Raw genomic sequence first — 52608 nt, forward strand, 5'->3', positions numbered from 1 at the left:
CGGAAGATATTGCTAATTTATTTGTATTTTGTACTGTAGAAGTGGCTGTAAGTGGCTGAATCTGTATTGGAGATATTTCAGGAGATAACGCAAAAACCGTAGGAGATAAAAAAACTAAACTACTTAAAATAATGGATTTCATGGACATTTTATAAATTTTATATACATATTCAGGCTTAAACGTATTCTTGTGCTATAAAAAAGCCCTGCGAATAATGCAGGGCTTTTATTCAAACTTAAACGTATGCTTTTAAAACGTCATCATTCGCCATCACGTTCTGTAAAGATGCCAATACTTCTAAAGAAGTCTGGTTTTCTGCAGAATAAATAGATGCAAAGTTTTGCTTAGAAACCGCAAAGAAATGTGCTTTATCTTCTGCTTTAATGCTTAATAATTCAGCCAATACGTTCAAGCTTTCGCCTTCACCAACTGCCATATCGCGTGCCAATGTTTCAGCATTTTCATTGGTAAATGTCACAACTTGTGCAGTTACTGTACCTGTACCGCTACAACCTAAAGTACCAAATGTGATACCAAACAATTGGTTCGCAAAAATACCATTGGTGGTGGCTGCTAAAATTTTTGCAACTTTGCCAGACTGACCTGCCCAAACTTGAGAACCGATACCACAACCTGCATCACGGTCTGCAAATGCTGCTGTAGAACCCACTGCCAAGACAGCAGCCAATGCTAATTTTTTAATCATCGCCTTACTCCAGAGATTTATTATTCGAAAAATTATGCTTCGAATCGTTATTCTTTATTGCTATGTGTAATTTTTATTACACTATTTTAAGATAGCGAGATGTCACTCAGAAGGCAAAACATTTATCACAAAATCAGGCATTATTTTTGTGCATTTTTGTAGCGTCGATTGGTTTTTAGCTTAAAGATTGGTCTTAAATTTGAAAATAGATTTTAGTGTTGAAGATAGCATTTAGATTTACAGCTGCTGTTGATCCTCAGTTTTCAGTGTCCACTGCCCTTCTGCATCGCGATAACCCAAAATTTTCATGACCAGAACCAGACTCAGTAACAGCAATAAATACCAAGAACCGAGTTTGCCCCAGCCGACCATGTGCCACGCATCGACCTGACTTGGATACAACCATATTTGATAAAAGGTGCTAATGTTTTCTGCGACCCAAATAATAAAAGCCAAAAGCATCAATACAGGCAACATTGGCAGTTGTAATTGAGACCGTTGTAATTGAAAACGAATTTTGGTTTTCCAGAAAATCACAACGCTCCACGCAAACAAGCCATAACGAATATCGGGGATAAAAAACTTGCTCATGAAGTTGATGTACGACAACACTGCCAAGGCCATCATATTGCTAAAAGTCGGCAAATTCCGTAAAGATACCCGATACAAACGCAAAGAACGCGCAAAGAAACTGCCAACTGCAGAATACATAAAGCCTGCAAAAAGCGGTACGGTCATAATTTTAAAGACAGCAGGTTGAGGATATTGCCACGATGCAATTTGTGGATGAGTTAAAAAAATTTCCATGATCATCGCTAAAATATGAAACAAAGCGATGACTTTGGCTTCTGCCCAAGATTCTAGTTTTAAATATAAAAGACAAACTTGAATAATTAAGGCATAGAATAATAAATAGTCGTAACGGAAAAATCCGAAATATTCCTGACTGCCCATTGAAGCAGTCAGGGCAAATGCAATCAGCAATAAAATTCCAAATAAGGCAGCCGAAGCTGCCTTAGTCGAAAACTCAACTCCTGACTTTAGCCATGTTATCCACATGATGTGACAACCTGACTGAAGCTGAGATTACACCGATACATCTACAAATGATCCATCTATATCATTGTGCGATTATAGATATTTGGCACTGTATTCATGAACCGTGTCGATAAATACTTTAGGACGTTCAGGGTCTACCCACTGGGTAATACCATGCCCTAAGTTGGCTACATAACCTGTTTTTTCACCATTGGCATAGGCATCATCTAGCATCGCACGTGTTGCTTTGGCAATTGCTTCAGGTGAACCGTACAAAGTGGCTGGGTCTAAGTTACCTTGCAATGCGGCACGACCACTCACCGTTTGACGTGCGACATTTAACGGTGTTGTCCAGTCCAGACCAAAAGCATCTGCACCTGTTGCAATCATTGGCTCCAGCCATTGACCGCCACCTTTGGTAAATAAAATAACAGGGATTTTACGTCCATCTTTTTCACGTTGCAGACCTGACACAATTTTCTGCATATAGTGGAGTGAAAATTCAAGATATTCACGATGGGCCAATGCACCGCCCCAACTGTCAAAAATTTGTACTGCCTGTGCACCTGCATCAATTTGTGCATTTAAGTATTCGGTCACTGCATCGGCCAGACAGTCTAATAGTGCATGTAAAACTTCAGGCTGTGCGTACATCATGTTTTTGGTGAAACGGAAATCTTTGCTTGAACCACCTTCAACCATATACGTTGCCAAAGTCCATGGACTACCTGAAAAACCAATTAAAGGCACTTGTCCGCCCAAAGCAGAACGAATGGTCGATACTGCATTCATGACATAGTCTAAGTCTGACTTGGCATTAAATTTAGGTAAATTGGCAACGTCTTGCTCGGTACGCACCGTTTTATGAAACTTTGGCCCTTCGCCTACTTCAAAATACAGACCTAAGCCTAATGCATCGGGTACAGTTAAAATATCTGAAAATAAAATCGCAGCATCTAATTCATAACGACGCAAAGGCTGTAAAGTCACTTCACAGGCAAATTCAGTATTTTTGCATAGAGAAAGAAAATCTCCTGCCTGCGCACGTGTAGCACGATATTCTGGTAAATAACGTCCTGCCTGACGCATCATCCATACGGGCGTGCAATCTACTGGCTCACGTAATAAGGCACGAAGAAAACGATCATTTTTTAAGGTCGTCATTTACTTTCCCAACTCATTTTCAATCTTGCAGCCATCATATCAAAAAGGTTGAAGTTTTAATAACTTCATTTCTTGCTCGTCTTTTCAGCCTATTCTAAGTGTTCAAATTCAGCTTACGTTTATGTGAAATACATCACACAAACAAAAGTCACTGTAAAATTGGGGTTATCTTGCATATTTACACAAAACAACTACTGCATCTCCTTAGTTTTTCTGCAATACTTGGCTAGTTTTTATCTATGTAAATGAATAATTCTCAAGGTTGAATTACATGTTGGTTCGCACAATACTCGCAATGAGTTTAAGTTGCATTTTTGCAGGGACTACTTTTGCTGCATCTACTGCTGAACAACCGTTAAATCCACAAGTGATTAGCAATACCGCTATTGAAGATCCGATTGATCCTTTAGCGACAGAAGCATCGGCTGCACAAAATAATCTAAATGCAACAGACACTGCTATTACGCAACAAGAACAAAATGATTTAAATAAGGCTTCAAAAACCTTAGATGATCTACACAAAACTGAAGATACCTCTGCAGATGTAGGCACTGCACCAACACCAAGCTCTGCAAGCCAAACTGCTACATCCAACACAGCAGCACCAAAAGCTTCATGGACTTTAGATGGTTTAAATAATGCCACTTGGTATGAAAATATTGGTAAAGGTCAGTTCCCTGTGTATGCACGTGCACACGTGATGCTGAACAATTCACATGCTTCTCCAGGTGCAATTGATGGCACTAGTGGTAAGAACACCCTAAAAGCAATTGCATCATTCCAGCAAATGAATGGCATTAGCCCAACGGGTATTTTAACCAAAGAAACTTGGGATGCGTTGGTTGCACGTCAAGGTTCACGTCCTGCATTTGTAGAATACACGGTTACTGAAGCGGACTTAAAAGGTCCTTATGCGAAATCTATTCCGCATGACTATGCAGAACAAGCCAAAATGAAAGGCTTGTACTACACCCGCGTAAGTGAAATGTTAGGTGAAAAATTCCACATGGATGAAAATTTCTTAAAGAAATTAAATCCGAATGCAACATTTAATAAAGTGGGTGAAAAGTTATTGGTGACCAACGTTCGCAATGACTTACCTGAAGACATTCACCTGATTGTGGCGCACAAAGGTGCAAAACAACTGTATTTGTTCAACAAACAAAACCAAATGGTCGGCTCATTCCCAGCAACCATTGGCAGTGCAGATACTCCATCGCCAACAGGTACTTATAAAGTGACAGGTGTTGCACCAAACCCATGGTACAGCTATTCACCAAGTAACTTTATTCAGGGCAAAAACTTAAAACCGCTGTCTTTACCACCAGGCCCTAACGGCCCTGTGGGGAATATCTGGATTGGTTTAAGTAAAAAATCATTCGGTATTCACGGCACACCAAACCCATCGACCATTTCAAAAACGGCGTCGCATGGTTGTATCCGTTTAACCAACTGGGATGCAAACGATTTAGGTCGTAAAGTACGTTCTGGCGTGACTGTAAAATTCCTTGAATAATCAGTGATCGCTTTAAACCGCAAAAGACCCACGTTTTTACGTGGATTTTTTAATGCCGCGATAAAACTCTAAAATGTCTAGGTTATGCAAAAAATCTACACATGTTGCAATTTTAGAACGGCATGTTGCAGTTCGCCTCTAGGTCGGCTGCGGTGAAAAGATTAAGATGAGTTCAAGTTAAAAAAATGATAGGAGCATTATCATGAATGCTTATTTACACCGTAGTGAAGATCGTGGTCATGTGAAAATGGGGTGGTTAGACACCAAACATAGTTTCTCTTTTGGTAATTGGTATAACCCGAAATATATGGGTGTTAGTGCCTTACGTGTCATTAACGATGACCGTATTGCCGCACATAATGGTTTTGGTACTCACCCACACGACAACATGGAAATTTTGACTTGTGTATTAAGTGGTACGATTTCCCACCGCGACAGCATGGGCAATGAACGCCATATTACTGCAGGTGAATGGCAGTTAATGAGCGCAGGTACAGGCGTTCAGCACAGCGAAATTAACAATGGTGATGAAGAAGTACACATGCTGCAAATTTGGATTCAGCCGAATGTACGCGATGCAGAGCCGACGTATCAGCAAATTCAACGTGACCCAAATACAGCACCCAACCAGTGGCATTTAATTGTCGGCCCGAATGACAATGCCCCAATGCACATTCGTCAACAGGCAGAAGTAAAAGCAGCTGTTTTAGAAACTGGACATCGTTTAGAAGTTACAGCAACACAAGCGGTAAACTATGTGCATGTAATTCGTGGTGAAATCACCATTGGCGAGCAAACAGTTAAAGCGGGCGATGCTTTGTTATTTGCTGATAATGCTGTGATTGAAGCAAAAGAAGACAGCCAGTTCATTTGGTTTGATTTACCAAAACAGTAAGTCCTGACTGTCACCTTATTATGATTGAGCATCTTTAATTTTTTGAGTTACCCTCTTGCCCTCTTCTACAGAGGGCTTATTTATGGCTGAAATTGCATGATTCATTTTTTAAACACAGTTTTTGTCACGTTAATGACTTTACGCTGTTGTCTGCAAATACGCAGCAATTTGCTCTGCCACATTCCGTGCGGTTCGGGAAACACCAATTAAAGTTGCCGAGGCTGCGCCTGTCCAATCGCCATAACCAACCAACCATAAATTTTGCTGTTGTAACGCTCGATTTTCTAACACATCGACTGTGCCTTGTGCATTAACCACATTCAAACTTTGTAAATACGACAATGCTGCCTTAAAACCTGTGCACCAAATAATGGCATCAATTTCCTGTTCGCGCCCATCTGCCCAAACTGCACTATGTTCGGTTAAATAGTCAAATGGCGGCAGACCATGTAATACATCACGTTGCCGTGCTTCTTTGACACTTGGAATCATCACAATATCGCCCAAACCACCGATCGGTTGTTCAATACTGCGACCTTCCTGCTGGGCTTTTAAGCGCTCCGTGGCACGTAAAAATAAAACCCGTCCATCTACATCATCGGCTAAAAAACTTGGCGGTTGCTGTGTAACCCAAAAAGTTTCGGCCACTTTAGACACTTCTGCCAAAATTTGTGCGCCTGAGTTACCCCCGCCGACAATCATGACTCTTTTGCCCTGAAAAGCATTGGCATTGCGGTAATGAGCCGAATGAATTTGTGTGCCTAAAAAGCGTTCGCGTCCTGTATAAGCAGGAATAAAAGGCTGACTCCACGTTCCAGTAGCACTCACAGCGGCTTTGGCTCGCCAGCTTTGCTGTGCCGAACACACAATTAAATCATTGCCTTCCTTCAGGACTTTTTCGACCTGCACAGGACGCAGCACAGGAAATTGATAGCGTGTTTCATACGCTGTTAAATAGTCAATCACTTCTAATCGTTTCGGATATTCCTGTTCGGTTTTTGGCATTAACCAGCCGGACAAAGAACTCCATGTATTTGGAGAGAACAGCTGTAAAGAATCCCACGCATGTTGCCACGCACCGCCCGACTGCGTTTGATTATCCAAGATCAGAAAATTGATTTTTTGCCGTTTTAAAAAGTAAGCCGTGGCCAATGCTGCTTGTCCGCCACCAATAATAATTACATCGGCATCCATTATTTGATTCAAAATGGCTCTCCTGCTCGCAATACGCACCCTGTTGCTATGCCTAATCTTAGCGCATAAGTGCAACACGTGAGAGACTAAAAATTCAGTCCACCAAACTCAACTTATGGAAGCACGTAATTAGAAGCAAGCCATCTTGAAAAATGATGCTGCAAAAAAGCCAAGTCTTTCAACTTGACTTTGTTTTGTAAGATAGCTTGATGTGCAACACTGCAGAATCAGGTTCGGGCTTTAAAAAGCCCAAACCAATTTCAAAGTCGAAGAGTGTCCTTCAGGACGATGTTCCACTTCGGTTTCTTTCAAAAACTTTGCTTCCAAAGACCAATTATCACGTTTGTATTGAATCGCGGGACCAAAAGATAGAGCCTGTCCTTTATTGCCAATACTGACACCATTCACTTCATCATCTGTGGTTTGTTTAAATACATAACCTTCGAGTGCCAATTTGACTTGATCATTCAATTGATAACCGATTGCATAATCTCCAGCGAAATAATCCCCCGACTGATAATTTGTGTCGTCATTTTCACTGTTGAAGCTATAAGACATTTTGGTGGAAAACTCCCAACCTTGCGGCTGCAAATAAGAATACGCAAAGATAGGACGAATGGTGTTGTAGTTCTTACCTAAGTTGGCAACTACAGGACGTTGTGGATTGGCATCTTCATAATCGCCTGTTGCGAGCACACCTTCTAAAGCAGCTACACTGTGATGATTGCCTTTATGCCAACCCAACATGCTGCCAATAATCAAATCGCCCAAACCACTGTTAGAGTCTGACATGCCCATCACATTTAAACGGAAATCGACCAAAGGCTGTGCAGCATATAAACCCAACTGACCGCCTGCAATGTGTTGGGGGGTCATCCATACCAAACGTGGAATATAGACATTCACATCGGCATGGAAATTGTCTGGGCCGTCTTTAAACTCACTGGCATGATAGTTCTGATAGTAGTTGAGTAAGTATACCCCAGCTGGTGGTAAAGCCCCTGCTGCAATGCCTTCTGCGCCTAATCCAAATGTATCTAAACCGTTTTCTGTTGCATTGACGTGTGTCGCCATGACACCCAAAAGCATGAGTGCCCAAATTTTGTTATTCATAGAACATCCTATTCAATAGAAATTTTGATGAAGTCTGCCTGCTGCGCCTGAATCATTCATGCGCGAACAGCCGACTTTTAAGGGCAGCATCAACAAAGAACTTGCTGATGCTGTATTGGCGAACGTGTTAAAACTTTGTGTTTTAAGGTGTGGGATTAAGCACTTGCACGACGACGTTCAACTTCAGTCGATGGTGCATTTGCAGTGTCTTTGACTAATTCAAAGTTAAAGGTGATGTGCTTAAATGGTTTGTCTAAACCACGGCGCTGAATTTCTGCAGCATCGGTCACATCTACCGCTGTTGCAACCAGACCTTCACGGGTCGCAAATGCGAAGTCATCCCACAGGTATTGATCACCTTCAATGTTAAATTGCGTAGTGAGTTTGCGGTAACCTGGTGCAGAAATAAAGTAATGCACGTGAGATGGACGGTTGCCATGACGACCTAGTTTGTTTAATAAAGCTTGAGTCGTGCCGTCTGGTGGGCAGCCATAACCGACTGGCATGGTCGTTTGCGCCACATATTTACCATTGGCATCACTGAAAATAGTACGGCGTAAGTTAAAGTCAGACTGAGATTTATCAAAGAATGAATAGTTACCTAAACCGTTGGCATGCCAAACTTCGACTTTGGCATTTTCAATGATATTGCCATTGGTGTCAGTGACTGTACCTTCAATAATTAACGTATCTAAATGGTCTGATTCTGAACCATCATCCATACGCGCAAAACCGACTGATTCAGGCGCACCTGCAACATAAAGTGGCCCTTCAATGGTACGTGGTGTACCGCCTGTTACGCCTGCTTTGGCATCGGCTTCATCGGCACGTAAATCTAGATAATGTTCTAAACCCAAACCTGCTGCAAGTAAACCAAGTTCATTGGCTTTGCCTGCATCGGTAATATATTCCAGACCTTTCCACACTTCTGAAGGCTGAATGTCTAAATCTTCAATGGCTTGAAATAAATCTGCCACTAAACGCACCACTATTTGCTGCACACGCTGATCGACAGGGCGTGTAGCGGTGTCTACGTTCATTTCCTTCACTAAAGTATCAATTTGTTGACGGTCCATGTAACTCTCCTTGGCTATTTTGGCTTTGCTGGTTGTCGCATTGCTATTTTGGCTTTTGACACTGCCTTACTGTGTTGATGATGGTGTCAGTGCTGAGCTAAATGCCTCAACACTGACCGACTTCCTTGGAAACTTTTTATCTATTGCAATTCGATAGGCTCAGTACAATATTGCAGCACCTATCCACTTTTAAATATGTGTTAAATATGTTTAAACAATGCTGAACGTGACTGACCACTTGCACCATCGGCAGCACTCAAGAAGCGTTCAGTGTGAATATCACGTTCAAACAAACGGCTTTGCATTAAGGTCGAAATTGCTGCATCAATCATGACTGGTGGGCCGCATAAATAGGCTTTGTGTCCACCGCAACGCTGCTCAAAATAATCGGCAACCGCTTCATGCACATAGCCTGTAAATCCTGTCCAATGGTCTTCTGCTTTAGGTGCATTTAATGCGGGAATGTAGCGGAAGTTTGGATAGTCTTTGACTAACTGCTCAAACAGTTCTCGGTTATATAATTCCGCAACATCACGCGCACCTTGGAATAGGTAAATGGTGCGGGTATCACCCGACTCTAGTAAGTCTAAAATCATAGATTGCGGGCTAGATAAACCTGAACCACCTGCAATAAAAATCGCATCCTGATCATCCGATTTACGTACAAAGAATTGTCCGTATGGCCCTGAAATTTCCAGTGCGTCGCCTGCCGCAAGCTGCTCATGCACATAGGTCGTAGCACTGCCGCCCACAACATGACGAATATGCAATTCAATAATGCCTAGTTCGCTTGGTGCATTGGCAATTGAGAAGGCACGAGTGCCTTCAATACCCGGGAATTGCACGTTAATGTATTGCCCTGCCTGAAACTCCATCGGGCGGTCTAACTGCAAGCGCACACCTTTAATGGTTGGAGATAAGTCCTTTACCTCAAGGACTTTGGCCTGATAATCCTGAACCAAATATCCCAAGAAATCTGGGTCTTCATCAACATCGGCTTCAATGGTCATGTCTGATTCAGGCTTACAGCAGCACGCCAACACTTTGTGTTCTTCACGTTCCAAATCCATCAGCGCGAAAGGTGACGCTTCGCCGACATCATAATAACCATCGGTGACTTGGACTTTACAAGTGCCGCAAGTGCCATGCCCACAAGCAAATGGCAACCACACGCCTTGACGTAACGCGGCATCTAAAATGGTTTGATCTTCTTCAACCTCAATGGTTGTGCCAATTGGCTCAATTGTGACTTGATAGCTCATCTGCGACCTCCTGTCTTGTACTTACTGACTGTGCTTTGCTGTCTTTATTTTGTTGTGATCTTACTGTTTTAAACGTGTGCGCCCTTGTACCCATTCAGTCCTGGGGTCACAAAACGCAGTAGTGATTTTTGATCGAAGCCAATTTCTGCCAAGGTCTGTTCAGGGCGTGGCTGAATTACCTGTTTGTTTAAAGTAAATTGCACTTCATCCCATTTAATGTTTTCAAAGTCAGGATGTTGATGGAAACCCGCCTGCATTTGCTGATCCAAAAATTCCTGAAAGGTTTGCTGCGGCGAAACCAACATGGCGTGTGCAGAACAATATAAAGTGTGATGATCCCAACCCACATACACCAAAATGTTGTCGCCATAGTGTTTTTGTAGGTCGCGTGGTTCAAAGTCGTAATCTGGGCGAATAGCGCGTACTGACATGGTCATTCTCCGTATTGGGGTGGTTTGAGCCGCAAATGACTCAAACCGAAATCCTTTTAAATTTGAATCTTGAAATAACTTAAATTTTAGATATTTACTTTAGATAGTGAATGCGTGTTAAGCCGCATCACCTTTCCATTTTTTCCAGCGTTGCTGGTCTGGTGAACCTTCAATATCCAAGTTATCTGCACCGACATTGAAGCGATAATATTCGCGCAGCATGTTTTCCAAATCTAAGCCACCACAGTTGCCTTGTAGAATTTGGTTCACTGGCAACCATGCCTGCACATATTTTTCAGGTTCACGTTCAAAAATATCGTGACAACCATCTGAACAGGTGTGGTAACGCTCGCCTTTATAAACAGACTCACGATACGTAAACATGGTCGGATCGCCATCCATTTCGGTGAAAGTCATTGGCACTTGGCAAATTTGGCACAATTGCGGTAAGCCTGCGCTGTAGAAACGCTTGCCTTCTGCTTCCATCTTGCGTGCTAACTCCCACTTTGGACGGTAGTATTTGTCAAAGGTGTCTGGATATTTTTCAGATAACCAATCCATTTCCTGATCGGTTGGAATCCAAGTATGGAAACCTGCTGCATGACCGAAGTTATAGAAAATCCACCACGCTTGATGCGACACGTGTTCTTTTTCTTTGGTAATTACTTCTGAATATTTCGGCATACGAATACCGTAACGGCTCAAGTCTTTAAATAACGCACCGCCCGCTTCTTCAAAGTAGGTTTCCCACGCTTCTTTCCACGACATCACTTTGTTTGGCAGCATGTAGTCCATCATCATGCCAACTATAGATAACAGACGAGTCCCACGCCAGAACCACTTATCAATCCATTCCTGTACGATTGGCACGTTATCTTCGTGTTGTTCTAACAAGAATTTCACGATTTCTAGACCTAAAGTCATGTGACGTGCTTCATCGGACTGTGCACTAAAACCAAAGGTGACCGTTGCCATATCGCCATTGTGTGCTGCACCTGACATGAACGGTACGAACAACAAGTTGGTCAATACATATTCAAAGGCAAAGCTAATGGCTAACAAGAACTCAAACGGCCCTGCTGAACGCGCATCTTCAAAGAAAGATTTTGGTACAGACAAGTACCAAACGCGGTCATGCATGTGCGACCAATCCTGAAAACCATCAAAGAATTTGTTGTAATGGCTCATGGCATGAATTTGCGTCTGCACGTGACGTAATTCATCAATCGACTGCATTTGTGATGCGATACGTGCACCTACACCACTGAACTGACGCCCTACATGTGCATAACCTTGGAATGCCTGATATTCAAGCGGAGTTACCGCAGTTAAAAACAGTTTGATGGCATTCAAATAACGCTCATTGGTCACGTTCATTTGACCGTTGTTTTGTGCAAAAGCATCAAAAATGGCGTAAAGTTTTTTCTCTTTTTCTGCCTGATACTTCCAGTAAGCATCCATGGTTAAACGGAATGGATCTTCCCATTTAGACCAGTCTGTAATTTTAATGCCTTCAAATTCTTCGTATGGAAAGGCTTCTTTGCGGTCTGCATAAGAAAAGTCCCAATCCAAGTCACGAGTAAGTGCGCGATAACGGTCTTTGGCATTCAGTTTTTTTGCTGGGGTTTTAACTTGTGAATTCATGCTCATCATCCTTAAATTTTTTAGCGGCAATCTATGCAGCAATATGTTCTGGCGGCACTGTACTCAAATTGGCTCAGTGCACATCCTTATTCCTAGTTCCAGTGCAAACGGAAACTGTCATCATCTTCTTCGACGTTGCCGCCCAACGTAATCATGTTGAGTTGTAAAGACTGAATATCCCAATCTTGTCCAAGTTTTTCAGATACCGTTTCTGCTTTAACAATCAGACCTGTTTCGCTTTCTACCCGAATCATGGCTGGCAGATATTGAATCGTGGCATCTGGGTTGTCTTCTTCAATCGCTTCAATGATGTAGCGCGACGTGTCATTGTCCTGTAATGCGAGATAAACCTTAGACATGCTGCTTCTCCTTAAGCCTGCAAAATTTGTTCGAGTTCGATGCCAATTTTTTTACTGCGTTCCAGCAGTTTTTGTTCTGCAATGTCGACTGCATCTGCAGACAACGCCTCAGCTGCCCACGCTGCAAATGCCGCTTTCACTTCAGGTAAATATTCGGCTAACCACTGGCTCAACAATTGTTTATTATGTGCAGATTCTGCAGCTGCGGTTTTAAATACGCTGTCTGACCATTTGCGTAAATCTGCCATGGCTTCCTGCATAAATTCCATCAGCATCGCCAAGTCACGTGCTTGATGCTGTGCCAGCCATTGATCAAATTGGGTGTAAACCAATTCGCTCATAAAGCTGTCAATCACCAAGTTTTGTAATAAAAACAGTTTGAAATAGTCCTGCTCGATCAAACTGGTTTCACACAACTTGCGCAGTCCTTGCCATGCTTCATCCTGCATCCATGCTTGTTTGGCTGGAATTAAAGATTCGCCCGTGTTGCCATCGAGTGCCAAACCAACCCGTGAGATGTACTGCGCCATCCCTAAACGATCCATCGCAGCATAAATACAGGCTTGGGTCAGCACCGTGCCATAACCATAAGCACTGCCCGACATCATGTGTAAATTGGCAGTCTGTTCGATATGACGAAACGGCAAAAACAAGGCAATCACTTTGGCTTTGACATCTTCAGAAATATGCTCTGCCAACTGGCGCTTTTCAAAAAAGCTAAAGTTACTTTCGGCAATGTCCTGCAAACGCGCACGATGCTGCACATAAGTTCCGTAATAAAACTGACGCGGGTCTTTAAATGCGTACCAATCCTGCATTTCAATTGCAGTATGGGTTTTATCATTTAAGGTTTTTTCAGGTTTCCACAGCGGACGATAGTGAAAGTTGGTTTCCGCCTGAATATCAAAACTGACTTCCTGATAACGGGTGGCTGGCTTGTTGCCAAAACGGCGCTCAATATAGGCATAGTTTTGACGAATTGGCTCAATACCCGCTGTTTTAATTTCTAAAGTCATCGCTTATCTCCTTAAGCATTCAGTGTTGATCTTCATGATCAATGTTGTATCGCTGTGCACCGACTAAAGTGTCGTGTTCAATGCCGTAACGCCATTTGTCTTCTTCAGCATCATTCACGGCTTGCTGTTGTTCGCTCATTTCCACCACTTGATTGGTTGCGCAGAACTCGCGGAATGCTTGCTGCGGTAACACCAACTCCACATATAAAGTGGGATCGTGAATGGCAAAGTCGAACTCGACAAATGCGGCATTAATATCGCCCGTTACCCGAATATATTTGGTTAAGGGCAATGCGCCTGTTGCATCCTTCATATTGTTCTCCTACAAGATCTGATTCATTCAGAACTTGCTTCAGTTGCTTCATGCATCTGTTGCTTACTTTTACTATTACAACAAGCGTGCCAACTTTATAAAAACATTGAAAAACAGCAACTTAAAAAATCTGAGTGTTTTTATAAGAATTTGGATTTCATGATTTGATGAATTTTGATGTTTAAAAAATTTAAGATTTCATGATTTGATGAAATACAGCCCGTACAGATACAAAAATTTACCCTTGGGCTTTATGCAATTCGCTTATGATAAAGACGGAATAAAAACAACAAAAACATATAGATACAACTAAATACCTTTAAGGTTTGGCATGATGCTGTTTAGGTATTATTGAATTTTCACGAATTTGCATAAGATGGCTAAATAGCCTCGAATTTAATGGATTAAACACGGCGCATGGTACAAGTAAAATACGACAGCAGCGGCAAATATGCAGGTCATCCTCAGGAAATTCACGACCTGCTTTCCAAACTACATTTTGACACCGAGCGTGGACAAATCTGGTTTGATGAGTATCGCATGTTGCTGATGCATACCAGCATCATGGGCTATTTGCGTAAAGACCTTGCCAATATGATTGGGATGGAACGCACCAAGCGCTTTTTTATTCGTTTGGGCTATCAGGCAGGTCTGAAAGATGCCGAAGTCACCACCAAAATGCGTCCAGGCTTAAATGAAGAGCAGGCTTTTATGGCAGGGCCGCAAATGCACGGTATTCGTGGCATGGTGCAAGTTTCTGCCAATCAATTGATTTTAAATCAAAAGAAAAAACAGTTTTATGCAGACTTAAACTGGCATAACTCCTTCGAAGCCGATGTGCATGTTGAGCAATTTGGACTGAGTCACGAACCTTCCTGCTGGATGCTACTAGGCTATGCTTGCGGTTACAGCAGTTTTGCCACAGGCATGACCATTATTTATCAGGAAGTGGAATGTAAAGCCTGCGGGCGTGAGCATTGCCGCATTATTGGTAAACAACTCAGTGAATGGGAAAATGCCGATGAGTTGATTCAATTCATGTCGCCTGAACCGATGGAACAGGAACTCATTGCGCTACAAGCAGAACTGTATGAACTGAAAAAGTCGATTTATACCACCAGTAAAAATGACTACAGCATGTTCAGCTCAGTCGGACAATCTGCAGCTTATCAACGGGTGTGTGACTTACTCAAAAAAGCGGCAGGTGCCAAAGTTTCCATTTTGCTGCAAGGTGAAACAGGGGTCGGGAAAGAAGCCTTTGCCCGTGGTGTGCATGAACTGAGTCAGCGTAAAGAACATGCTTTTGTTGCGGTCAACTGTGCGGCAATTCCGCCTGAACTGATTGAATCTGAACTGTTTGGTGTTGAAAAAGGTGCATTTACAGGTGCACATCAATCACGCTTAGGTAAATTTGAACGCGCCCATGGCGGTACTATTTTTTTAGATGAAGTGATTGAACTTTCGCCACGCGCTCAAGCGGCTTTACTGCGTGTGCTACAAGAAGGTGAAGTGGAACGTGTTGGGGATTCACAAACCCGTCATATTGATGTTCGTGTAATTGCTGCAACCAATGAAGATTTAGAACAAGCGGTTAAAGCAGGTCGTTTCCGTGCCGATTTATATTACCGTTTAAATATTTTTCCTGTGCAAATTCCACCACTGCGTGAACGCCGTGAAGATTTACCGCTATTGGTTGCGCATTTCTTAAAACGCTTTGAAAAAATGTATGACACACAAATTCAAGGCGTCAGTGAAAAAGCCACTGACTTTATGCAAAGCTATGCGTGGCCTGGCAATATTCGTGAACTGGAAAACCTGCTCGAACGTGCGGTACTACTGACGGAAGATCAACAACTGATTAAACTGAATGCCCTGTTTCCGCAAATGCACAGCGACCATACTGTAGATGAGCAAGACAGCGTAGATTTAGACACGCTTTTAACCGAAGGTTTTGATTTAGAACAGCATGAGCAACAACTGATTATCACCGCGATGCAAAAAGCCAAACACAATGTATCTGAAGCGGCACGCTTATTGGGAATTTCCCGCGCTGCACTGGATTATCGTTTAAAAAAATACGCCATGCGCTAGAAATTCCGCAATAAAAAAGCCCTGTTTTTCAACAAGGCTTTTGCATTTCAAGCAGCCGAATTACCAGCTCAGTGTCTGAGTGCCTGGACGGAAAATTGCTTCACCCATAGCATCTGGATTGGCATATTTCAGACCTTTCATTAAGTCACCTTCAACAACACCGTACTGCTCCATACACATTTTGCAGATATACACATCACCACCTTTGGCGATAATACTTTTCAGCATGTTCTGATGCTCTGCATATTTATGTTCAAAGCGGTTAGATGCCAACATTACGCCTTGATCGACCAAATAAATCGTCAGTGGATGACCTTTGCCAAATTGGTTATTGCTCATGCCAATTGCCATTTTGGTGCGGTGCGCATCACTGCTGGTAAGCAAGACAAAAAGTGGATCTTTTTTGCTCTCTGCCATTGCTGGAGATAGACTGGCAAAGGTCAGCAAAACCGATAAACATAACAACTGAATCAATTTCATGGCAGAACTCACACTCAATTTAAATCTGGTCAAAATATTAGCATAATAAATATACTATATTTAAATAATAAATTAAGACGATAGTCTGTATGCAATAAAGCCAAGCACTAAACTTTTTCAAAAATCAAAAATTGATCACTGTAAAATGACCCCAGCATCAACAATCACAATTCAATACGTCCAAAAAACAAAGCGCCACCGAAAACGGCAGCGCCAAGCATGTATTTAAGAGCAATCTTTTCTAGTAGAAATGAAGGGTTAAGCCGCTAAATTTTTCTTGAGTTCATCTTCTACAATACCAATTTCCAACTCACTGAAACGACGGATTTCCCCTTCTGCATGTTTTTCCAACATGCCGCCAATCAATGGCACTTTAACCTTAATTGTCCAGTTTAATTGAATATCAATTTTTTCATGGTTGCCTGTCACACTACGCTCGCCTTTAGCTTCTAAAGGCAAGTTTGCACCAAGCTCCACGGTAGAAGTAAGCGCCGTTAAATGGGTCACATCATTGCGTTTTAAACGAAATGCATCTTTTAATAATTTTTTAGCCATATCTGGAATATTCACATCTAAATTATAAGCACGGCGTAAAGTGTAAATATCACCGTTCTTTTTAGATTCTAAAATTTCCAAATTTTCACCAGGAATACGCTTGCAGACTGCTTCATGCAAAGCAACATCTGCCACTAAACGCTTAAATTCGTCAATTGAAACGCCATGAATGGTGGCGTTTACAGTAAATTGATGAGCCATTTGAGTTCCTTTTATTTTGTTTATTGATGGAGTAGGTCTAGCATCATCGTGCAATATAATTTGGCTGATGCTCAACGGGTATAAGCTGTTTTATATCCTAAATACAACTTTATTTTCAGGCTATTAAAATGTTTTTTCCGCCTGCTGTCATTGACTCTATTTTGTCTATTCTGTGTGAATGATGCCAAATTCAGCGGCATAGGTTTCATGGCTATAAATAGTTAAATAATGCCCATAAAATTCAATTTTGGCATAAAAATGTTCTGCGCCATCATCTAGTCCTGTGGAACACCATGTCGTCCCTTTGGGGAAATCATCTAACCACTGGGCTTGGTAAAAATCTGCAATCGAATCAAACTGTAAATAACGCTCAGGATACGCTAAAATATCCAATGCCAATAAATCAAATTGTTTAAGCTGCGCCTGTTTAAAATCAATTAAATTGCTCATCGCTACACGCCATCACACCGCAGAATGTGCCGCATGTTTTTGTCGGATTTTATGCCATTCACGCCAGCCCAAATAAGCAAGAACCACAAAACCTGCATATAACACAGCCGTTAACAGCAACTCTTTGTAAATAAACATGCCGATATACACCAGATCGACCACAATCCATAACACCCATGTAGCCAAGTATTTACGACTGGTCCAATAGATTGCCAATAGACTCATAGCTGCCAGTTGTGCATCCAATAAAGGCAGTGAAGCCTGCGTCCACCACTTTAAACTTAGCCCAAACAGTAAACCCAGTATGCTACTCAGTGCAATTTGCAGCCACATTTTAGAGAGTGGCAAGCTTTGAATGATGATATGTTGTTTTTGCTGCTGTGCAGTTTTCCACTGGAAAAAACCATAAACAGCCATGCCCATAAATAGGGTTTGTAATACCGTTTCGCCATACAATTGATATTCAAAGAACAAATAGGCATACAGCAAACAGGCAATAAAATTCACCACCCAGCAAGCTATATGTCGCTTAATGGTTAAGGTCACGCCTAAAACACTAATCAACACAGCAATGATTTCTAAAACTGACATTGATGCTGCCTATGTAAAAGAAAAAGGCATGATACCTCTTTTCGGGAAAATAGCGCAAAACTCAACATTTAACCAAACACTTAACTGACAAGAAGATGCTGCAATTAATTTTCAAGAAACCTCTGTAAAATCATAAACAGAAAATCAGGCATGAAAATCAATCTGTTTGAAACTGCTCTGAATTATTGTATTTATGCTCTTGCCCAAAGCGGTCTACATGGGTAATAAAAACTCCGTATTTGCCGACAAAATATTCAAGGGATTGCTCGTAAAAACTCCAGTAAATTGACCACTCCCCCAAGTCTAACTGACGAATTTGCGTATGTGCTTTGGCAGGCATTTTATTCAGCACTTCTTGTTGAATAGTTTCGGCATCTTCAGGGTCACGACTAGATACTTTTAAGCTTAAAAATATTTCTGCGATATCATCAAATAATTGCTGTTCGTATTCGGCAACTTCTTCCACCACCTCACGAACAGGGCGCGGTGCTTTGTGGGTAATCGGGTCTTGGACAATATTGGCAATATTGGCAATATCTTGACAGCTCTGCTGAAAAGTACGATTAATTTTTATTTTGAACCAGACTTTCCAGACTGCATATACGGCAATCAACAACAAAATCCATAACAATAGTTTTGCCATCTTGGTCTTCGCTCTTATTTCAGGCGTTTCAATAAAGTATAACCATTTCAGGGCTTAGCGTCTATTCGCTGCTGCACGCTTCAACGCTTATGCTTTAACAGATGATTCCATCCATGCATCGCTAAAAAGTGCAATGCTCAATTACACAATGATACCGATTGCCTTAAAAATAGGACTTGTGCTGCAGTATAACGCAGTAAAACACAACAATTTTCTGCTATTTCTTTAAACACTTTTCGCTTCCAATAGAGCCTTGTTTTTATCTATCACCCTAAGCCTAGATGATTAGAGCTGCACAAATTCAAGATGTCGCCAATTTGGTTGCGGTATTACACGCCAGTATTCGCTCTTGTATTCAAGATCATCAACGCAATGAAGCCAAAATTCAGGCATGGCTAGAAAATAAAAGCTATGAAAATATTTTAATGCTGCTGCATTACAACAATTGTTGGGTCTATGTCTTACAGCATGTGGTGGTTGGCTTTATTATGATGAGTGATCGCGGGCAAATTTTACAACATGCCATTGCCCCCGAAGTACAACAACGCGGTATTGGTCAAGCCTTGTTATTTGAAGCAATAAGCGATTTAAAGCGCAAAAATGTATCGCACATGAGTGTATTTAGCACACAGACTGCTTTAAGTTTTTATGAAAAAAATGGCTTTGAAATACAACCTCAAAAAATTAGCTATGGGCACTTCACACCCATGCTCAAACATCTCAATGGCGAACCCTTAGAGCACACTTAAAAAACAAACTTTCCAATATAGTGAACGCACATAAAAAAACCGCTTTCAGGTGAAAGCGGTTTTTTGGGGATGTGGATTCGATTTTATAAACGAATCTAATTTTATAAGCGAACTAGGGCAATAATTTTTTCTGCCAGTTCTTCTGTAGCTGTCGCAGTCAACTCTGCATCTGCACCACTGTTTACATCACTAATGACCACAATGCCCGTTTCGCGGAGTAATGCAACCTGCGCAGCATCTAAACCTGCTTTGGCAATGGCAACAATACCCTGCTGAATCAGCAAGCTTTCAAGTGCTTGTGACTGTTCAAGTGCTTGGCTTGGTACACATACCGCTGCAGGTTTTTGACCCAAACGTGCAGCACGGTCTTCGGCTGTTACAGGTGTACTGTGTGCAGTCCATTCTACGCAAGCTTCAACCATACCTGCGCCAATGGTCACGTTATTTAAACGATCAATGAAAATAAACGAACCCGTATAACGACTGTCTTGATAACGGTCAAATACCACAGGCGCATCAAATTCGATGGTGACATTGGCAATTGCATTCAGTTCAAGCTGTTCAACCTGCACCTGTTCCAAAGTATTCACATTGGTACGGTAATGAATGGCTGTGACTTTTGCAGGCACAGTTTGTGTACCCACTTTTAAGTTATACAGCTTGCCAATAGATAGTGGCTGATCAGCCATCCACACCACAGTGGCATTTACAGCACGTGAAATTTCAGGACGCACTTGATCTTCACGCACCAACACATCACCACGTGAAATATCAATTTCATCGTTCAGTGTTAGGGTAACTGCTTGACCTGCAATTGCATGTTCAAGATTGCCATCAAAAGTCACAATCTCTTTTACTGTCGAGCTTTTGCCCGATGGCAATGCCACAATGCGGTCACCCACATGAATATCGCCCAAAGCAATCGTGCCGCAGAAACCACGGAAGTCAAGGTTTGGACGGTTGACATACTGCACAGGGAAACGGAAATCATTTTGAGCCGAGTTACGGTTAATTTCTACCGACTCCAATGTTCCCATTAAAGTATCGCCTGTGTACCAAGGGGTATGCTCAGACTTGTTCACCACGTTATCGCCATTTAAGGCAGAAATTGGCGTGAAAATAATATTCGATGGTTTACGATCACCCAGTTGATTCACAAAGTTCGCATATTCCGTCTGAATTTCGTTAAATCGTGCTTCTGAATAATCCACCAAATCCATTTTATTGATGGCAACCACAATATTGTTAATGCCCAATAAACTAGAAATAAAAGTATGACGACGGGTCTGAGTTTGTACGCCATAACGCGCATCAATCAAAATAATCGCCAAGTCACAAGTCGATGCACCTGTTGCCATGTTACGTGTATATTGCTCATGCCCAGGTGTATCGGCAATGATGAACTTACGCTTTTCAGTAGAAAAATAACGATAAGCCACATCAATGGTAATGCCCTGCTCACGCTCGGCTTGCAAACCATCGACCAATAAAGCTAAATCAGGTGCATCGCCCGTAGTGCCGACTTTTTTCGAGTCACGAGTCACGGCTTGTAATTGATCTTCATAAATCAATTTTGAGTCATACAACAAACGACCAATTAATGTCGATTTACCATCGTCTACGTTACCGCAAGTTAAAAAGCGCAGTAGATCTTTGTTTTCGTGCTGTTTTAAATACGCCAAAATATCTTGGCTAATTAAATTCGATTGATGAGACATTGCTCAAAGCTCCACATATTTTTTAGAAATCGGTTTTTTAATCTTTAATCCCTCTAAATCTCCCTTTTATAAAGGGAGGCTTTGCTCCGCTTTTTATAAGTCCCTCTTTATAAAGAGGGGTTTGGGGAGATTTTTCAGGAGAGATTAGAAGTAACCTTCTTGCTTTTTCTTTTCCATCGAGCCAGCTTCATCGTGGTCAATCATACGACCCTGACGCTCTGAACTGGTTGCCAATAGCATTTCCTGAATAATTTCAGGCAAGGTATTCGCTTCTGATTCGACTGCACCCGTAAGTGGATAACAACCTAAAGTACGGAAGCGTACCGATTTCATTTGTGGAACTTCACCTTCTAGCAACGGCATGCGTTCGTCATCGACCATAATTAAAGTGCCGCTACGCTCAACGACAGGACGTTCTGCAGCCAAATACAACGGTACTAATGGAATACTTTCGAGGTAAATGTATTGCCAAATATCCAATTCAGTCCAGTTAGACAATGGGAACACACGAATACTTTCGCTTTTATTGACCTTGCCATTATACAAATTCCACAATTCAGGACGCTGATTTTTCGGGTCCCAACGATGTTTTGCATCACGGAAAGAATAAACACGTTCTTTGGCACGTGATTTTTCCTCATCACGACGCGCGCCACCAAATGCCGCATCAAAACCGTATTTATCTAAAGCTTGTTTTAAGCCTTGGGTTTTCATGATGTCGGTATATTTAGAACTGCCATGATCGAATGGGTTAATGTTGGCATCTACCCCTTCTTTATTTTGATGAACAATCAAGTCAAAACCGTGCTGTTTTGCCATGTTGTCACGGAAAGTGATCATGTCTTTGAATTTCCAGCCTGTATCCACATGTAACAGTGGAAATGGCAGTTTCGCTGGATAGAATGCTTTTAAAGCCAAATGCAACATTACCGCTGAATCTTTACCAATCGAATACAACATGACTGGATTTTCAAACTCGGCTGCAACTTCACGGATAATATGAATACTCTCAGCTTCAAGCTGTTTAAGATGAGTAAGTCTTTCCTGATTTATTGACATTGATCACACCAGATGTACTTAAACTTGTGTACGAATAACACAGATAGAATTTGATTTTCATTATAGTGACTTAGTTATGCAGACTATTGCTTGTTTTATTATATTTATATGCAAAAAGCTCATATAAAAGAAAACCAATAAGCAGTATAAGTTTTATTTAATCAATAGTTTATTCCATCATATATTGAAATTTAACGTCATTCTCGCTACGTTTGATACATACAAATCGCGCTTACAAGCTGCTCATTTTTGAATAACTTCATAGATTATTCATCTAATTCAGTGCTTCAAGCATGAACAAAAAATGCTTAAAGTAAAAACATATTTTTTTATTTTTAAGATGCTCCCATGCCACAGATTGAACAGATCAAATCCAAACTTGAACAGGCGCAGCTGGCTGGTTTTTTGTATCAGCACAGCCCTGAGCTACTCGTCCTACAAGAGCCTTTAAACGATGATGCTTCAATGCTGAATGTTTTTGTGCAACATGAACTCAGTGCAGATCAGATTGGGCTGCAATTTGGTTTGCGTTGCCGTGATCAACAACTCTCCTTTTTAATAGGCGTGACGCATAGCAATCAAGACCGCAGCTATGAAATTGGTGCGGGCAATTTAAAGGCCGAACAAAAAGCCTTTAACTTAATGTATGCATTTTATAATTATCCTAAAGGTTTTTATTTGGTAGATGTGCCTTTAAATGCAACCACGGCAGAACTGCATCAAGCGATTGAAACGCAATTATTTTCGCAAGAAAAACTGGATTTCTTAAACACTGCTATTAAAACCAACCCCATGGGTACACAAGTAACTTGGATGAAAGCGCATATTTTACAGCAAGCTTTAGAGATGAAAGTACGGATTCAAACGGCGTTGTTATAAGCATCATCACTTTAAGTTTCTGCGGATTACGCAAGATGCACTTAAACCCCGCCAAAACTGGTTGATTGATTAAACTCGAAATTATCGTATACTGTACATATACACAATACACTTGGATACTAAGGCTTGATTAAGAGTTTTAAACATAAAGGTCTTCAGGCTTTTTTCCAAACTGGTTCAACAGCAGGTATTCAAGCAGCGCATTCTACAAAATTACGTTTAATACTTGCAGCACTACATGCTGCATCTACGGTGAATGATTTGCGAACTCCACCCAATTGGCGTTTACATAAATTGAGTGGAAATCTACAAGATCAATGGTCACTAACAGTAAATGGTAATTGGCGTGTAATTTTTAAATTTGAAGATGGTGATGTCTACATTGTAGATTATTTGGATTATCACATAGCTTCTAGCGCAGGAGTACAAAGATGAATATGATGTTTAATGCACCTCATCCGGGCGAAATGTTGCGCGAATATATTGGTGAAACTTCTGTGACTGAAGTGGCTCAAGCACTTGGAGTGACACGTGCAAACCTATCTCGCATTTTGAATGGTCATACTGGAATTTCTGCAGATATGGCGATTCGTTTGAGTGAAGCCTTAGAAACCTCACCAGAGTTTTGGTTGAATTTACAAATGCAGCATGATTTATGGCTTGCCAGTCAACGCCAGCGACCTATGATCAAAAAATTGGTGGCAAGTGTTTAACTTTAAGTTACAACAAAAAAACAACCTGCATTTCTGCAGGTTGTTTTTTATGTCGTCAACGATGCGCTAAAACTTAGTTTTTATGACGCATGTGTGGGAATAAAATCACATCACGGATACTCGCAGCGTTGGCAAACAACATTACCAAACGGTCAATCCCGATGCCCTCACCTGCAGTTGGTGGTAAGCCGTATTCCAAAGCTTCAACAAAGTCTGCATCGTAATGCATCGCTTCATCATCGCCTGCGTCTTTTTCTGCAACCTGTGCTTGGAAACGCTCAGCTTGGTCAATCGGGTCATTTAATTCTGAGAAACCATTCGCCAATTCACGACCACCAATAAAGAACTCAAAACGGTCAGTAATGTGTGGGTTATCGTCATTACGACGTGCCAAAGGCGACGTTTCTGCAGGATATTCTGTAATGAAAGTCGGCTGACGTAATTGAGTTTCTACGGTTTCTTCAAACACGATGGTTTGTAGTTTGCCCAAACCAAAACCAGGCTTCACCTGTTCTTTCAATTCTTCCTGCACAAATTTAGCCAAGAAATCACGGTCATTAACATTTTCTGGCGTGAATTGTGGATTATGCTCAAGAATGGCATCAAACATAGAAATTTTCTTGAATGGGCCTTTGAAGCTATACACTTCATCGCCATACGGCACATCGGTAGTACCCAAAATATCCAAAGCCAGTTTTTCTAGCATTTGCTCAGTCAATGCCATCAAATCTTTATAGTCGGCATAAGCTTGGTAGAATTCGATCATGGTAAATTCAGGGTTATGACGTGTAGACACCCCTTCATTACGGAAGTTACGGTTAATTTCAAACACACGTTCAAAACCGCCAACCACTAAACGCTTTAAATATAATTCAGGCGCAATACGCAAGAATAACGGCATATCTAAAGCATTATGATGCGTTTCAAATGGACGTGCCGATGCACCGCCAGGAATCACATGCATCATTGGCGTTTCAACTTCCATAAAACGCTGTTCAGTTAAAAATGCACGAATACCCGAAACCACTTTGGCACGAATTTCAAAGGTTTTACGGGTGTCTTCATTTACGATTAAGTCTAAATAACGCTTACGATATTTCGCTTCGGTATCGCTTAAACCATGATATTTGTCTGGTAATGGACGTAAAGATTTGGTCAACAATTCAAAATGTTGAATATGAACATATAAATCGCCTTTGCCTGAACGACCAATATAGCCTTTCACTGCGATAATATCGCCCAAATCTAGGCTCTTGATCGTCTCTAATGTTTCAGCACTAAGTTCTTTACGCGCCACATACAACTGAATACGACCTGTCATGTCTTGAATTACGATGAATGAACCGCGGTTCAACATCACACGACCTGCTACAGACACATACACTTTTTCGCCTGCTTCAATTTCTTCTTTAGAAACTTCTGCGAATTGTGCCTGCAAATCTTCTGCGTAGTTTTCACGCTTAAACGTATTTGGCCAAGGGCTAGTTCCCTTCGCCTGCGCTTGTTCTTGAATTTGCTTTAACTTGGCATGACGCTGCGCAATTAAATCGTTTTCGGAAATAGTGGGTTCAGAAGTCGATTGAGCGTTATGTTGCGTCATCTCTGCCTCGAATAATTACTAAAAAAAGAAGTTCAATAGAATAGCAGATTTAGACACGATTTCGTATGCCTTCTCTGACTCGAGCAATTTATTTTTTAAATTGCCACTTGCTTTTGTGATTTTTTGTAGACTTAGACCAAAAGCTAACTTCTTTCTCAGGCTAAGCGCACTACAATATTGTTCAGAAAATAGATGAAAAAGACCGTATTTTGCTGTTTTTAAACCTGCTTATGTATCAGTCTAAATATTTTATTTTCTATCCACTTTATCTTTAGGCTCAGTTTGACTCAAGATGTTTAACTTTGTGAATCTGACAATGAATACATGTGCTTTAAAAGTCTTGTTTTTACATGGATTAGATTCCTCGCGGGAGTCGACTAAATTCCATGCCATAGATGCAAAACAAAAATTTTGTATCAATGTCGATTATCGCAACTTAAATTATCAAACTGTTGCCGATTTTTATCACAATATCATTCAAAAAATTAAGCCTGAAATTTTGGTGGGACATAGTCTAGGCGGCTATTGGGCACTCAAAATGTCTTTGTCGCACCATATTCCGTGTGTGGTGGCAAATCCAAGTTTAGCTCCCACGTTTCGCAATGACTATCCTGCAATTTCAGATGATGACTTGCAGCACGATATTCCACAATTGGCTTATTTAGAATTGGGCGATGAAATTTTGGATATGCATGCCGTGCAAGCATTTTTAGAAAACTATATGCAGACCTCTACTTTTGAGTCTGGGCATCATCGCTTATTGCATCCAGAAAATATTAATTCTTGTATTCAGCAAATCGAACAAGCTTATATTGCCAAATAAAGTCAAAGCTATCCATTAAAAATAATCAATTAAACATCACCCATTAAAAAAGCCTGATCACAACTATGGAGATCAGGCTTTTTTACAGCAGTTACAATAACTTAAAAGGATTAAGCCACTGCTTGTTCTGGTTTAGATTTATTGTCCAATACGGACCAAATATCTAAACCTAAATTTTTGTGTAAATCTGGTAAGTCTAGGAAAATGCTTGCACCTAAAACTTGATGATTACATTTTTCAGCCAATTGTTTCACTGCTTTTAAAGTGCCACCTGTCGCCAATACATCATCTACAATAATGACTTTTTGCGCTTGCACATCGGCAGCCATTTCTAAACGGTCTAAACCGTATTCTAAGCTATAACCCACACCCACAACTGGTGGTGGCAATTTACCTGCTTTACGCACAAGTACCAAACCTTTGCCTGTACGCTGTGCCAAAAGGCTCGCCAATACAAAACCACGTGCTTCTACTGCAATAAAGCTTTCAACTTCAGCTAATTTTTCTGCAGGAATGCTGGCAATTAAAGCATCTGTTAATGAATCCAAATTATTCATAAACAAAGGCGTTAAATCATAAAAATCTACGCCTGGTTTTGGAAAATGAGGAACTGTACGAATATGCGACCACAAAAAAGTAGACAAATTGCTCATGGAAGATCAGAAATGTGACTAAAGAATGGTTGAATTTTACCGTTTATTTTCACATAAGGCTAGTGATCGAATCGGCAAGACTGCCATCAATCACGCATCAAAACACTACAAGGTTTTGATTTTTATAAACTTTAATATACTTAAAAATATTAATATATATTTATTCCATAATAAAATAGCAAAAATATAAGACTTTTACTGTACGACCAAGGTCTTAAATGGCATTTAAACGCATAAAAACGTGATTTTTCCTGCAGCCATTCTCTCATTACAATGCCGTATCTATATCAAAAGAGGTCTTTTCTGCGCGGTTATGTCCCATGCAGCTATTCATTCTATAAAAGCACAGATTAAAATCGCTTATTTACTTTACTTTAGCCGTATAACTGCGTAAAAATTTAATCAAATAGATATATCATACAACTAGTCGTAGATAAGTTTTTTGCTGATCTGGAAATTTAAAGATCGGTTTATGGAGAATTGAATGAAAAAGTATCAATGCATCGTTTGTGGATGGATTTATGACGAAGCAGAAGGCTGGCCTCAAGATGGTATTGTGGCAGGTACATTATGGGAAGATATTCCTGATGACTGGACTTGCCCAGACTGCGGCGTTTCAAAAGCTGATTTTGAAATGATTGAAGTTTAAGACCACGAAAAGACCATGTCCGATGGTCTTTTTTTAACGCCAATTTCTATGCCCTCATTTGGAGTACACCTTATGCATCCTATCGTTATTATTGGTTCAGGCATGGCAGGTTATACTGTTGCACGCGAGTTTCGTAAGCTAAATGCAGAACAAGAGTTAGTCATGATTTGTGCAGATGATGCTGCCAATTATGCCAAACCAACTTTATCTAACGCATTGGCGGGCAATAAAGCCCCTGCTCAAATTGCATTGGGCGATGCAGCTAAAATGGCAAGCCAACTCAATATGCGTATTGAAACCCACACTTGGGTTAAAGCAATTGATGCAGAAGCGCATGTACTTGAATTAGAAAAAGAGGGTGTAAGCAGCCAACAACCTTATTCTAAATTGGTTTTGGCAGTGGGTGCGAATCCTGTACGTTTAGCCATTGCGGGCGATGGCAGTGATGACATTCATGTGGTAAATAATTTAAGTGATTACACCGCATTTCGCCAACAGCTTGAACAACGTCAAGACAAACGTGTGGTGATTTTAGGTGCAGGTTTAATTGGTTGTGAATTTGCCAATGACTTGCAGCAAACAGGACACCAAGTCACGGTGATTGACCTTGCACCACAACCACTAGGTCGTTTATTGCCGGATTATGTAGCCAGTGCTTTTAAACAAAACCTAGAAGAAACGGGTATCCATTTTGTATTGGGTACAACCGTTGAAAAAGTTTCGAAAATTAAAAATGACGACTATTTAGTGACCATTACCAGTGGTCAGTCTTTAATTGCCGATGTGGTACTGTCTGCCATTGGTTTACAACCAAACATTGCTTTGGCTAAAACAGCAGGCATCGAAACCAGTCGTGGGGTCTTAACCAATGCGCAACTTGAAACCAGCCAAGCTGATATCTATGCAGTAGGTGACTGTGCGGAAGTGAATGGTATTTTATTGCCGTATGTGATGCCAATCATGCAGCAAGCACGTGCCTTAGCCAAAACCTTAAATGGTGAAACTACTCAGGTACACTACCCTGCCATGCCTGTTGCAGTGAAAACACCTGCTGCACCACTGACCGTTTTACCTGCGCCACTAGGGGTAGATGTCAACTGGCATACCGAAGAATTTGACGATGGCATGATTGCCAGAGCCTATGACCAAACCGATACCTTACGTGGCTTTGTCCTATTAGGCGCAACAGCGGCCAAACAACGCTTGAGTTTGACCAAATTAGTGCCAGACTTATTGCCTGTATCGGAATAAAATAAAAACAATAAAGGGCGATTGATTTCGCCCTTGCCTGACATGAGGATCACAACATGAATAGTGCACTTCAGTTCACCACATCGCCCTATACGGCATTTATGCACGAAACCAAAGTCGATTTAGGCAACGGAATTCAGCTGCATGTCGAAGTGGGCGGCAAAACTGAAGATCCACCTATTTTGCTGATTATGGGTTTAGGCGCACAAATGTTGTACTGGCCCGATTTCTTTTGTAAATCACTGATTGATCAGGGCTATCGTGTCATTCGCTATGACAACCGCGATATTGGTTTATCATCCAAAATTCGCCACAAAGGTCCACGTCTGAACACCTATAAAATGATGGGGCGTTTTAGCTTAGGTCTGCAAAACCACGGTGCGCCTTATAACTTATTTGATATGGCGGATGATGCTGCATTGCTATTAGAGCGCTTAGGCATTGAAAAGACCGAGGTGATTGGTGCTTCTATGGGCGGCATGATTGCACAAATTTTGGCAGCCAAATATGCAGATCGCGTGAATAATTTAGGCTTATTATTTACCAGTAATAACCAGCCTTTTTTACCACCACCATTTCCGAAACAACTGTTCAGCTTGCTAGAAAGACCAAAATCACAAGATGAAAATGGCATTGTTGATCATAGTTTAAAACTATTTAAGGTGATAGGCTCACCTGGCTATGTGAATCAACTCGAAACGATGCAAACTGCACGCAAATTATATCAGCGAAGTTATTACCCTGCGGGTGTACTTCAACAGTTTTTAGCAATATTATGTACAGGCTCGTTGCTACAACTGGACAAACAAATTCAGCAACCTACCCTTGTGGTACATGGTTCGCAAGATCGTTTGCTCCCACCAGGGCATGGTAAGGCTGTTGCGAAAGCGATTCCGGGCGCTAAGTTTGAATTAATCAAAGGAATGGGGCATGATATTCCTCCACACTTTATTCCTCATCTTAGCGAACTGTTTGCTCACCACTTTAAATCATAATCATTAGGACACTATGGCTGCATTACCATCTTTAAGACAGCTGTCATACCTCGTTACACTGTCTGAAACGTTACATTTTACAGAAGCGGCTCGCCGTTCTTTTGTAACTCAGTCGACTTTGTCTGGCGGGATCATGGAACTGGAGCGCCTGCTTGGCGGCGTACTGGTAGAACGTGATCGACAGAATGTACGTTTAACCCCATTGGGTGAACAAGTCGTAGCACGCGCCCGTGTTCTGTTAGCAGATGCACAGGACTTAATGCGTTTAAGCCGTGAAATGAGTGAGCCTCTCACAGGTGATTTACACTTAGGCGTGATTCCAACCATTGCCCCATTTATTTTGGCGCAACTGTTAGATGAAGTGCATAAGCAGCTACCTAAAATTCAATTGCATTTACACGAAGCGCAAAGTGAAAAAATTGTCGAAAAACTGGAGCACGGCAATTTAGATATGGTGGTGTTAGCCCTGCCATTCGATACGCGTGGTTTGAAAGTGGCTGAAATTTCTAAAGAAGATTTGTTCTTGGTTTATCACAAGGGCGATCAAAAATCGGCGCAGGCCAATTCTTTAGATGATTTGGATTTATCGCGTTTAATGCTGCTTGAAGAAGGTCATTGCTTACGTGATCACACTTTAAGTGCTTGCCCGATTGGTGAACGCAAAAACGATCATCGTTTAAAAGCCAGCTCTTTGCCGACCTTGGTTGAAATGGTGTCTGCAAATTTAGGCTTTACCCTATTGCCTGAAATTGCAATTCATAATGCCATGATCAAATCGAATCCAGATTTACAGATCAAAAGTATTGAGGCTGCACCAAGCCGTACTTTGGCTTTAGTGACGCGTAAAAGCACGCCATTACAAAGTGAATTTGACGTTTTGCTGCAGATTTTACAGAAAATCACTCAAAACGCAGTCTAAATTTAGACACATGATCCAACATTTCATTAAGGAGCCAATCTGGCTCCTTTTTTATTTTTCGTTCAAAAATGTGTATTGTTTTTGCAGTTCAGGATGATTTAAGTGACTTATAAATATGAACAAGTTTTTAAAATGTGAGATTCATCACAAATTCAACAATTCACTCTTACCACTGAACGAAAGAACAGGATCGAGTTACATTACTCACATTTTCAACACATTTCAAAAAAACATATTCAGCAACAATTACTTATATTTACCCTTTTTATATAAAAATCACTATATTTAAGGATATTCAGTTACAGCAATATCACGCACAATCTATTTATCAAAATTATTTATAGAACAGCACAGGAGTATTTGTCATGATTCACAGAGATCTCATTTTACCTGTGCCTGTTCTGCTGATTGATGATCAGGTAGAAGCATCACAAAATTTAAGCCACATTTTACAAAATTTTGGCTACCCTAAAGAGGTTCTACTTTGCAGCCCATCGCTCGCAAATGCAGTGCTGATGGTGCAGCAACATTTGCCTAATTTGGTATTTATCAATTTACAGTCTTGGTCAAAAGCTCAAATTGATTTTATCCAAAATCTCAAACTTTTCCGTAAAGATACCTTAATTGTGGCGGTGCTGCCTTCCAGTATGCCCAAACAATTGCTACAAGCTATTCATTTAGGCATTTCAGCCTATGTCTTTAGCGACCAATCTGCAACAGGCATGCAAAACCAGATTCGCACCATTTTACGTGGCGGCTCACCGCTAGACGGCAACTTAGCCAATGAAATCTTAGCCTGCGAACAATCCATTGTCGCACATGGTCATTCTTTGGCACTCTCTAAAACTGAACATGAAATATTGGCGCTTTCAGGACAAGGTTTACCTTCACAACAAGTTGCTGCCAACCTGAATGCTTCAGAACAACTGGTGCATGGTTATGTGAAAAGTATTTATCGCAAAATTATGAATGCGGATGATGCGATGTGCTGTTTTTCTTAAATTATTGATCAATAAATATCAATCAAAAATATAAGTCTTAAATAAATATTAGAAACAAAAAAAGAGCGATGTCTGGCATCGCTCTTTTTACCTGTTATAAATGTTTGAAACTAAACAATACTATCGGTCAGGATACGCTGCGCATTGTGTGGTTCTTCACCCTCAGCTGCTTTTACACGCACCCAAGTTCCATCACCCTGCAACAGCCACGCCTGTTGATTGTCTTGCATGTAGGTCAATAAACCTTGCTCATAAATACGCTTTTTCAAAGCTGGATCTTCAATTGGGAAACACGCTTCAACGCGGTTAAATAAGTTACGATCCATCCAGTCAGCACTTGAACAATAAATACGTGGATTGCCATTATTAGAGAAATAATAGACACGGGTATGTTCAAGGAAACGTCCGACAATCGAACGCACACGGATATTTTCCGATAAGCCCGGCAAACCTGGGCGCAAGCAGCAAATTGAACGGATGATGAGATCAATTTGCACACCCGCCTGAGACGCCTCGTACAATTTATTGATCAATTGCATTTCAGTCAGTGCATTCACTTTCACAATAATTTGTGCGGGCTTACCTGCTTTAGCATTGGCAATTTCTTCATCAATATAATTCACCAACTGTGCGTGCAGGGTAAATGGTGCATGCAACAACTTTTTCAGTTTTGCCATTTTACCCATGCCTGTTAGCTCTTGGAAAATACGATGCACATCTTCACACAGCTCTTTGTCTGTGGTCAGTAAACCATAGTCGGTATAAATACGCGCATTGCCTGCGTGGTAGTTACCTGTGCCTAAATGTACATAACGCACCAATTTATTATTTTCACGGCGCACCACCAAAATCATTTTGGCGTGGGTTTTATACCCCACAATACCGTACACAACCACAGCGCCCGCTTCTTGCAACACGTTAGCCACAGCAATGTTAGATTCTTCATCAAAACGTGCACGCAGTTCAATCACCGCAGTCACTTCTTTACCGTTTCGTGCAGCCTCTGCAAGCACTTGTACAATTTCAGAATCTGCGCCACTACGATATAAAGTTTGTTTGATTGCCAAGACTTGTGGATCACGTGCAGCTTCACGCAGCAAGTTAATCACGGGTGCAAAAGATTCAAACGGATGGTGTAATAAAATGTCTTGCTTTTGCATCGCTGAAAAAATATTTTCAGACTTTTTTAACACCTTTGGAATGGCGGGTGTATGTGAATCATAACGTAAATGTGGACGTTTAAAATTAGACAATAAACGCGCCAAGTTCACTGGGCCATCTACTTTATAAAGTTGCTCTTCTTCAAGATCAAACTCATCTAACAAATAATCATAAATGGCTTTCGGGCAGTTTTGCGTTACTTCTAAACGTACCGCACGACCAAAACGGCGTGAGTTTAATTCGCCTTTTAGGGCTTTAGCCAAGTCTTCAACATCTTCATTTAAGGCCAAATCTGCATTACGGGTCACGCGGAATTGATAGCATCCTGTCGCAGTCATGCCTGGGAATAAGTCAGACACATGCTCATGAATAATTGCTGAAAGCATGACGTGGTGCTCTTTACCGCCTGTAAGTTCATCGGGTAAACGCACTACACGTGGTAATGAACGAGGAGCAGGAACAACCGCCAAATCAATTTGACGACCAAAAGCATCTTTCCCTTCCAAAGTCACAATAAAGTTCAGGCTTTTATTGACCAAACGTGGGAATGGATGTGCAGGGTCTAGGCTAATTGGGGTTAATACAGGGGCAACTTGCTCTTGGAAATATTTTTTCACCCATGCCGATTGTGTAGGGGTTAATTCACCACGACGTAAGAAACAAATGTCTTCTTCACGTAATTTTGGCAAAATTTCCTGATTTAAAATACGGTACTGGCGTTCAATAGCAGCATGTGCTGTTTTAGAAATTTGATCTAACACTTGTTTAGGTGTTAAACCATCTGGGCTTCGGCTTTCATTGCCCAAGTCCAATTGTTCCATCATGCCCGCAACACGAATTTCAAAAAACTCATCCAAGTTACGTGAAAAAATCAGCAGGAAGTTCATGCGTTCCAACAAAGGATGCAACGGATCGACAGCTTGCTCAAGCACGCGCAAATGGAAATCTAAAATAGACAGTTCGCGGTTAATGTAGCGATCATTATATGTATATTCTGTTTGCGCAGGAGTCGCGCCTGTTGCCGTATTCATACCCACCTATGCTTTTTTAAAATGTTTGGCACTGCTACAAGTATGCTTCAATTTTGTGACATTTTCATAAAAAAAGCCTAAAAAATTAGGCTTTGTGGATATTTTCACATTTTATAGTTTGTTTTCGCTCAATTTAGGGAATTTCCGCATAACGCATATAGCGCTGCACCATCTGTTTACGGGCTTTTAATGCCCCCGCATTACGATGTTCCTGAAAATATTTTGGATTGGTTAAAATCACAGCCAAGAAAATTGCTTGATCACGGCTTAAACTTTTTGCACTTTTGCCAAAATAATGCTGTGCCGCAGCTTCGGCACCATAAATATTATCGCCAAATTCTACCGAGTTGAGATAGACCTCTAAAATACGCTGCTTTGACCACATACGTTCCATCATCCATGTCGCCACAACTTCTTGCCCTTTACGCAAAAAAGATCGCTTATTGTATAAAAACAAATTCTTGGCGAGCTGCTGAGAAATTGTGGAACCACCTGCAACAACCTTGCCTTCATCTTTGTTCCGTTCCAGCGCAGTTTGAATACCTTCCCAGTCAAAGCCATGATGTTGCATAAATTTGCCATCTTCGGCAGTCACCACAGCTCGCTTTAAATTATCACTGAGTTGGTCATAGTCGCGCCATTGATGTTGTATAGGCTTACTCGGTTCAGCCCAATAATCCAAACGCATCATCATGGTCGATTGCACAGGCTGCGTACGCCACCACACCAAGCTGCTAAAAATCCATAATTGAACCAAAAGCACCACACTGACAAGAATTAACAAAGTTCGTATAAAAAAAGCTTTCATCTTGGTGCATGGCTCCTGAAGCGTTATTTTTTCGTGTTAAGCTTAGATTGATCACTACGACACAATATTCAAATATATGTCCCAACATCCCCCAAAGCTGCGCAACAATAAAGTTGAAATTCACCTGTGGTGGATTACCGCAGCCCTGATTGCAATAAACGTGGCTTTGTTTGCATGGCAAGTGCTCAACGGCATGAACATTAGCAATCCTAGCCCGCAAGATGCAATACGCTGGGGTGCTGATTATGCACCTTTAACCTTTTTGGCGGAACCCATTCGCCTGTTCAGCAGCATGTTTTTTCATTTCGGTTTAGTACATTTAATGTTAAATATGTGGGCCTTGTATATTTTTGGCAGCGTCAGTGAACAGTTGTTTGGGCGTGTCTATTTTATAGTGTTATATGTTTGCGCAGGTTTGATGGGTAGCCTGCTTAGTGGCTATGTCAGCATTCAAGACAGCTATACCCTGCTCGAACAAGGTGTCGCTAATCCAAAGCTGTTACCTAGCGTGGGTGCAGGTGCATCGGGTGCAGTGATGGGACTTGGAGCTGCACTGACGGTATTGGCGTTATTGCCCCAATTACCTCGCCAAAAATTTCTGTTGGATGGCAAGACTTTGGTGATGGTGATGGCACTGAACTTAGGTATGGGCTTTATGATCAGTGGCATTAATAATGCTGCACATATTGGCGGCATGCTCATGGGCGCAGCCATGACACTCATTTGGTACCTTGGACAACGCAGCAAACACAGTAACTTAGTGAACAGTTTTGCGATGCTCCTTGCACCATTGGGTTGTGCTGCATTTTACTGGTATTGCCATCAACTGCTTGCCCCAATTCAACCCCTTTGGCAAGAACTGCTTAGCATGATGCAACGCAGTCTGGGTTAAACAATCAACCTTTACAACAAGTAAAACAACATCAACTAGAGATGAATCAGGACTGATTCATCTCCCTTAAACTTTGCAGTGGCGGAATATCGCATAAATAACTTAAACGATAACGTCCAATCAAGGCACACAGCACGGTCATAAATACAGGCAAAATCAGCCAGATGTCCCAATGTGGTTGCAGCATTAAATCCATGCGGTAACTGGCAACAGCACTAATGACTTCGGCAAATAAACACGCCACTATTCCCGCCATAAAGCCCATAAAACCGATTTCCAGACTCAACATACGTTTGAGCTTTTGTTTAGAACTACCAAAAGAACGCAGTAATGCGACTTCGCGTTTGCGCTCATCCATCAGCAAGTTTAAACACGCGATTAATACCAACAGCCCAGACACACTCACCAAAATGGCTAAAATGGTGATGATCTGCACCAACACATTCACAATACGTTTGATTTCATCCAAAATTAAACTGACATCAATAAATACTGTATTGGCAAACTGCTGAATCAATTGAATCAGTTTAGGCTTATCGGCCTCGGGTACATAAAAGCTGCCCAAATAACTACCTGCATTTTCATCCATAGTGTGCGGTGAAAAAATAAAGAAAAAGTTAGGGCTAAAACTTTCCCATTCCACCGTGCGCAGATTAATGACTTTGGCTTGTAGGATACCTTCAGGCAAATTAAAACTGAGCTGATCACCAATTTGAATACCAAGTTCTGCGGCAGTATTGGCCTCGACCGACACCTGTCCGACAGCACTGAAATCTGCCTGCCCGTTCACAATGATATTATCGGCAGGATAACGGTCAGACTGTGTCAGGTTGAGTTCGCGTCTTAACGTATTGCTTTGCTGAATTAAGGCGTCGGCAAAAGGTTGATCATTTTTGGCGACCAAACGCCCACGTATATTTGGATAAAGTGGCGTGCTGTGCCACTGCTGCTGCGTTAATTGTTGTTGAAACTCAGGCATATCAAACGGTGGCAAGCCGTAAACAAACTGATTGGGTGTTCCTTCGGGCAATTGCTGCTGCCAACGATCTAGCAGGTCGGTACGCAACACTGCAAGTACCGTAATTAAACTTAATCCTAAAGCCAATGCAGTAATTTGAAATGCCGTGACAGCAGGCGCACGAATATACGCTGCGAGTCTGCCTTTAGAATGACGCAATAATTTTAATAAACTCCACACCACTCCATACAGCAATACGCACAGCGCAATAATCGCACCAATCACCCATGTACTAAGCACTAAACTTTCGGTCAAGACCACACAAAATACGATTAGACTTAGCGTCCCTGTAAGCAACATCCACCACCATGCACGCATATTTTTGTCTTGCTGACGAATCACCCGTATTGGTGCAGTATTCAGTAATTGCAGCAAATTTGGTAAAACAAAACCAAACAGCACGACGGCACTGGTTAGCATGGCAATCGGCAATGGCCCAAGCAACATTGCCATGGCTGAAAATTGAATTTCCAGGTGCGGAATCAGTTGCAGCATGATTTGCAACAAAGCATAGCCCAACGTCACGCCCAAAATACTGCCAATGCCCATAGCGATAATTAAGACCAAAGCAAGCAAAGCCAAATAAGCGGCTAAAATTTGTCGTTTACTTGCACCAATACAACGTAATAAGGCGATATGATCCTGATTTTGTTGCACATAGCGCTGACTGGTCAAACCAATCGCAATCCCACACAATAAAATGGTCAGGATATTCGCTAACTGTAAAAAGGTATCTAAATTGGCAATGGGGCGCATTAAGCGAGTATTGCCTTCACTGGCATTGCGTAGTCTTAAACTACTTTGTTCTTCAAAGTTTTGTTCAGGGCTGGCCGTTTGCTGTGCCTGTGCAGGCTGTTGTGTATGTGTTTTAAAATACTGCTCAAAATTTTGTGTATCTTTGGCGCTGCCTGCCAACAACAAACGGTAATCTATGCGGCTACCCACTTGAATCGCGTGGGTACGTGCCACATCGGCCTGTGAAATAATTACTGTCGGCGAAAAACCTGAAAAACCGAGTTCCTGATTAGAATCATGTTCAATTTTGGCAGTCACGGTAAATGCTGCATCGGCAATATTCACCGTTTCACCAAGTTTAACGTGAAGCAAATCCATGGCACGTTGGCTGAGCCAAATTTCACCAGATTGAATCTTGTCCGCTGCAGGACTCACCCTCAATTCACCACGTAACGGAAAATTGTGCTCAATCGCTTTGACATTCACCATCACAAATTGCGCTTGAGTATGTGCCATCGAACTAAATACAGTCACATGCGACTGTTGTAACTGATGTGCAGTCGCCTGATCCTGCCAGTCTTGCGCAATGGGCTCATTGTCACTCAGGACTAAATCACCCGCCAACATTTCTGCCGCTTGCAACGCTACCGCATTTTGAATTTGTTCATTGCTAAACTTTAAGGCCGTGGTCGCACTAATCGCTAAAGTCAGCGCAATAATCAGTAAATATACACCACTGCTTTTAAAACTCTGCTTTAACAGCGGATGAAATAATGCGTTCATTTCATCCTCCTGTTATGGCAGCAGTTGGCTTAGCTGCAAATTGCTCAACCAATTGCCCATCAATTAAGGCATAGTGACGCTGACATTGTGCCGCCAGTTTCGGGTCGTGCGTGACCAACACCAAGGTTGTGCCCAACTCGCGGTTCAATTCAAATAACAATTGCTCAATTTCAGTTGCAGTTTCCCCATCCAAATTTCCTGTCGGTTCATCGGCAAAAATAATTTTAGGTTCACGAATTAAAGCGCGTGCAATGGCGACACGTTGTTGCTCACCTCCCGAAAGCACTTTCGGCGTTTGCTGTGCTTGTCGTCCTAAACCCACACGTTTCAGCAAGTTGAGGGCTTTTTGTTCAGCTTCTGCATATTTAAATTTTTCCTGTAAACGCAGGGGCAACATCACATTTTCCAGTGCAGTTAAATGTGGCAACAACTGAAAAGACTGAAACACAAAACCAATATGCTTTAAACGAACTTCTGCACGTTGTTCTTCATTTAATTCTGCAATCGACTCACCACAAATCAGCAATTTTCCACTACTGGCTTGATCTAAAGTTGCCAAAATACCCAATAAGGTCGATTTTCCCGAACCCGAACGACCAGTAATAGCAACTTGTTCGCCTGCCTGAATATCGAGGTTTAAATTCTCAAAAATGGTCAATTGTTTTTGTGCAAGTTGTATCTTTTGTGTCAAATTTTGGGCAGAAATAATCGTTTGTGGCATGATATTAGATTCTTTAGTGTTTTGAGTCATACGTTTCCCATTATGCAAAATCGCAATCTAACTAGTCGTGTCTTCCCGCGTGTGTTGCTGCTCGGACTATGTTTCAGCCCATTCGTGGTATCTGCAAAAACCATTATGATTGTAGGTGACAGCTTAAGTGCAGGTTACGGCATACAACCACAACAAGGTTGGGTTCACTTATTGCAAAAACGTTTAGAACAACAGTATCCGAAACAGCATAAAGTGGTCAATGCAAGTGTCAGTGGCGAAACCACCAGTGGTGCTTTGGCGCGTCTGCCTAAATTGCTGCAGACCCATCGTCCAGACGTTGTAGTCATTGAGTTAGGCGGAAATGATGGCTTGCGTGGACAACCACCACAAATGATTCAAAAAAATTTAGCAAACTTAATTCTGCACAGCCAAAAAGCCAAAGCGAAAGTGGTGATTTTTGGGATGAAAATGCCGCCCAATTACGGCTCGGCGTATAGCAAAGCATTTGAAAATAACTATAAAGTGGTGAGTCAGCAATATAAAGTCAAATTACTGCCATTTTTTATGGAAGGTATTGCGGGCAATAAGCAATTGATGCAAAAAGATTTAATTCATCCAAATGCCAAAGCTCAGCCTATTTTGCTAAATAATGCTTATCCATATATCAAAGGCGCTTTATAAAGCGCCTTTGAGGAAAATCTAATTGCTGTGCGGTTCAGATTAAAAATCAAAAAAAACCACTTCACCTGTTTCCAGTGAATATTCCGCACCAACCACTTTCAACTGACCTTGTTCAATCAGGTTTTCTAAAACCGCTGAACCATGACGCAATTGATTTACCGATGCAAACACATTAGAACGCACCGCATGCTTAGACAATTTCGCCAAATCATTTTTTAGTTCAGTCTGCATTAAAGTTTCAACTGAAGGTCGAACACGGTTCACAATCGACATTAAATTTGCCGATGGCGGGCAGTCTGGGCACATTAAAGTATCAATTGTTGCTTGAATTGCACCACAGTGACTGTGTCCTAAGACAACAACCACAGCACAATCATAACGCTCTGCCGCAAACTCAACACTACCTACCTGTGATGGTGCAACCACGTTGCCCGCAACACGAATTACAAAAAGATCACCCAATCCTTGGTCAAATACCATTTCTGCAGGAACACGTGAATCTGAACATCCTAAAATAATGGCAAATGGATTTTGGTCTTCTGCCATTTCTGCACGCTGTTGGTGCGACAATTGCTTCGGATGTCTGGTATCACCAGAAACAAAACGTTGGTTTCCTTGTTTAAGACGTTCTAAAGCTTCTTGAGCTGTTAGCATTCTTGATTTACCACCGATCTTTGAAGTTGCGATATTCTAAAGCCAGTTTTTATGAATGTCACTTGCAAAAAAATATGCAGCTGCGCTTTTCTTTATTCATTTTTGTTATAAATTTTTTCACTTTTTATTGAGATAGGTCACATTTTCTACCAATTTCAAAGCTTTGATCAAAAAAGCAAGGGATGACTTTCATTTTTAAACGCCTACAATAGACAGAATACACTTGTGCAATTAGACCTAAGAGCTAGTGCCTATCATTATTGGAGCCTGTTTTGGGTTCGTCAGGGGAAGACGTTTTCATGATGAAATTTATTCGATCACGTTATCTACATACGACTTTATTGGCTTTGGGACTAAGTACATCTTGCCTTGTGCAAAGCGCTGCGCCCAATCCATATACCTTCACAAAAAACAATAACGCCAGTAACAGCAACGCAACTGAACTTAAACTATTACAAAATCATTTTCAGCAACAGCGCAAACAAGCAGGACTAAGCTCTAAAAGCATTCGTGTTGGAGATGTCGTCTGGAGCTATAACGAAGGTGGCTCGCACAGCAAACCCACAATTTTATTGATTCATGGTTTGGCAGGCACACGTGATAATTGGAACCGTGTCGCGCAATTTTTAACCCCACATTATCATGTGATTATTCCAGATTTACCCAATAGCGGTGACACCAAAACTCCAAGCAATTTTGATAATTCAGTTCCGAATGTAACTTCACAACTGCGTCAATTTATTGAAGCAATTGACTGTGAAGAAAACTTACACGTGGCAGGACATTCTTTAGGCGGCTCAATTGCAACCGTGTATGCCTCGCAATATCCTTTTGATACGCAAAGTTTATTTTTACTCAATAGTGCAGGCATTTATAAACTTGCTAATACGCCTTACACCAAAAATCCATTATCTTTAAATGACTTAATTGTGAGCAAACATGGCGATTTAGCCGACGTCGCCAAACAAATCATGCAAAGCCCGCCTGCCATGACCTCACAAATTCAACATGCGCAAGAAGAAGTCCTGATTTCTCGCTCAGAACAAACCCGTAAAGCAATTGAGCAAATTGTCAAACTCAACCGTATTTATACTCCAGACTCATTTGCACGTTTAGCAGGATCAATTGAAGCACCGACCCTGATTTTATGGGGTAAGCAAGATCGCATTATTAATGTTGAAGTGGCGAAGGAATTACAATCTTCACTCAAACGCGCCGAAACACCTGTGATTCTTAATAATGTTGGACACATGCCGTTATTGGAAGCTGAAAAACAAGTCGCACAATATTATTTGCCGTTTCTGGCTAAAACTCAGAACCTAAAAAACCCACTTGCTGATAAACTGATTCCTCTAAATTAATTATTATATAAAACCTTCATGCAGAAACATCCCATCATTGAGCAACTAATTGAAGCTCAGCTTGATTTTTTAGATCAAGAATTTAACCAAAGTGAAATGGTACAAACTGAATTTATGCAGTTTTACCAATGGTTTCGCAAACAAAGCTTACAAGATTTATGGACATCTGAAGCCATTCATCAACTGATTCAACATCAAATTTTAAATACACCTGCCAGTTCATTTTTAGTGGAACAAATTGCTGAGCATATTCGTTTTGCACTGGTACACCCTGTTAATGACAGCAGTAAAATTGCCGATGTGATACCTGTGCTGACCATCGACAAAATTGCACAATATGTTGCAAGTAAAAGTGGACATCGTCAGCGTTTGATTAAAGCCGTGGTGAATAATCCTGCCTTTGCCGCCATGATTACCCAACTCATTCAACATTCCATTCAGGATTATATGGATAATTCGGTGATCGCCAAAAGCGTGCCTGGCGTATCGCGTTTTATGAAAATGGGTAAATCGGTTTTGGAAAGCGTTACCGATACCAATTTAGACCAGACCATTCAGCATTATTTGCAAAAAAATGTGCAGAAGCTGACTCAAATGAGCGAGTCGGTGCTTAATCAACATTTTGATGAGGAAAAACTGTATCACTTCCAAGCCAATTTATGGCACACAGTTAAAGACTTGCCACTTTCCGTTTTAAAAAATTATATTGAAGTACAAGACCTATCCCAAACTGTCAATTTAGGACATGAAATTTGGGATCATTTACGCCAAAGTGACTATTTGAAACAGCAAGTGCATGATGGGGTTTATGCGTGGTATGTACGCAATCAGGCGCGCCCTTTTGACTTGTTATTGCACGACTTAAACATTGATGAAGCGCTAGTCCAACAACAATTACAACAACTGTTAAATCCAGTCATTCAAAAAATGATCGCTGAAGGCTATTTAAAGCAACGTGCGCGCCATTATTTAGAGAAATTTTATTATTCTGAAAAAACACAACAAATTTTAAATCTACAAACGAATGAATAGGGTCTGTTGACAATTTCAGATAAAAAATAACCTCCTAAAATTTAGGAGGTTATTTTTAAGCGAGGCTTAGAGCTTATTTAAAATAAGCACCTTCAGATTGACTGTGGTCAGTCTGATCCACCACACGCATCAATTCAGGTACGTGTTGTTTCAAGGTTGTTTCAACACCTTGCTTTAAAGTCACATCAATCGCTGAACATCCTTGGCAACCGCCACCAAATTTCAATACTGCAGTTAAGCCGTGTTCTTCATCTTCAACCACTTCAACCAAAGCACAGTTACCACCATGCCCTGCTAAACCTGGGTTAATTTCAGACTGTAAAACATAAGTAATGCGTTCTTCTACCGAAGCATCTGGGCCTACGCGTGGCACTTTTGAGTTCGGTGCACGGAAAGTCAATTGACCACCAAAACGGTCTTTGTTGTAGTCAATTACGGCATCCAATAAATACGGAATAGACGGCGTATCAATAAATGCAGGAAAGTCTGGATATTCCTGTTTGTAGTCTGTAGGTACAACTTCATCGGGCGCACTATAAGCCATGCAACATTCAGCACGCGGTGTACCAGGATTTTCCACAAAAACACGCACACCAATACCCGGTGTATTTTGCTTTGCCAATAAATCCTTCAAATACTCTTGAGCAGTTGGCGTAATCAATAAGTTTGGAATTTCATCTACAACTGCTGTGCTGCTGTTCTCAGTCGACATAACAATAATTTCCTCAAGCTGAAGTGGCTATTTTAACTGAAGATGCGGGGGAATAAAAAAAAATCAACCAAAATTGTCGGATTTATTCCTAAAGTTCGACTCAAACTCAGTTTTGATGCATTATTACAGCAGAATTCAAGTAAAAGAATAGGCGTTTATGCTCGATTTACCTTTTAATCATACCGTGACCATTATCATTATTACGGTCATTGTGTCTATGTTGGCGTTTTCCAAACAAGAATTAATGAATCGTCTGATTTTTTGGCCGCCTGCTATGCAACGTGGTCAATATGACCGCTTCATTACCCATGGTTTTGTGCATGCCGATGGTGCGCATTTGCTGTTCAATATGATTACCCTGTTTTTCTTTGGCAGCATTATTGAAAGTTTTTATCGCCAATACGTCTATGATTTAGGCTTTGTTTTATTCTATTTGGGTGGTTTAATCGCCGCGATTATTCCAAGTTATTTAAAGCATAAAAATGACCATCGTTGGGCCAGCTTAGGCGCATCTGGTGCTGTATCTGCGGTGTTGTTTGCCTATATTTTGTTTGAGCCGTGGAAGTTGATTTTCGTGTTCTTTATTCCAGTGCCTGCCATTATTTTTGCAATACTGTATGTAGCGTATAGCATTTGGTCGGGTAAACGCGGCAATTCCAATATTAATCACAGTGCGCATTTATGGGGTGCGGCCTATGGTGTGATTGTGACTATTTTAATTGAACCACGCATCTTGCCTCACTTCCTGAATAAACTGGCGCAACTGCCGTTTTAACTTTTAAAACTATAACGACTCGGTACATCTACCACTGAGTCGTTGCTACTTTAAAGAATTTTCAAATCCGTCAATAGACTGCTTTCATAAATCCGCTTAACACCATCATTTATTGCCTCTCATCTTCAGCCTCTCTCATTGGGAAAAACGACTTTCAATCGTCATTTTATGAACTGCTGATAAGTATTTTTGATTGATGAAAGCATCTGAATGATCCAATACAGCATAAAGCACACAACAAATAACATGCAGTTACTCGACAAGCACTTATACTAAGAATATAAAGACTAAAACTATCAAGCAATCAGGAGTCAGCCATGAAAAAGTTTGCACTTCTAAGCGCCCTGTTACTCAGTCTAGGATTAAGCGCCTGTGCCGTACATACCCCTGAAGGCAGTGTGGTGATTGATCCTGACCGCACGATCTACCCGAAAGGCTATTATCCACACCAACATCCGCATGGTGATGGTGATTTTTGTCCTCCAGGTCAGGCGAAAAAAGGACGTTGTTAAGCTGTTGGTCTGAGTGAATAAAACATTGTTGATACAGCATCAGACTCATTTATGATTCGAACCTAGACATTTAAACACTAACCTTTAAATCTCAACAACATTTCATTCACATTAAAAACCTTTACACTTCGTGAAGGTTTTTTTATTCAAATTTCACTCAATTTTGGTAGTTTTTGCTACCCCATATCGCAACTTGGCATAGATAATGTATACATCTGTATATTAATTTCAATTTAGTTTGCGAGTTTTTGCATGTCCACTTCTTACGATGGCTTACAGTTTCCAATTCATCCAGAAAATCATAAACCCAGCACCTCAAGCACGGGCAAACAAATTATTGCCGAAGCCTTAGCCACAGTCGATCATCAAAGCTCAGTCGATGCTTTGGCAGAAAAAAACTGGCGTAAACACTATCCAAAATACTTTAAAGCCCTCGTGACCAATGGTATTCGTGAACAAGCTAACGCAATTCAAATTGCAGAAGATGGTTTAAGAAAAGCGCATCAAAGTTTTGAGTTTTATCGTCATGAGCAAAAATATGTGCTGAAAGATGTCATGCTCTTGCCTACTGAAACTTTACATACCTTTAAATTACAAGGCAGCAGCCAAGCAGCACCCGAATGGTATGTGCCGTATCGTGGGCAAAAGTTACAAGGTCAAGCTCTACTAGATCAAATTGCAATTTGGCTAGCAGCAGGCATTATTGAACCAAGTCATGCCGAAGCGTTAAATGCTGCAATGGCGCATCCTGAATGGTTTGATTTGTCTGACCGTAACATGGTGCTATTTGGTGCAGCTTCAGAAGCAGGGCCACTCACATGGTTAGCCAAATGGAAAGCCAATATTATTGCAGTCGATTTACCAAATAGCCGTGTGTGGAATAAAATTTTAAGCACTGTGCAACAAGGCAATGCCACCTTATATGCACCCAGTACAACACAACTCGCGGCAGATACCCCACTTGATATTTTAACAGAACAGTTGGGTGCAAATCTACTGACACAAACCCCAGAAATTGCACAATGGTTAGCTCAAAAACCTGAAACGCTAGATTTAGCAGCCATTGCCTATTTAGATGGTGAAAAACACGTGCGTGTTGCGATGGCGATGGATGCCATTATGCAATATGTCAGCGAACACAAAGCTGATAGCAGCCTTATGTTTATGTGTACCCCAACCGATGTTTATGCCGTTCCTGAAGAAGTGATTAGCGCATCGGCAGAGAAGTTTCAGCAGCGTTCACAAGGGCAAAAGCTACTCACCAAAAGTATTGAAACCATTTCACGCAGTCATTTCTTCCAAAAGAATCTGCATAATTTAATTGCTTCAGACAATGGTCAACATTATGGTATTGCCGACTGTTTGGTGGTTGAACAAGGGCCAAACTATGCTTTAGCAAAACGCATCCAGCAATGGCGTGCAATTTTAGCGCGTCATCAAGGACAGCATGTCAGCATCAATATTGCACCTTCGACCACCACACACTCTGTGACCAAAAATCCATTACTCAAAGCAGCATTTAGTGGCGCAAGTTTGTTTGATGTTGAAGCATTTAGCCCTGAAACCACCAATGCGATTATGGCGGCATTGTGGATTCATGACTTACGCAATCCAAACTCGGCAGCCAATCCTGAAGTGAAACTTGAGCATCCGCTCGAATTGATGATGGAAGGTGCGAACCATGGTGGATTGTGGCGCGTGGCGTATTTGGCACGAACGGCCCTACCTTTCGCTGCGCTCTATGGCTTTGCTGCAGATAAATTACCACTGGACAAAGTCATCCAAAAATTTAAAAAGTAATGTAAACCGCTAATCTATCTATTCAAAAACTTGCCTGCAAATATTTCTCTAGACTGATCTGCAGGTATAAAAAAAGCGCTGTATCATCACAGCGCTTTTTTCAACCACTCAAAAAAGTTGAGAATGGATTAAAACACTTTTAAGAACAACCAGAACAAGCTACCCGATAAACAAATTGTCGCAGGTAAAGTGAAAATCCAAGCCGAAAGAATTGTACGCACCATTTGGAAATTCAGACCCGATTTATTTGCCACCATGGTACCTGCCACCGCACTGTTCAGTACGTGTGTAGTTGAAACTGGCATCCCCAAACCATCTGCAGCAGCAATAGTTGACATTGCCACAAGCTCGGCAGACATACCTTGACCATAAGTCATGTGCTGCTTACCGATACGTTCACCAACAGTCACCACAATACGTTTCCAGCCGACCATCGTACCCAAGCCTAGTGCTAAGGCAACGGCAACTTTGACCCAAGTTGGAATGTATTGTAAGAATGAATCTAAATGGCTGCGGTAGCTTTTAACCACTTTTTTCTGTTCTTCCGACATTTCAGGCAAGGCATTGGCTTTGTCTAAACGCTTGAATGAAGTCGTGCTTAAATACATATCATTACGCATTTCTGCTACTTCAGCTTCAGGCACATCTTTCAAGTTGCCATATTGACCCACACGCTCACCCAAATGGTCAGTTAAGCTTGCCAAAGCAGGCACGACTTCAGGGGTAATTTCTTTGGTCTGAATATAGCTAGTGATGACCTGACGTGCTTTTTCATCTGGCATATCGACATGTTGTGCATAAATCACATCAGCTGTTTGCGTTGAAAGCTGTTGGAACGATTGAATGTGGTTTTGGTCTAACTCTTTATTTAACGAGTACGCCAACGGCACAATCCCGATCAAAATCAACATGATTAAACCCATGCCCTTTTGACCATCGTTTGAACCATGCGCAAAACTTACCCCAGTACAAGTAAAAATTAGAATGGCACGAATCAGTGGTGGTGGTGGCTTATTGCCTTCAGGTGGCTGGAACAACTCCATTTGTTTCTTGAAGATTTTTTTCACCAAGAAGAACAAAATCGCAGCAAAGGCAAAACCAATCAGTGGCGAGAACAATAAAGCCTTGCCCACTTTCATGACTTGTTCCATGTCTACGCCACTTGCACCCGCACCTGAGTTCAGCAAGTAGTTCATAATCCCCACACCTAAAATCGAACCGATTAAAGTGTGCGAACTTGAAGCAGGAATACCGAAAAACCACGTTCCTAAGTTCCAGACAATCGCGGCAATCAACATGGCAAAAACCATGGCAAAGCCTGCGCCTGAACCGACATTCATAATCAATTCGACTGGAAGTAAGGCAATAATACCGTAGGCAACTGCGCCACTGGCGACCATCACCCCAAGGAAGTTACAGAAACCCGCCCACATTACTGCCACAGGTGCAGACAGGGCATTGGTATAAATAACCGTTGCCACTGCGTTAGCTGTGTCGTGGAAACCATTCACAAATTCAAAGCCTAAGGCAATGAATAAAGCGGTCGCCAATAAAATCACCGAGTACATGCTTAGCGCAGGCACGTGGGATAAGTCCGCAGACAATTGGAAACCAATATAAATAAGGGTAGAAACGATGATCGTTAAAAACACCGGCATAAAAAATTTCGGTGTAGGCACATGAACATTGGTCGATTTAGTGGTCGACTTGTGTGCTGAATCTACAGGAGTTGGATTAGAATTCATGCAAGCAGAAAAGAGGATTTAAAATCCCCTTATTGTTCAATTAAATTGTGACAATTATATGACAAAGAGCTGCTATATAAAGCAACTTTCATACTTTATTTTCACACTTTAAGCTGTTTTTTTTGTGCATAAAATTAAAATTAACATTTAAATTTAAACACTTAGAATAAATAAACCTACTTTTCTTATGCCATTCTCTCAAATTTAGATTGTTACACCTTTGTCATATTTGCCTAAAATTTCAGACAAAATTTACCGTGAGCCAATTTTGCCTGAGCAATATGACAAAGCGATGACGCATCAAAGTAAAATCAAAATTAGAATGTTCCTCATCACAACTTTTATTTAGGTTCAAAAGCTACAGCAAAATCCTAAAAATACTGCTTTATGCACTATTTTTACGACTTCCACTCTCTCTGGTCGCTTCAAGTGCACGAAAGCCGTGCGAACTCTGCTAAAATAGCGCTCATTTCGGATTCAGTCATAAAGGGTTTTTTATGTCCACGCTTACCACCCTGAAAGCGCTTCTTGCCCAAAGAATTTTAATTATCGATGGTGCTATGGGTACTATGATTCAACGCCATCAATTGGAAGAAGCCGATTATCGTGGTGAGCGTTTTGCAGATTGGGCACATGACCTCAAAGGCAACAATGATTTATTGGTACTGACCCAACCGCACATTATTCAGGGTATTCACGAAGCCTACTTAGATGCGGGTGCAGACATTATTGAAACCAACAGCTTTAACGGCACACGCGTTTCTATGTCTGACTATCACATGGAAGATTTGGTTCCAGAAATTAACCGCGAAGCAGCGCGTTTAGCCAAAGCTGCCTGTGAAAAATATTCAACACCAGACAAACCACGTTTTGTGGCAGGTGTACTTGGGCCAACATCGCGTACCTGTTCAATTTCACCAAATGTAAACGACCCTGCATTTCGTAACATTAGCTTTGATGCACTCAAAGAAAACTATATTGAAGCTGCGCATGCCTTAATTGAAGGTGGTGCAGATATCCTGCTCATTGAAACTGTATTTGACACCTTAAACTGTAAAGCTGCGATTTTTGCGGTCAAAGAAGTGTTTAAACAGCTCGGGCGTGAATTGCCGTTGATGATTTCAGGTACCATTACCGATGCTTCAGGACGTACCTTAACGGGTCAAACTGCAGAAGCTTTCTGGAACTCGGTACGTCATGGCGATTTACTTTCAATTGGTTTTAACTGTGCTTTGGGCGCAGATGCCATGCGTCCACACGTTAAAACCGTTTCAGACGTTGCCGATGTGTTTGTTTCTGCACACCCGAACGCGGGCTTACCCAACGCATTTGGTGGTTATGATGAAACGCCTGAAGAAACCGCAGCTTTCCTCAAAGAATTTGCTGAAAGCGGCTTGATCAATATTACAGGCGGTTGCTGTGGTACAACGCCTGATCATATCCGCGCGATTTACAATGCGGTAAAAGACATTCCACCGCGTAAAATTCCAGAGATTAAACCTGCATGCCGTTTAAGTGGTTTAGAACCATTTAACATTTATGATGACTCTTTATTTGTAAACGTGGGCGAACGTACCAACGTCACAGGTTCTAAAAAATTCCTGCGTTTAATTCGTGAAGAAAACTTTGCCGAAGCCTTAGATGTTGCTCGTCAACAGGTAGAAAGCGGTGCGCAAATCATCGACATCAACATGGATGAAGGCATGCTCGATTCAGAAGGTGCGATGGTGCACTTCCTGAACTTGGTGGCATCTGAGCCTGATATTTCTCGCGTACCTATCATGATTGACTCCTCTAAATGGGAAATCATTGAAGCAGGCTTGAAATGCGTACAAGGTAAAGCCATTGTCAACTCTATTTCCTTAAAAGAAGGTTATGACGAGTTTGTCGAAAAAGCCCGCCTCTGCCGCCAATACGGCGCAGCTGTCATTGTTATGGCCTTTGACGAAGTCGGACAAGCCGATACTGTGGCACGTAAGCGCGAAATTTGTAAACGCTCTTATGACGTTTTGGTCAATGATGTTGGCTTCCCTGCCGAAGACATTATTTTTGATCCGAACGTGTTTGCAGTTGCGACAGGTATTGAAGAACACAACAACTACGCAGTCGATTTTATTGAAGCCACAGGCTGGATTAAACAAAACCTGCCGCATGCCATGATTTCAGGCGGTGTATCGAACGTATCTTTCTCATTCCGTGGTAACGAACCTGTACGTGAAGCCATTCACGCGGTATTCCTATATCACGCTATTCAGCAAGGCATGACCATGGGGATTGTCAACGCAGGTCAGTTGGCAATTTACGATGACATCCCGAAAGAACTGAAAGAAGCAGTTGAAGCCGTTATTCTGAACCAGAACCAAGGTGAAAGCGGTCAGGATGCCACAGAAAAACTGCTAGAAGTGGCAGAAAAATATCGTGGTCAATCAGGCGCACAAAAAGCCGAAGAAAACTTAGAATGGCGTAGTGAATCTGTCGAAAAACGTCTTGAGTACGCTTTAGTTAAAGGCATCACCACCTTTATTAATGAAGACACCGAAGAAGCGCGCCTGAAAGCCAAACGTCCATTAGATGTGATTGAAGGCCCGTTGATGGATGGCATGAACGTGGTCGGTGACTTGTTTGGTGCAGGTAAAATGTTCCTGCCACAAGTGGTGAAATCTGCCCGTGTGATGAAACAAGCCGTTGCATGGCTCAACCCGTACATCGAAGCTGAAAAAACCGAAGGTCAGTCTAAAGGTAAAGTCTTGATGGCAACGGTAAAAGGTGACGTTCACGACATTGGTAAAAATATTGTGGGCGTAGTCTTGGGCTGTAATGGATACGATATTGTCGATCTCGGTGTGATGGTACCTGCAGAAAAAATCCTGCAAACTGCCATTGACGAAAAAGTCGATATCATTGGCTTGTCTGGTCTGATTACCCCATCTTTAGATGAAATGGTTTTTGTTGCCAAAGAAATGCAGCGTAAAGGCTTTAACATTCCATTGTTGATTGGTGGCGCAACCACATCTAAAGCACATACTGCAGTTAAAATTGATCCACAGTTCTCAAACGATGCTGTCATTTACGTTGCCGATGCTTCGCGTGCCGTTGGTGTTGCGACAACCTTACTCTCTCCTGAAATGAAACCTGCTTTTGTTGCAGAGCACCGTGCGGAATACGCTAAAATTCGTGAACGTATTGCCAATAAGCAACCAAAAGCTGCGAAATTGTCGTATGCAGAAGCCATCGACAATGGTTTGAAAATTGATTGGGACAACTATACGCCTGCAGTACCAAACTTAATTGGAACTCAAGTGCTGACTAATTATCCGCTTGAAACCTTGTTGCCATACTTTGACTGGACACCATTCTTTATTTCTTGGAGTTTGGCGGGCAAATTCCCGAAAATTCTGGAAGATGAAGTGGTGGGCGAAGCTGCAACCGACTTATATAACCAAGCGCAAGCCATGCTCAAAGATATTATTGCAAATAATCGCTTTGATGCACGTGCAGTCTTTGGGATTTACCCTGCCAACCGTTCTGCGGCAGATTCAGTACAAGTATATGATGCAGCACGTAATCAAGTAACGCATACCTTCCATCATATTCGTCAACAGTCAGACAAAGTCACAGGTAAACCAAACTTGTCTTTGGCAGACTTTGTCGCAACTACAGAGCAAGGGCAAGATTACTTGGGCGGCTTTACCGTGTCGATTTTTGGTGCGGAAGAAATGGCCAATGAGTTTAAAGCCAAAGGCGATGACTATTCTGCCATTTTGGTGCAGTCTTTGGGTGACCGTTTTGCAGAAGCATTTGCAGAGCATTTGCATGAGCGTATTCGTAAAGAATTCTGGGGCTATCAGCCGAATGAGCAGCTAAGTAATGAAGAGCTAATTAAAGAGAAATATGTGGGGATTCGTCCTGCACCAGGCTACCCTGCTTGCCCTGAGCACTCTGAAAAAGCCACACTGTTTAACTGGTTAGGTTCGACTGAAAAGATTGGCACACAGCTGACCAGCAGCTTTGCGATGTGGCCGCCTTCATCTGTGAGTGGCTTCTACTATGCCAACCCTGCTTCTGAGTACTTTAACGCAGGTAAAATCTCGTTAGATCAGCTTGAAGATTACGCACAGCGTAAAGGCTGGAGTTTAGATGAAGCGAAGCGTTGGTTAGCTCCAAACTTGGATGATTCGATTAATTAATTGCTTTATGCCGCTTGGGTAGTACATCGGCCCATGCGCTCTACATAATGTCATTTCAAAAACCAGTGAATTGTAAAATTCACTGGTTTTTTGTTAAAAGGAAGTTTTAGCTAAATTGCATCAAATTATTGGAAGGTAATCCTCCCTAAAAATAATTGAGTTTAAAAGTAGAAAATCGAATAACCTTGATTTAAGGAGATTTTCTATGAAAACATCTAAGTATTCAGACAGCTTGATCATGAGTATCTTGAAGCAAGCTGA

Annotated in this window: 50 protein-coding genes (1 of these 50 cut by a window edge); 21 read left to right on the top strand and 29 right to left on the bottom strand. The window is 41.5% G+C overall.

What is annotated here, in order from left to right; translation table 11 throughout:
• From FTU39_RS01425 to hemE, 4 genes are all read right to left on the bottom strand, one after another.
• A protein-coding gene (locus FTU39_RS01425; protein WP_180051623.1) for a DUF4105 domain-containing protein crosses the window boundary here: on the bottom strand, window positions 1-142 show its 5' end (the start). The gene continues 1808 nt to the left of window position 1, outside the view; only the first 142 of its 1950 coding nucleotides appear in the window; it begins with the start codon at window positions 140-142; the stop codon falls past the left edge of the window.
• A 94-nt stretch (window positions 143-236) separates the two neighbouring features.
• Window positions 237-707 (bottom strand): DUF3015 family protein, encoded by a 471-nt coding sequence (locus FTU39_RS01430; RefSeq protein ID WP_096900956.1) that lies wholly within the window; start codon window positions 705-707, stop codon window positions 237-239.
• Window positions 708-944: 237 nt separating this feature from the next.
• Window positions 945-1766: a DUF817 family protein gene (locus FTU39_RS01435; protein ID WP_154320930.1), complete on the bottom strand. Its 822-nt coding sequence runs from the start codon at window positions 1764-1766 to the stop codon at window positions 945-947.
• A 72-nt stretch (window positions 1767-1838) separates the two neighbouring features.
• On the bottom strand, window positions 1839-2909 hold the full coding sequence (gene hemE / locus FTU39_RS01440; RefSeq protein ID WP_104853196.1) for a uroporphyrinogen decarboxylase: 1071 nt from the start codon (window positions 2907-2909) through the stop codon (window positions 1839-1841).
• Window positions 2910-3180: 271 nt separating this feature from the next.
• Between hemE and FTU39_RS01445 the strand changes: the two genes are divergently transcribed.
• Together FTU39_RS01445 and FTU39_RS01450 are read left to right on the top strand one after the other, a co-directional pair.
• The gene (locus FTU39_RS01445; RefSeq protein WP_180051624.1) at window positions 3181-4425 is read left to right on the top strand and encodes a L,D-transpeptidase family protein; all 1245 of its coding nucleotides are present in this window, start codon (window positions 3181-3183) and stop codon (window positions 4423-4425) included.
• Window positions 4426-4627: 202 nt separating this feature from the next.
• On the top strand, window positions 4628-5320 hold the full coding sequence (locus tag FTU39_RS01450; RefSeq protein ID WP_004971950.1) for a pirin family protein: 693 nt from the start codon (window positions 4628-4630) through the stop codon (window positions 5318-5320).
• Between the two features lie 138 nt (window positions 5321-5458).
• Here FTU39_RS01450 and FTU39_RS01455 read toward each other — a convergent pair whose 3' ends face one another.
• The 9 genes from FTU39_RS01455 to FTU39_RS01495 all read right to left on the bottom strand — a co-directional run bounded on the left by FTU39_RS01455 (window position 5459) and on the right by FTU39_RS01495 (window position 13728).
• On the bottom strand, window positions 5459-6514 hold the full coding sequence (locus FTU39_RS01455; RefSeq protein WP_373686602.1) for an ArsO family NAD(P)H-dependent flavin-containing monooxygenase: 1056 nt from the start codon (window positions 6512-6514) through the stop codon (window positions 5459-5461).
• 240 nt (window positions 6515-6754) lie between these two features.
• Window positions 6755-7627: a transporter gene (locus FTU39_RS01460; protein WP_180051626.1), complete on the bottom strand. Its 873-nt coding sequence runs from the start codon at window positions 7625-7627 to the stop codon at window positions 6755-6757.
• 155 nt (window positions 7628-7782) lie between these two features.
• Window positions 7783-8703 carry a catechol 1,2-dioxygenase gene (gene catA / locus FTU39_RS01465; protein ID WP_004971957.1) on the bottom strand — a complete coding sequence of 307 codons (921 nt, stop codon included), beginning with the start codon at window positions 8701-8703 and terminating at the stop codon, window positions 7783-7785.
• Window positions 8704-8903: 200 nt separating this feature from the next.
• Window positions 8904-9965: an NADH:ubiquinone reductase (Na(+)-transporting) subunit F gene (locus FTU39_RS01470; RefSeq protein ID WP_004971960.1), complete on the bottom strand. Its 1062-nt coding sequence runs from the start codon at window positions 9963-9965 to the stop codon at window positions 8904-8906.
• 68 nt (window positions 9966-10033) lie between these two features.
• On the bottom strand, window positions 10034-10396 hold the full coding sequence (locus FTU39_RS01475) for a phenol hydroxylase subunit P4 (protein ID WP_104853300.1): 363 nt from the start codon (window positions 10394-10396) through the stop codon (window positions 10034-10036).
• Between the two features lie 117 nt (window positions 10397-10513).
• Window positions 10514-12040 (bottom strand): aromatic/alkene/methane monooxygenase hydroxylase/oxygenase subunit alpha, encoded by a 1527-nt coding sequence (locus FTU39_RS01480; RefSeq protein WP_004971966.1) that lies wholly within the window; start codon window positions 12038-12040, stop codon window positions 10514-10516.
• A 92-nt stretch (window positions 12041-12132) separates the two neighbouring features.
• On the bottom strand, window positions 12133-12399 hold the full coding sequence (locus tag FTU39_RS01485; protein ID WP_004971969.1) for an MmoB/DmpM family protein: 267 nt from the start codon (window positions 12397-12399) through the stop codon (window positions 12133-12135).
• A gap of 11 nt (window positions 12400-12410) precedes the next feature.
• Entirely contained in the window at window positions 12411-13415 is a 1005-nt protein-coding gene (locus FTU39_RS01490) for an aromatic/alkene monooxygenase hydroxylase subunit beta (RefSeq protein WP_004971970.1), read from the bottom strand.
• Window positions 13416-13434: 19 nt separating this feature from the next.
• A complete protein-coding gene (locus tag FTU39_RS01495; protein WP_004971972.1) occupies window positions 13435-13728 on the bottom strand; it encodes a phenol hydroxylase subunit in 294 nt (97 codons plus the stop codon).
• Window positions 13729-14145: 417 nt separating this feature from the next.
• Here FTU39_RS01495 and mobR point away from each other — a divergent pair, with 417 nt between their 5' ends.
• Complete coding sequence (gene mobR, locus FTU39_RS01500) at window positions 14146-15819, top strand: phenol degradation transcriptional regulator MobR (protein ID WP_180051627.1); 1674 nt, start codon at window positions 14146-14148, stop codon at window positions 15817-15819.
• A gap of 60 nt (window positions 15820-15879) precedes the next feature.
• On the opposite strand, the gene FTU39_RS01505 is transcribed toward mobR, so the two are convergent.
• The 5 genes from FTU39_RS01505 to FTU39_RS01525 form a co-directional block, all read right to left on the bottom strand.
• Window positions 15880-16299 (bottom strand): DsrE family protein, encoded by a 420-nt coding sequence (locus tag FTU39_RS01505; protein WP_004971976.1) that lies wholly within the window; start codon window positions 16297-16299, stop codon window positions 15880-15882.
• A 258-nt stretch (window positions 16300-16557) separates the two neighbouring features.
• Window positions 16558-17055, bottom strand: coding sequence for a DUF2505 family protein (locus FTU39_RS01510; RefSeq protein ID WP_004971978.1), 498 nt, complete (start codon window positions 17053-17055; stop codon window positions 16558-16560).
• Window positions 17056-17220: 165 nt separating this feature from the next.
• Window positions 17221-17505 (bottom strand): hypothetical protein, encoded by a 285-nt coding sequence (locus FTU39_RS01515; protein ID WP_096900962.1) that lies wholly within the window; start codon window positions 17503-17505, stop codon window positions 17221-17223.
• Between the two features lie 12 nt (window positions 17506-17517).
• Window positions 17518-18096 carry a nicotinamide riboside transporter PnuC gene (gene pnuC, locus FTU39_RS01520; protein ID WP_180051628.1) on the bottom strand — a complete coding sequence of 193 codons (579 nt, stop codon included), beginning with the start codon at window positions 18094-18096 and terminating at the stop codon, window positions 17518-17520.
• Window positions 18097-18253: 157 nt separating this feature from the next.
• Window positions 18254-18739 (bottom strand): hypothetical protein, encoded by a 486-nt coding sequence (locus FTU39_RS01525; RefSeq protein ID WP_180051629.1) that lies wholly within the window; start codon window positions 18737-18739, stop codon window positions 18254-18256.
• A gap of 281 nt (window positions 18740-19020) precedes the next feature.
• Here FTU39_RS01525 and FTU39_RS01530 point away from each other — a divergent pair, with 281 nt between their 5' ends.
• Window positions 19021-19488, top strand: coding sequence for a GNAT family N-acetyltransferase (locus FTU39_RS01530; RefSeq protein ID WP_131261606.1), 468 nt, complete (start codon window positions 19021-19023; stop codon window positions 19486-19488).
• Between the two features lie 101 nt (window positions 19489-19589).
• Here the strand turns inward: FTU39_RS01530 and cysN are convergent, their stop codons facing one another.
• Both cysN and cysD read right to left on the bottom strand, forming a co-directional pair.
• On the bottom strand, window positions 19590-21206 hold the full coding sequence (gene cysN / locus FTU39_RS01535) for a sulfate adenylyltransferase subunit CysN (protein ID WP_180051630.1): 1617 nt from the start codon (window positions 21204-21206) through the stop codon (window positions 19590-19592).
• Window positions 21207-21350: 144 nt separating this feature from the next.
• A complete protein-coding gene (gene cysD, locus FTU39_RS01540) occupies window positions 21351-22259 on the bottom strand; it encodes a sulfate adenylyltransferase subunit CysD (RefSeq protein WP_180043369.1) in 909 nt (302 codons plus the stop codon).
• Between the two features lie 354 nt (window positions 22260-22613).
• On the opposite strand from cysD, the gene FTU39_RS01545 reads away from it, so the two are divergent.
• The 3 genes from FTU39_RS01545 (at window position 22614) to FTU39_RS01555 (ending at window position 23857) form a co-directional block, all read left to right on the top strand.
• Window positions 22614-23144, top strand: coding sequence for a hypothetical protein (locus FTU39_RS01545; protein ID WP_096900966.1), 531 nt, complete (start codon window positions 22614-22616; stop codon window positions 23142-23144).
• 126 nt (window positions 23145-23270) lie between these two features.
• Window positions 23271-23579 (top strand): type II toxin-antitoxin system RelE/ParE family toxin, encoded by a 309-nt coding sequence (locus FTU39_RS01550; RefSeq protein WP_096900967.1) that lies wholly within the window; start codon window positions 23271-23273, stop codon window positions 23577-23579.
• Window positions 23576-23857: a HigA family addiction module antitoxin gene (locus tag FTU39_RS01555; RefSeq protein ID WP_004971994.1), complete on the top strand. Its 282-nt coding sequence runs from the start codon at window positions 23576-23578 to the stop codon at window positions 23855-23857. Before FTU39_RS01550 ends, FTU39_RS01555 begins: the two co-directional genes overlap by 4 nt.
• Before the next feature lie 73 nt (window positions 23858-23930).
• Here FTU39_RS01555 and lysS read toward each other — a convergent pair whose 3' ends face one another.
• On the bottom strand, window positions 23931-25457 hold the full coding sequence (lysS, locus tag FTU39_RS01560; protein WP_096900968.1) for a lysine--tRNA ligase: 1527 nt from the start codon (window positions 25455-25457) through the stop codon (window positions 23931-23933).
• Window positions 25458-25773: 316 nt separating this feature from the next.
• Between lysS and FTU39_RS01565 the strand changes: the two genes are divergently transcribed.
• Window positions 25774-26280, top strand: coding sequence for a YqiA/YcfP family alpha/beta fold hydrolase (locus FTU39_RS01565; protein WP_180051631.1), 507 nt, complete (start codon window positions 25774-25776; stop codon window positions 26278-26280).
• Between the two features lie 110 nt (window positions 26281-26390).
• Here the strand turns inward: FTU39_RS01565 and FTU39_RS01570 are convergent, their stop codons facing one another.
• On the bottom strand, window positions 26391-26933 hold the full coding sequence (locus FTU39_RS01570) for an adenine phosphoribosyltransferase (RefSeq protein ID WP_004972003.1): 543 nt from the start codon (window positions 26931-26933) through the stop codon (window positions 26391-26393).
• Window positions 26934-27417: 484 nt separating this feature from the next.
• Here FTU39_RS01570 and rubA point away from each other — a divergent pair, with 484 nt between their 5' ends.
• The 5 genes from rubA to FTU39_RS01595 all read left to right on the top strand — a co-directional run bounded on the left by rubA (window position 27418) and on the right by FTU39_RS01595 (window position 31748).
• Window positions 27418-27582, top strand: a complete 165-nt coding sequence (rubA, locus tag FTU39_RS01575) for a rubredoxin RubA (RefSeq protein ID WP_004972007.1) — start codon at window positions 27418-27420, stop codon at window positions 27580-27582.
• A 72-nt stretch (window positions 27583-27654) separates the two neighbouring features.
• Window positions 27655-28833, top strand: coding sequence for an FAD-dependent oxidoreductase (locus tag FTU39_RS01580; RefSeq protein ID WP_096900969.1), 1179 nt, complete (start codon window positions 27655-27657; stop codon window positions 28831-28833).
• 56 nt (window positions 28834-28889) lie between these two features.
• Complete coding sequence (locus FTU39_RS01585) at window positions 28890-29828, top strand: alpha/beta fold hydrolase (protein ID WP_131261612.1); 939 nt, start codon at window positions 28890-28892, stop codon at window positions 29826-29828.
• A gap of 13 nt (window positions 29829-29841) precedes the next feature.
• Window positions 29842-30747 (top strand): LysR family transcriptional regulator OxyR, encoded by a 906-nt coding sequence (gene oxyR / locus FTU39_RS01590; protein WP_096900971.1) that lies wholly within the window; start codon window positions 29842-29844, stop codon window positions 30745-30747.
• Between the two features lie 365 nt (window positions 30748-31112).
• On the top strand, window positions 31113-31748 hold the full coding sequence (locus tag FTU39_RS01595; RefSeq protein WP_004972014.1) for a LuxR C-terminal-related transcriptional regulator: 636 nt from the start codon (window positions 31113-31115) through the stop codon (window positions 31746-31748).
• Between the two features lie 110 nt (window positions 31749-31858).
• Here the strand turns inward: FTU39_RS01595 and ppk1 are convergent, their stop codons facing one another.
• Together ppk1 and mtgA are read right to left on the bottom strand one after the other, a co-directional pair.
• A complete protein-coding gene (ppk1, locus tag FTU39_RS01600) occupies window positions 31859-33940 on the bottom strand; it encodes a polyphosphate kinase 1 (RefSeq protein WP_179993568.1) in 2082 nt (693 codons plus the stop codon).
• Window positions 33941-34073: 133 nt separating this feature from the next.
• On the bottom strand, window positions 34074-34748 hold the full coding sequence (gene mtgA, locus FTU39_RS01605; protein ID WP_180051632.1) for a monofunctional biosynthetic peptidoglycan transglycosylase: 675 nt from the start codon (window positions 34746-34748) through the stop codon (window positions 34074-34076).
• Window positions 34749-34824: 76 nt separating this feature from the next.
• Here mtgA and FTU39_RS01610 point away from each other — a divergent pair, with 76 nt between their 5' ends.
• The gene (locus FTU39_RS01610; RefSeq protein WP_180051633.1) at window positions 34825-35640 is read left to right on the top strand and encodes a rhomboid family intramembrane serine protease; all 816 of its coding nucleotides are present in this window, start codon (window positions 34825-34827) and stop codon (window positions 35638-35640) included.
• 46 nt (window positions 35641-35686) lie between these two features.
• Here the strand turns inward: FTU39_RS01610 and FTU39_RS01615 are convergent, their stop codons facing one another.
• Window positions 35687-38176 carry an ABC transporter permease gene (locus FTU39_RS01615; protein WP_180051634.1) on the bottom strand — a complete coding sequence of 830 codons (2490 nt, stop codon included), beginning with the start codon at window positions 38174-38176 and terminating at the stop codon, window positions 35687-35689.
• A gap of 1 nt (window position 38177) precedes the next feature.
• Window positions 38178-38927: an ABC transporter ATP-binding protein gene (locus FTU39_RS01620; protein ID WP_180051635.1), complete on the bottom strand. Its 750-nt coding sequence runs from the start codon at window positions 38925-38927 to the stop codon at window positions 38178-38180.
• A 12-nt stretch (window positions 38928-38939) separates the two neighbouring features.
• Between FTU39_RS01620 and FTU39_RS01625 the strand changes: the two genes are divergently transcribed.
• The gene (locus FTU39_RS01625) at window positions 38940-39569 is read left to right on the top strand and encodes an arylesterase (protein ID WP_180051636.1); all 630 of its coding nucleotides are present in this window, start codon (window positions 38940-38942) and stop codon (window positions 39567-39569) included.
• 39 nt (window positions 39570-39608) lie between these two features.
• On the opposite strand, the gene FTU39_RS01630 is transcribed toward FTU39_RS01625, so the two are convergent.
• The gene (locus tag FTU39_RS01630) at window positions 39609-40223 is read right to left on the bottom strand and encodes a carbonic anhydrase (RefSeq protein ID WP_004972031.1); all 615 of its coding nucleotides are present in this window, start codon (window positions 40221-40223) and stop codon (window positions 39609-39611) included.
• Window positions 40224-40525: 302 nt separating this feature from the next.
• Here FTU39_RS01630 and FTU39_RS01635 point away from each other — a divergent pair, with 302 nt between their 5' ends.
• Window positions 40526-41584, top strand: a complete 1059-nt coding sequence (locus FTU39_RS01635) for an alpha/beta fold hydrolase (RefSeq protein WP_373686600.1) — start codon at window positions 40526-40528, stop codon at window positions 41582-41584.
• Window positions 41585-41602: 18 nt separating this feature from the next.
• Window positions 41603-42616: a hypothetical protein gene (locus FTU39_RS01640; protein ID WP_179996878.1), complete on the top strand. Its 1014-nt coding sequence runs from the start codon at window positions 41603-41605 to the stop codon at window positions 42614-42616.
• 73 nt (window positions 42617-42689) lie between these two features.
• Here the strand turns inward: FTU39_RS01640 and nfuA are convergent, their stop codons facing one another.
• Window positions 42690-43328, bottom strand: coding sequence for a Fe-S biogenesis protein NfuA (gene nfuA, locus FTU39_RS01645; RefSeq protein ID WP_096900978.1), 639 nt, complete (start codon window positions 43326-43328; stop codon window positions 42690-42692).
• A gap of 157 nt (window positions 43329-43485) precedes the next feature.
• Between nfuA and FTU39_RS01650 the strand changes: the two genes are divergently transcribed.
• From FTU39_RS01650 to FTU39_RS01660, 3 genes are all read left to right on the top strand, one after another.
• Window positions 43486-44103, top strand: a complete 618-nt coding sequence (locus FTU39_RS01650; protein ID WP_004972041.1) for a rhomboid family intramembrane serine protease — start codon at window positions 43486-43488, stop codon at window positions 44101-44103.
• A 317-nt stretch (window positions 44104-44420) separates the two neighbouring features.
• On the top strand, window positions 44421-44615 hold the full coding sequence (locus tag FTU39_RS01655; RefSeq protein WP_004972042.1) for a hypothetical protein: 195 nt from the start codon (window positions 44421-44423) through the stop codon (window positions 44613-44615).
• Between the two features lie 252 nt (window positions 44616-44867).
• Window positions 44868-46415 (top strand): hypothetical protein, encoded by a 1548-nt coding sequence (locus FTU39_RS01660; protein WP_004972044.1) that lies wholly within the window; start codon window positions 44868-44870, stop codon window positions 46413-46415.
• 128 nt (window positions 46416-46543) lie between these two features.
• Here the strand turns inward: FTU39_RS01660 and FTU39_RS01665 are convergent, their stop codons facing one another.
• Entirely contained in the window at window positions 46544-48160 is a 1617-nt protein-coding gene (locus tag FTU39_RS01665) for an inorganic phosphate transporter (RefSeq protein WP_004972047.1), read from the bottom strand.
• Between the two features lie 497 nt (window positions 48161-48657).
• Here FTU39_RS01665 and metH point away from each other — a divergent pair, with 497 nt between their 5' ends.
• The gene (gene metH, locus FTU39_RS01670) at window positions 48658-52347 is read left to right on the top strand and encodes a methionine synthase (protein WP_180051638.1); all 3690 of its coding nucleotides are present in this window, start codon (window positions 48658-48660) and stop codon (window positions 52345-52347) included.
• Window positions 52348-52608 lie beyond the last annotated feature (261 nt).

This window comes from Acinetobacter sp. YH12099 (genome assembly GCF_013419195.1).
In the GTDB taxonomy this organism is placed as follows: domain Bacteria; phylum Pseudomonadota; class Gammaproteobacteria; order Pseudomonadales; family Moraxellaceae; genus Acinetobacter; species Acinetobacter towneri.

What these genes read in the sequence shown, in the direction of transcription:
- pnuC (WP_180051628.1), bottom strand. Translation starts at nt 18,096, where the DNA reads ATGTCAGTTTTAGAAATCATTGCTGTGTTGATTAGTGTTTTAGGCGTG.
- ppk1 (WP_179993568.1), bottom strand. Translation starts at nt 33,940, where the DNA reads ATGAATACGGCAACAGGCGCGACTCCTGCGCAAACAGAATATACATAT.
- FTU39_RS01665 (WP_004972047.1), bottom strand. Translation starts at nt 48,160, where the DNA reads ATGAATTCTAATCCAACTCCTGTAGATTCAGCACACAAGTCGACCACT.
- FTU39_RS01570 (WP_004972003.1), bottom strand. Translation starts at nt 26,933, where the DNA reads ATGAGCAATTTGTCTACTTTTTTGTGGTCGCATATTCGTACAGTTCCT.
- FTU39_RS01660 (WP_004972044.1), top strand. Translation starts at nt 44,868, where the DNA reads ATGTCCACTTCTTACGATGGCTTACAGTTTCCAATTCATCCAGAAAAT.
- hemE (WP_104853196.1), bottom strand. Translation starts at nt 2,909, where the DNA reads ATGACGACCTTAAAAAATGATCGTTTTCTTCGTGCCTTATTACGTGAG.
- FTU39_RS01430 (WP_096900956.1), bottom strand. Translation starts at nt 707, where the DNA reads ATGATTAAAAAATTAGCATTGGCTGCTGTCTTGGCAGTGGGTTCTACA.
- FTU39_RS01630 (WP_004972031.1), bottom strand. Translation starts at nt 40,223, where the DNA reads ATGCTAACAGCTCAAGAAGCTTTAGAACGTCTTAAACAAGGAAACCAA.
- FTU39_RS01475 (WP_104853300.1), bottom strand. Translation starts at nt 10,396, where the DNA reads ATGTCAGTACGCGCTATTCGCCCAGATTACGACTTTGAACCACGCGAC.
- FTU39_RS01585 (WP_131261612.1), top strand. Translation starts at nt 28,890, where the DNA reads ATGAATAGTGCACTTCAGTTCACCACATCGCCCTATACGGCATTTATG.
- FTU39_RS01565 (WP_180051631.1), top strand. Translation starts at nt 25,774, where the DNA reads ATGAATACATGTGCTTTAAAAGTCTTGTTTTTACATGGATTAGATTCC.
- oxyR (WP_096900971.1), top strand. Translation starts at nt 29,842, where the DNA reads ATGGCTGCATTACCATCTTTAAGACAGCTGTCATACCTCGTTACACTG.
- FTU39_RS01435 (WP_154320930.1), bottom strand. Translation starts at nt 1,766, where the DNA reads ATGTGGATAACATGGCTAAAGTCAGGAGTTGAGTTTTCGACTAAGGCA.
- FTU39_RS01470 (WP_004971960.1), bottom strand. Translation starts at nt 9,965, where the DNA reads ATGAGCTATCAAGTCACAATTGAGCCAATTGGCACAACCATTGAGGTT.
- FTU39_RS01640 (WP_179996878.1), top strand. Translation starts at nt 41,603, where the DNA reads ATGCAGAAACATCCCATCATTGAGCAACTAATTGAAGCTCAGCTTGAT.
- nfuA (WP_096900978.1), bottom strand. Translation starts at nt 43,328, where the DNA reads ATGTCGACTGAGAACAGCAGCACAGCAGTTGTAGATGAAATTCCAAAC.
- FTU39_RS01515 (WP_096900962.1), bottom strand. Translation starts at nt 17,505, where the DNA reads ATGAGCAATTTAATTGATTTTAAACAGGCGCAGCTTAAACAATTTGAT.
- FTU39_RS01480 (WP_004971966.1), bottom strand. Translation starts at nt 12,040, where the DNA reads ATGAATTCACAAGTTAAAACCCCAGCAAAAAAACTGAATGCCAAAGAC.
- FTU39_RS01555 (WP_004971994.1), top strand. Translation starts at nt 23,576, where the DNA reads ATGAATATGATGTTTAATGCACCTCATCCGGGCGAAATGTTGCGCGAA.
- cysN (WP_180051630.1), bottom strand. Translation starts at nt 21,206, where the DNA reads ATGTCTCATCAATCGAATTTAATTAGCCAAGATATTTTGGCGTATTTA.
- rubA (WP_004972007.1), top strand. Translation starts at nt 27,418, where the DNA reads ATGAAAAAGTATCAATGCATCGTTTGTGGATGGATTTATGACGAAGCA.
- FTU39_RS01620 (WP_180051635.1), bottom strand. Translation starts at nt 38,927, where the DNA reads ATGACTCAAAACACTAAAGAATCTAATATCATGCCACAAACGATTATT.
- FTU39_RS01615 (WP_180051634.1), bottom strand. Translation starts at nt 38,176, where the DNA reads ATGAACGCATTATTTCATCCGCTGTTAAAGCAGAGTTTTAAAAGCAGT.
- metH (WP_180051638.1), top strand. Translation starts at nt 48,658, where the DNA reads ATGTCCACGCTTACCACCCTGAAAGCGCTTCTTGCCCAAAGAATTTTA.
- FTU39_RS01490 (WP_004971970.1), bottom strand. Translation starts at nt 13,415, where the DNA reads ATGACTTTAGAAATTAAAACAGCGGGTATTGAGCCAATTCGTCAAAAC.
- FTU39_RS01610 (WP_180051633.1), top strand. Translation starts at nt 34,825, where the DNA reads ATGTCCCAACATCCCCCAAAGCTGCGCAACAATAAAGTTGAAATTCAC.
- FTU39_RS01510 (WP_004971978.1), bottom strand. Translation starts at nt 17,055, where the DNA reads ATGGCTCATCAATTTACTGTAAACGCCACCATTCATGGCGTTTCAATT.
- mtgA (WP_180051632.1), bottom strand. Translation starts at nt 34,748, where the DNA reads ATGAAAGCTTTTTTTATACGAACTTTGTTAATTCTTGTCAGTGTGGTG.
- lysS (WP_096900968.1), bottom strand. Translation starts at nt 25,457, where the DNA reads ATGACGCAACATAACGCTCAATCGACTTCTGAACCCACTATTTCCGAA.
- FTU39_RS01445 (WP_180051624.1), top strand. Translation starts at nt 3,181, where the DNA reads ATGTTGGTTCGCACAATACTCGCAATGAGTTTAAGTTGCATTTTTGCA.
- FTU39_RS01485 (WP_004971969.1), bottom strand. Translation starts at nt 12,399, where the DNA reads ATGTCTAAGGTTTATCTCGCATTACAGGACAATGACACGTCGCGCTAC.
- FTU39_RS01625 (WP_180051636.1), top strand. Translation starts at nt 38,940, where the DNA reads ATGCAAAATCGCAATCTAACTAGTCGTGTCTTCCCGCGTGTGTTGCTG.
- FTU39_RS01650 (WP_004972041.1), top strand. Translation starts at nt 43,486, where the DNA reads ATGCTCGATTTACCTTTTAATCATACCGTGACCATTATCATTATTACG.
- FTU39_RS01580 (WP_096900969.1), top strand. Translation starts at nt 27,655, where the DNA reads ATGCATCCTATCGTTATTATTGGTTCAGGCATGGCAGGTTATACTGTT.
- FTU39_RS01635 (WP_373686600.1), top strand. Translation starts at nt 40,526, where the DNA reads ATGAAATTTATTCGATCACGTTATCTACATACGACTTTATTGGCTTTG.
- catA (WP_004971957.1), bottom strand. Translation starts at nt 8,703, where the DNA reads ATGGACCGTCAACAAATTGATACTTTAGTGAAGGAAATGAACGTAGAC.
- FTU39_RS01460 (WP_180051626.1), bottom strand. Translation starts at nt 7,627, where the DNA reads ATGAATAACAAAATTTGGGCACTCATGCTTTTGGGTGTCATGGCGACA.
- FTU39_RS01525 (WP_180051629.1), bottom strand. Translation starts at nt 18,739, where the DNA reads ATGGCAAAACTATTGTTATGGATTTTGTTGTTGATTGCCGTATATGCA.
- FTU39_RS01595 (WP_004972014.1), top strand. Translation starts at nt 31,113, where the DNA reads ATGATTCACAGAGATCTCATTTTACCTGTGCCTGTTCTGCTGATTGAT.
- FTU39_RS01455 (WP_373686602.1), bottom strand. Translation starts at nt 6,514, where the DNA reads ATGGATGCCGATGTAATTATTATTGGTGGCGGACAAGCAGCATTGGCC.
- FTU39_RS01495 (WP_004971972.1), bottom strand. Translation starts at nt 13,728, where the DNA reads ATGAAGGATGCAACAGGCGCATTGCCCTTAACCAAATATATTCGGGTA.
- FTU39_RS01655 (WP_004972042.1), top strand. Translation starts at nt 44,421, where the DNA reads ATGAAAAAGTTTGCACTTCTAAGCGCCCTGTTACTCAGTCTAGGATTA.
- FTU39_RS01505 (WP_004971976.1), bottom strand. Translation starts at nt 16,299, where the DNA reads ATGAAATTGATTCAGTTGTTATGTTTATCGGTTTTGCTGACCTTTGCC.
- FTU39_RS01545 (WP_096900966.1), top strand. Translation starts at nt 22,614, where the DNA reads ATGCCACAGATTGAACAGATCAAATCCAAACTTGAACAGGCGCAGCTG.
- FTU39_RS01450 (WP_004971950.1), top strand. Translation starts at nt 4,628, where the DNA reads ATGAATGCTTATTTACACCGTAGTGAAGATCGTGGTCATGTGAAAATG.
- mobR (WP_180051627.1), top strand. Translation starts at nt 14,146, where the DNA reads ATGGTACAAGTAAAATACGACAGCAGCGGCAAATATGCAGGTCATCCT.
- FTU39_RS01530 (WP_131261606.1), top strand. Translation starts at nt 19,021, where the DNA reads ATGATTAGAGCTGCACAAATTCAAGATGTCGCCAATTTGGTTGCGGTA.